This is a genomic window from Streptomyces sp., from assembly GCF_035563135.1.
Lineage (GTDB): Bacteria > Actinomycetota > Actinomycetes > Streptomycetales > Streptomycetaceae > Streptomyces.
Genome location: NZ_DATMVN010000098.1, coordinates 1 through 54,261, shown reverse-complemented (window position 1 = coordinate 54,261; position 54,261 = coordinate 1). Strand labels below are relative to the sequence as shown.

General features: G+C 67.8%; 49 protein-coding genes and 7 pseudogenes. 27 read left to right on the top strand and 29 right to left on the bottom strand.

Annotated elements, in window-relative coordinates:
- Positions 1 to 241, bottom strand: a pseudogene (locus tag VN520_RS04450) (hypothetical protein); the annotation flags it as partial.
- Between VN520_RS04450 and VN520_RS04445 the strand changes: the two are divergent.
- The 4 genes from VN520_RS04445 (at position 233) to VN520_RS04430 (ending at position 3,129) form a co-directional block, all read left to right on the top strand.
- Entirely contained in the window at positions 233 to 958 is a 726-nt protein-coding gene (locus VN520_RS04445) for a hypothetical protein (protein WP_325745513.1), read from the top strand. The pseudogene VN520_RS04450 and the gene VN520_RS04445 sit on opposite strands and share 9 nt — an antisense overlap.
- Positions 955 to 1,665 (top strand): hypothetical protein, encoded by a 711-nt coding sequence (locus VN520_RS04440; protein ID WP_325745512.1) that lies wholly within the window; start codon positions 955 to 957, stop codon positions 1,663 to 1,665. The genes VN520_RS04445 and VN520_RS04440 overlap by 4 nt, the downstream gene beginning before the upstream one ends.
- 166 nt (positions 1,666 to 1,831) lie before the next feature.
- Positions 1,832 to 2,704 carry a hypothetical protein gene (locus tag VN520_RS04435; RefSeq protein ID WP_325745511.1) on the top strand — a complete coding sequence of 291 codons (873 nt, stop codon included), beginning with the start codon at positions 1,832 to 1,834 and terminating at the stop codon, positions 2,702 to 2,704.
- Positions 2,701 to 3,129: a hypothetical protein gene (locus VN520_RS04430; RefSeq protein WP_325745510.1), complete on the top strand. Its 429-nt coding sequence runs from the start codon at positions 2,701 to 2,703 to the stop codon at positions 3,127 to 3,129. Before VN520_RS04435 ends, VN520_RS04430 begins: the two co-directional genes overlap by 4 nt.
- An 87-nt stretch (positions 3,130 to 3,216) precedes the next feature.
- Here the strand turns inward: VN520_RS04430 and VN520_RS04425 are convergent, their stop codons facing one another.
- Positions 3,217 to 3,822, bottom strand: a complete 606-nt coding sequence (locus VN520_RS04425) for an MBL fold metallo-hydrolase (protein ID WP_325745509.1) — start codon at positions 3,820 to 3,822, stop codon at positions 3,217 to 3,219.
- Positions 3,823 to 3,983: 161 nt separating this feature from the next.
- The gene (locus VN520_RS04420; RefSeq protein WP_325745508.1) at positions 3,984 to 4,601 is read right to left on the bottom strand and encodes a CGNR zinc finger domain-containing protein; all 618 of its coding nucleotides are present in this window, start codon (positions 4,599 to 4,601) and stop codon (positions 3,984 to 3,986) included.
- Positions 4,602 to 4,687: 86 nt separating this feature from the next.
- On the opposite strand from VN520_RS04420, the gene VN520_RS04415 reads away from it, so the two are divergent.
- From VN520_RS04415 to VN520_RS04405, 3 genes are all read left to right on the top strand, one after another.
- Positions 4,688 to 5,455 (top strand): MBL fold metallo-hydrolase, encoded by a 768-nt coding sequence (locus VN520_RS04415; RefSeq protein WP_325745507.1) that lies wholly within the window; start codon positions 4,688 to 4,690, stop codon positions 5,453 to 5,455.
- Between the two features lie 105 nt (positions 5,456 to 5,560).
- Complete coding sequence (locus VN520_RS04410; RefSeq protein ID WP_325745506.1) at positions 5,561 to 6,661, top strand: LLM class flavin-dependent oxidoreductase; 1,101 nt, start codon at positions 5,561 to 5,563, stop codon at positions 6,659 to 6,661.
- A 109-nt stretch (positions 6,662 to 6,770) separates the two neighbouring features.
- Positions 6,771 to 8,093, top strand: coding sequence for an MFS transporter (locus tag VN520_RS04405; protein WP_325745505.1), 1,323 nt, complete (start codon positions 6,771 to 6,773; stop codon positions 8,091 to 8,093).
- A gap of 91 nt (positions 8,094 to 8,184) precedes the next feature.
- On the opposite strand, the pseudogene VN520_RS04400 reads toward VN520_RS04405, so the two are convergent.
- A pseudogene (locus VN520_RS04400) lies at positions 8,185 to 8,421 on the bottom strand (DUF302 domain-containing protein); the annotation flags it as partial.
- 159 nt (positions 8,422 to 8,580) lie between these two features.
- On the opposite strand from VN520_RS04400, the gene VN520_RS04395 reads away from it, so the two are divergent.
- From VN520_RS04395 to VN520_RS04385, 3 genes are read left to right on the top strand one after another with little or no spacing between them, the layout of a single operon-like run.
- Positions 8,581 to 9,945, top strand: a complete 1,365-nt coding sequence (locus tag VN520_RS04395; protein WP_325745504.1) for an MBL fold metallo-hydrolase — start codon at positions 8,581 to 8,583, stop codon at positions 9,943 to 9,945.
- Between the two features lie 37 nt (positions 9,946 to 9,982).
- Positions 9,983 to 10,348, top strand: coding sequence for a rhodanese-like domain-containing protein (locus VN520_RS04390; protein ID WP_325745503.1), 366 nt, complete (start codon positions 9,983 to 9,985; stop codon positions 10,346 to 10,348).
- Positions 10,345 to 11,088, top strand: coding sequence for a sulfite exporter TauE/SafE family protein (locus VN520_RS04385; RefSeq protein WP_325745502.1), 744 nt, complete (start codon positions 10,345 to 10,347; stop codon positions 11,086 to 11,088). Before VN520_RS04390 ends, VN520_RS04385 begins: the two co-directional genes overlap by 4 nt.
- A 21-nt stretch (positions 11,089 to 11,109) precedes the next feature.
- On the opposite strand, the gene VN520_RS04380 is transcribed toward VN520_RS04385, so the two are convergent.
- A complete protein-coding gene (locus tag VN520_RS04380; RefSeq protein WP_325745517.1) occupies positions 11,110 to 11,388 on the bottom strand; it encodes a metal-sensitive transcriptional regulator in 279 nt (92 codons plus the stop codon).
- 83 nt (positions 11,389 to 11,471) lie between these two features.
- On the opposite strand from VN520_RS04380, the gene VN520_RS04375 reads away from it, so the two are divergent.
- Positions 11,472 to 12,038, top strand: coding sequence for a rhodanese-like domain-containing protein (locus VN520_RS04375; RefSeq protein ID WP_325745501.1), 567 nt, complete (start codon positions 11,472 to 11,474; stop codon positions 12,036 to 12,038).
- Positions 12,039 to 12,281: 243 nt separating this feature from the next.
- On the opposite strand, the gene VN520_RS04370 is transcribed toward VN520_RS04375, so the two are convergent.
- A complete protein-coding gene (locus VN520_RS04370) occupies positions 12,282 to 12,617 on the bottom strand; it encodes a hypothetical protein (protein ID WP_325745500.1) in 336 nt (111 codons plus the stop codon).
- Positions 12,618 to 13,188: 571 nt separating this feature from the next.
- Here VN520_RS04370 and VN520_RS04365 point away from each other — a divergent pair.
- A complete protein-coding gene (locus tag VN520_RS04365) occupies positions 13,189 to 13,827 on the top strand; it encodes a hypothetical protein (protein WP_325745499.1) in 639 nt (212 codons plus the stop codon).
- 240 nt (positions 13,828 to 14,067) lie between these two features.
- Here the strand turns inward: VN520_RS04365 and VN520_RS04360 are convergent, their stop codons facing one another.
- Positions 14,068 to 16,152, bottom strand: coding sequence for a tyrosine-type recombinase/integrase (locus VN520_RS04360; RefSeq protein ID WP_325745498.1), 2,085 nt, complete (start codon positions 16,150 to 16,152; stop codon positions 14,068 to 14,070).
- A 383-nt stretch (positions 16,153 to 16,535) separates the two neighbouring features.
- Complete coding sequence (locus VN520_RS04355) at positions 16,536 to 16,901, bottom strand: tyrosine-type recombinase/integrase (RefSeq protein WP_325745497.1); 366 nt, start codon at positions 16,899 to 16,901, stop codon at positions 16,536 to 16,538.
- Between the two features lie 13 nt (positions 16,902 to 16,914).
- Here VN520_RS04355 and VN520_RS04350 point away from each other — a divergent pair.
- Positions 16,915 to 17,325: pseudogene (locus tag VN520_RS04350) on the top strand (DUF6000 family protein); the annotation flags it as partial.
- Positions 17,326 to 17,380: 55 nt separating this feature from the next.
- Here the strand turns inward: VN520_RS04350 and VN520_RS04345 are convergent.
- Both VN520_RS04345 and VN520_RS04340 read right to left on the bottom strand, forming a co-directional pair.
- The gene (locus tag VN520_RS04345) at positions 17,381 to 18,127 is read right to left on the bottom strand and encodes a hypothetical protein (protein WP_325745496.1); all 747 of its coding nucleotides are present in this window, start codon (positions 18,125 to 18,127) and stop codon (positions 17,381 to 17,383) included.
- A gap of 90 nt (positions 18,128 to 18,217) precedes the next feature.
- A complete protein-coding gene (locus VN520_RS04340) occupies positions 18,218 to 18,451 on the bottom strand; it encodes a hypothetical protein (RefSeq protein ID WP_325745495.1) in 234 nt (77 codons plus the stop codon).
- A gap of 362 nt (positions 18,452 to 18,813) precedes the next feature.
- Between VN520_RS04340 and VN520_RS04335 the strand changes: the two genes are divergently transcribed.
- The gene (locus VN520_RS04335; RefSeq protein WP_325745494.1) at positions 18,814 to 19,269 is read left to right on the top strand and encodes a hypothetical protein; all 456 of its coding nucleotides are present in this window, start codon (positions 18,814 to 18,816) and stop codon (positions 19,267 to 19,269) included.
- A 57-nt stretch (positions 19,270 to 19,326) separates the two neighbouring features.
- Positions 19,327 to 20,172, top strand: coding sequence for a transposase family protein (locus VN520_RS04330; RefSeq protein WP_325745493.1), 846 nt, complete (start codon positions 19,327 to 19,329; stop codon positions 20,170 to 20,172).
- 48 nt (positions 20,173 to 20,220) lie between these two features.
- On the opposite strand, the gene VN520_RS04325 is transcribed toward VN520_RS04330, so the two are convergent.
- Together VN520_RS04325 and VN520_RS04320 are read right to left on the bottom strand one after the other, a co-directional pair.
- The gene (locus VN520_RS04325) at positions 20,221 to 20,589 is read right to left on the bottom strand and encodes a VOC family protein (protein ID WP_325745492.1); all 369 of its coding nucleotides are present in this window, start codon (positions 20,587 to 20,589) and stop codon (positions 20,221 to 20,223) included.
- A 219-nt stretch (positions 20,590 to 20,808) separates the two neighbouring features.
- Complete coding sequence (locus tag VN520_RS04320; protein ID WP_325745491.1) at positions 20,809 to 21,660, bottom strand: methyltransferase; 852 nt, start codon at positions 21,658 to 21,660, stop codon at positions 20,809 to 20,811.
- 515 nt (positions 21,661 to 22,175) lie between these two features.
- On the opposite strand from VN520_RS04320, the gene VN520_RS04315 reads away from it, so the two are divergent.
- Positions 22,176 to 22,895, top strand: coding sequence for a hypothetical protein (locus VN520_RS04315; protein WP_325745490.1), 720 nt, complete (start codon positions 22,176 to 22,178; stop codon positions 22,893 to 22,895).
- A gap of 395 nt (positions 22,896 to 23,290) precedes the next feature.
- Here the strand turns inward: VN520_RS04315 and VN520_RS04310 are convergent, their stop codons facing one another.
- The 3 genes from VN520_RS04310 to tap all read right to left on the bottom strand — a co-directional run bounded on the left by VN520_RS04310 (position 23,291) and on the right by tap (position 26,597).
- Positions 23,291 to 24,358 carry a hypothetical protein gene (locus VN520_RS04310; protein WP_325745516.1) on the bottom strand — a complete coding sequence of 356 codons (1,068 nt, stop codon included), beginning with the start codon at positions 24,356 to 24,358 and terminating at the stop codon, positions 23,291 to 23,293.
- Between the two features lie 172 nt (positions 24,359 to 24,530).
- Positions 24,531 to 25,088 (bottom strand): telomere-protecting terminal protein Tpg, encoded by a 558-nt coding sequence (gene tpg, locus VN520_RS04305; protein ID WP_325745489.1) that lies wholly within the window; start codon positions 25,086 to 25,088, stop codon positions 24,531 to 24,533.
- Between the two features lie 9 nt (positions 25,089 to 25,097).
- Positions 25,098 to 26,597, bottom strand: coding sequence for a telomere-associated protein Tap (gene tap, locus VN520_RS04300; protein ID WP_414719764.1), 1,500 nt, complete (start codon positions 26,595 to 26,597; stop codon positions 25,098 to 25,100).
- On the opposite strand from tap, the gene VN520_RS04295 reads away from it, so the two are divergent.
- The 9 genes and pseudogenes from VN520_RS04295 (at position 26,521) to VN520_RS04255 (ending at position 37,733) form a co-directional block, all read left to right on the top strand.
- Positions 26,521 to 26,838 (top strand): hypothetical protein, encoded by a 318-nt coding sequence (locus VN520_RS04295; RefSeq protein ID WP_325745487.1) that lies wholly within the window; start codon positions 26,521 to 26,523, stop codon positions 26,836 to 26,838. The two genes, tap and VN520_RS04295, sit on opposite strands and share 77 nt — an antisense overlap.
- Positions 26,839 to 27,644: 806 nt before the next feature.
- Positions 27,645 to 28,181 carry a hypothetical protein gene (locus VN520_RS04290; protein ID WP_325745486.1) on the top strand — a complete coding sequence of 179 codons (537 nt, stop codon included), beginning with the start codon at positions 27,645 to 27,647 and terminating at the stop codon, positions 28,179 to 28,181.
- Positions 28,182 to 28,325: 144 nt separating this feature from the next.
- Positions 28,326 to 31,577, top strand: a complete 3,252-nt coding sequence (locus tag VN520_RS04285) for an RHS repeat-associated core domain-containing protein (RefSeq protein ID WP_325745485.1) — start codon at positions 28,326 to 28,328, stop codon at positions 31,575 to 31,577.
- Between the two features lie 932 nt (positions 31,578 to 32,509).
- Positions 32,510 to 33,037: pseudogene (locus VN520_RS04280) on the top strand (transposase family protein); the annotation flags it as partial.
- 55 nt (positions 33,038 to 33,092) lie between these two features.
- Positions 33,093 to 33,380 carry a contact-dependent growth inhibition system immunity protein gene (locus tag VN520_RS04275; protein ID WP_325745515.1) on the top strand — a complete coding sequence of 96 codons (288 nt, stop codon included), beginning with the start codon at positions 33,093 to 33,095 and terminating at the stop codon, positions 33,378 to 33,380.
- On the top strand, positions 33,289 to 34,008 hold the full coding sequence (locus VN520_RS04270) for an IS6 family transposase (RefSeq protein ID WP_414719763.1): 720 nt from the start codon (positions 33,289 to 33,291) through the stop codon (positions 34,006 to 34,008). The genes VN520_RS04275 and VN520_RS04270 overlap by 92 nt, the downstream gene beginning before the upstream one ends.
- A gap of 292 nt (positions 34,009 to 34,300) precedes the next feature.
- Positions 34,301 to 35,500 (top strand): NAD(P)/FAD-dependent oxidoreductase, encoded by a 1,200-nt coding sequence (locus tag VN520_RS04265; RefSeq protein WP_325745483.1) that lies wholly within the window; start codon positions 34,301 to 34,303, stop codon positions 35,498 to 35,500.
- 216 nt (positions 35,501 to 35,716) lie between these two features.
- A complete protein-coding gene (locus VN520_RS04260) occupies positions 35,717 to 36,769 on the top strand; it encodes a hypothetical protein (RefSeq protein ID WP_325745482.1) in 1,053 nt (350 codons plus the stop codon).
- Positions 36,770 to 36,779: 10 nt separating this feature from the next.
- Positions 36,780 to 37,733, top strand: a complete 954-nt coding sequence (locus VN520_RS04255; protein WP_325745481.1) for a sigma-70 family RNA polymerase sigma factor — start codon at positions 36,780 to 36,782, stop codon at positions 37,731 to 37,733.
- Positions 37,734 to 37,771: 38 nt separating this feature from the next.
- Here the strand turns inward: VN520_RS04255 and VN520_RS04250 are convergent, their stop codons facing one another.
- The 6 genes and pseudogenes from VN520_RS04250 to VN520_RS04230 all read right to left on the bottom strand — a co-directional run bounded on the left by VN520_RS04250 (position 37,772) and on the right by VN520_RS04230 (position 41,568).
- The gene (locus VN520_RS04250; protein WP_325745480.1) at positions 37,772 to 38,134 is read right to left on the bottom strand and encodes a hypothetical protein; all 363 of its coding nucleotides are present in this window, start codon (positions 38,132 to 38,134) and stop codon (positions 37,772 to 37,774) included.
- Between the two features lie 42 nt (positions 38,135 to 38,176).
- Positions 38,177 to 38,335: pseudogene (locus VN520_RS39550) on the bottom strand (hypothetical protein); the annotation flags it as partial.
- Between the two features lie 284 nt (positions 38,336 to 38,619).
- Complete coding sequence (locus VN520_RS04245; RefSeq protein ID WP_325745479.1) at positions 38,620 to 39,192, bottom strand: S1 RNA-binding domain-containing protein; 573 nt, start codon at positions 39,190 to 39,192, stop codon at positions 38,620 to 38,622.
- A 46-nt stretch (positions 39,193 to 39,238) separates the two neighbouring features.
- A pseudogene (locus VN520_RS04240) lies at positions 39,239 to 40,359 on the bottom strand (IS630 family transposase).
- Between the two features lie 85 nt (positions 40,360 to 40,444).
- Positions 40,445 to 40,774 (bottom strand): annotated as a pseudogene (locus VN520_RS04235) (integrase); the annotation flags it as partial.
- Positions 40,775 to 40,911: 137 nt separating this feature from the next.
- Positions 40,912 to 41,568: a class I SAM-dependent methyltransferase gene (locus VN520_RS04230; protein ID WP_325745478.1), complete on the bottom strand. Its 657-nt coding sequence runs from the start codon at positions 41,566 to 41,568 to the stop codon at positions 40,912 to 40,914.
- A gap of 599 nt (positions 41,569 to 42,167) precedes the next feature.
- Here VN520_RS04230 and VN520_RS04225 point away from each other — a divergent pair.
- Positions 42,168 to 42,542: a beta/gamma crystallin domain-containing protein gene (locus VN520_RS04225; protein ID WP_325745514.1), complete on the top strand. Its 375-nt coding sequence runs from the start codon at positions 42,168 to 42,170 to the stop codon at positions 42,540 to 42,542.
- A gap of 400 nt (positions 42,543 to 42,942) precedes the next feature.
- Here the strand turns inward: VN520_RS04225 and VN520_RS04220 are convergent, their stop codons facing one another.
- The 8 genes from VN520_RS04220 to VN520_RS04185 form a co-directional block, all read right to left on the bottom strand.
- Positions 42,943 to 44,235, bottom strand: coding sequence for an IS30 family transposase (locus VN520_RS04220; protein ID WP_414719765.1), 1,293 nt, complete (start codon positions 44,233 to 44,235; stop codon positions 42,943 to 42,945).
- 383 nt (positions 44,236 to 44,618) lie between these two features.
- Entirely contained in the window at positions 44,619 to 45,515 is an 897-nt protein-coding gene (locus tag VN520_RS04215) for a ParA family protein (protein ID WP_325745477.1), read from the bottom strand.
- Positions 45,512 to 46,855, bottom strand: coding sequence for a ParB/RepB/Spo0J family partition protein (locus VN520_RS04210; protein ID WP_325745476.1), 1,344 nt, complete (start codon positions 46,853 to 46,855; stop codon positions 45,512 to 45,514). The genes VN520_RS04215 and VN520_RS04210 overlap by 4 nt, the downstream gene beginning before the upstream one ends.
- A 468-nt stretch (positions 46,856 to 47,323) precedes the next feature.
- Entirely contained in the window at positions 47,324 to 47,452 is a 129-nt protein-coding gene (locus VN520_RS04205) for a hypothetical protein (RefSeq protein WP_325745475.1), read from the bottom strand.
- 84 nt (positions 47,453 to 47,536) lie between these two features.
- The gene (locus VN520_RS04200; RefSeq protein ID WP_325745474.1) at positions 47,537 to 47,956 is read right to left on the bottom strand and encodes a hypothetical protein; all 420 of its coding nucleotides are present in this window, start codon (positions 47,954 to 47,956) and stop codon (positions 47,537 to 47,539) included.
- A complete protein-coding gene (locus tag VN520_RS04195) occupies positions 47,953 to 50,067 on the bottom strand; it encodes a hypothetical protein (RefSeq protein WP_325745473.1) in 2,115 nt (704 codons plus the stop codon). Before VN520_RS04195 ends, VN520_RS04200 begins: the two co-directional genes overlap by 4 nt.
- Positions 50,064 to 51,881, bottom strand: a complete 1,818-nt coding sequence (locus VN520_RS04190) for a hypothetical protein (protein ID WP_325745472.1) — start codon at positions 51,879 to 51,881, stop codon at positions 50,064 to 50,066. The genes VN520_RS04195 and VN520_RS04190 overlap by 4 nt, the downstream gene beginning before the upstream one ends.
- A gap of 44 nt (positions 51,882 to 51,925) precedes the next feature.
- The gene (locus VN520_RS04185; protein WP_325745471.1) at positions 51,926 to 53,410 is read right to left on the bottom strand and encodes a site-specific integrase; all 1,485 of its coding nucleotides are present in this window, start codon (positions 53,408 to 53,410) and stop codon (positions 51,926 to 51,928) included.
- Between the two features lie 413 nt (positions 53,411 to 53,823).
- Between VN520_RS04185 and VN520_RS04180 the strand changes: the two genes are divergently transcribed.
- Entirely contained in the window at positions 53,824 to 54,141 is a 318-nt protein-coding gene (locus VN520_RS04180) for a hypothetical protein (RefSeq protein ID WP_325745470.1), read from the top strand.
- Positions 54,142 to 54,261 lie beyond the last annotated feature (120 nt).

Sequence of the window (54,261 nt, the reverse complement as noted above, 5' to 3'; positions counted from 1 at the left end):
GCAGGTACGTGCAGTGGTCACCAGGCTGGAGCGGCACCGCGTCGCGGAAGCCGATGAGCCGGACCCCGTCGCCCTGGTCCATCGGGACCACGTGGAGGTCGTTGACCTGTCCCGGGGCGGCGGTGAAGGTGATCGACTGCTTCGCCCAGTCGGCGTCGATGCGGGCCTCGGCCCCGGTGGCGGCGGGAGCCGCGACGACGGGGGGAACTTCACCCTGGACTTCCTGGCCTGGATGGACCAACGCGACCTGGCTCTCGCCGACCTCGCCCAGGAGCACATCGACGACTGGATCACCGGAGCCACCAGCCAACGGCGCTACCTGATCCGGTACTTCCTGAAATGGACCACGAGCCGTCGGCTTACCCGCGAACTGACAGTCCCCTCCCTCCCGAGGCAGGAGCCCCAGGACCTGCTCGACGAGGACGATCGATGGCCGCTCCTCCAACGCTGTCTGACCGACGATGCCCTGCCCACGGACGTCCGAGCTGCCGGCGCGATCACACTGCTGTTCGGCCCGTCCACCGAACGTCTCTGCCATCTGACGCCCGAGCACCTCACGTTCGACGACAAGCACGCTCACCTGGTCCTGGGCCGCCACCCCGTCCTGCTGCCGCCACGGCTCGCCGAGCTCCTTCGGCGACTTGCCGAACAGCCCCAGCTGCGGCCGCAGCTCTCGCGAGTCCGCCCAGGGCCTCGGTGGCTCTTCCCGGGCATGGTCCCGGGCAAGCCGATCTCGACGCACGGCATGACCCAGAAGCTGGGCCGCCACGGCATCCCGGTTCGCACCGCCCGCAACGCGGCGCTGGCTGCCCTCGCTGCTGATCTCCCCAGCCCAATCCTCGCCGACGTGACCGGGGTGCACCGCCACACCGCGCTCCGCTGGGTCGCCTACGCCCGACGCGACTGGGCCGACTACCTCGCTGCACGGATCGAAGACCAACAGGAGGACAAACGATGACCGACACAACCGGCGACAATGGTGGGCACACAGTGCAAGAAGTGCGCGATTACCTACTCGCGCAGTTGAACGCTGCGATGCGTCGGCCAGGGATGTATGGCGGCGAGACGGCAATCAGGCTCTACCTCGACGCGGTGGCGTTCGCCCACGCCGCTGAGCAGGTATGGCAGGGGGAACTGGAGGAGCTCCAAAGGAGAATGTTCTTCTCCACTGGAGTGCGCGGAGCCTTCCAAAATCTCTGGGGCGATACACATGAGGGCGCTGTGGCGTCGGTATATGCCGAGAGCGCGCACCGCCTCGGATGGCTGAGACTCGACAGGACTCTTACCTCAAGCGAGTACGACGAGATCCGTCACACGAACAAGACCTGGTGCCGAAAGGACCGGTTCCTTAGCGACGTCACCACGGCGTTTGGCCCGCCTTCGGTGATCTTCGGAGGGAATAACCCCAATTATCCCAAGACGCTCGTCTACGCGACGGGCCGACGAGACGACAGCCTTCTCTGCTTCCACCTCTGGAACAGTTTTGCCGCGGGTGAAGGCCCGTCGTCGGCCGGCGTCCACGCCGAGCCCATCCTCTGGGCGTTCCGCGTCGGCGACCCCATGTTCGAAGATGGCTTCACCTTCACACCTGCGGGAACGGCCCGCCACTCACTGAGCCGCACGGAACCTGGGACCAGTCGAGGGAATAGTGCACGGTCGGAATAACACCCTCCCGCCAGTAGTCCTGGGCCTGACCGCAGGATGCTGCCCCGCCCCGGCTTCCGGGCGCCACCTGATCCATGGGCGTGTCTTCAAGCACGCCAGCGACGAGGACGGCAACCACCAATCCGCCGGACAGACGCGCGACGTGCCCTGGGTGGCCATCCCAACCGTGGTCTCAGCGATCCGCGTCCTGGAGAGGCTCGTCCCCGACCAGGGGCTGCTCTTCGACTCCGCCGCCCACACCTTCCAGCGGACCCGCGCGGCCACGGCCACCTCGCTCGGCTACGAAGGACTGCGTACCCGCATCGAGGACTTCGCCCGCTGGGCCTCCGACCTTGCTATTCGGCTCGGCCGCCCGCACGAGACCGTCCCCGACGATCCGCACGGCGACCTCGGCCTCGCCCGGTTCCGCCGCACTCTGGCCTGGCACATCGCACGGCGCCCCGGAGGGCTGGTCGCCCTCGCGATCCAGTACGGCCACCTGCGCACCGCCGTCAGCGCCGGCTACGCCTCCCGCAGCCGTGACGGCATCCACGACCTCCTGGACATCGAGACCGCCCGAGCCACCGCGGACACCCTCACCGCCCTCCATTCAGACCTCCAAGCAGGCGCGAGCATCTCCGGGCCGGCCGCACGCCGCGCCATCCGGGCAGCCGGCCAGGCCCCGGTCTTCGCCGGGGCCATCCGCACCCGTCGCCAGGCCCGGGACATCCTCGACAACCCCCAGCTGGCTGTCTACGACAACCCGAACGCCTTCGTCATGTGCGTCTACGACCGAGACCGAGCCCTCTGCCACCGACTGGACACCACCGACAGTCCGAGCCTCGACCGGTGCCGCCCGTCGTGCACGAACATCGCCCGCACCGATGCCCACGCCGCCCAACTCACGCGCCGAGCAGCCGCTCTCGAAGACCAAGCCGACACGGAAGCCGCCCCCGGCCCCCTCACCGACCGTCTCCGCCGTCAGGCAGCACGCCTGAAGTCCGCGGCAGCCGAACACGAGGGCACCCACATCACCCTTCGCCAGGAGACCGGCTCGTGACACCCGCCCCTGATGAACGCGATCGCATCCGCGCGGCCAGCCACCGCATCCTCACCGGCTGCCCGGAGCGCTCCAGCGGAGCCCTGACCATCGTCGCCCTCGCTGTCGAGGCCGAAGTCCCCCGAAACGCCCTCACTCAACGCCACACCGACCTCAAGAACCAGTTCTATGAACAGATCCGCGCACGCGGCGATGCCCCCGACAGCGAGAAGCGACTGCGCAAGCAGATCGCGAAACTGAAGGAGCTACGCGCCTCGGACGCCGCCGAAATCCAGCAACTGAAAGCCGACGTCGAAGCCCTCGTCGGGGCCCTGCACCTCGCACAACTGGAGAATCAGCAACTCCGTAAACCGGGCCCACCCGGCACGACGATCCGCATGCTCCCGACACCAGCATCGCAAATGACACAGCCTGGCCTGGAGTGATCGTCCGATGCCGGGGCCAGATACAGCAGGCGTACCGCGAGCGTGCACCGGATGACGACGGCGAAGCCGATCTTCGGGCTCTGTGGTTCAGATGGGGGTGTTCTCGTCGGGGACGAAGGGGTCTCCGTGGCCGGGGACGATCAGGGCGGGCTTGAGGGCGAGGATCTTACGGCGGGAGGCGTGCAGGCCCTCGTGGTCGTCGGAGGTGGGGTCTTCGGCGGGGCCGTGGACGCTCCACCAAGCGTGGGTGAGGACGACGGTGCCTTCGGCGGTTTCCGCGACGGTGGAGATGTCCTGGGGGGTGTGGCCGGGCGTCTCCATCAGGCGGATCGAGGGGGAGAGCTGGTATCCGTCGGCGGGACGGTCGTACCAGAGGTGGTTGTGGTAGGCGGCCCAGACGTCGTGGGCGCGCGCGTTGGGGAAGAGAGCAGCGTTGAGGGTGTGGTCGGGGTGGTGGTGGCTGAAGACCACGTCGGTTACCTGCTCGGGGCTGATTCCGGCGGCGGCGAGCGGGTCGAGGATGAGTTTGCGGTCCTCGACCATGCCGGGGTCGACGACGACGATCGTGTCGCCGTCGCGCAGGAGGCAAACGGTCGAGGCGACGTGCCACGGCTTCTCGCGGCCGTCGCGGTCCGCATTGCGTGCGTCGAGGCTGTCGTAGCCGGTGGTCAGCAGGGTGAATGTGGCCGTCATGAGAGGTGATGGTCCTTCGTTGATCGTGGGGAATGGCCGGCATGGTGGGCGGGGTGCGCTGTCCATGCCGGGGGCTTGAGGGTGTGCGAAGCCGCGCCCTGGCGCGGGTCCGGTAAATCGGACCCGCGCCGGGGCGGGGGTGGGGGTGGGGGTGGCCGGACTCAGTCGGCGGTGGTCTGTGTGCGGCGGGCGTAGGCGCGGGCGGCGCGGGCGCGGTCGCCGCAGCGGACCGAGCACCAGTGGCGGCGTCCCGCGCGCAGCAGGTAGCGGTTGCAGGGGGTGGAGGGGCAGGCCGTCAGCCGTTCGGCGTCGGGCCCGGTGAGCAGGTCGGCGGCGTCGGCGGCGAGGATGCCGAGGGCCTGGTCGACGATCTGGTCGATGGGGTGCGGGGCGGTGCGGTGCATGCCGCGGACCGGGTCCCAGCCAAGGGGGGAGGCGGTGGGGACTCGGGTGAGGGCGTCGTTGACGGCGGTCAATGCGGTGGCGGGAGCCGGGTGGCCGCCGATCTGGGCGGCGAGCAGGGCACGTACCTGTTCGCGCAGGGAGCGCAGGCGTGCCGCGCAGATCTCCTGCATGCCGGCGTCCGCGGGGGCCAGGCTGTGGTCGACCAGCCACTGGTTGGCGCCGGAGGGCGTGCCCAACGCATCGAGGAACTGGCCGCCCGGCAGGGCGATGGCGCTGTTGGCGAGGTCGAGCGCGGAGTAGTGCTCAGCGCCCGGTGCCTGCGGCAGCCCGGGGTCGACAGTTTCGACGGTGGCAGCGGTATCAGTCTCACTCACGCACCTCACGCTACAGCTTGCTTCTATCCGTGACAAACGCTTATGGTCACGGATGTAAGGCAATCTATCCGTGAGGTGATTTCGTCATGACAGCAACCGGCGTGTCCAGCGAGCAGGTCCCTATCCGTGTCTTCGGCGGTCCGACCGCGCTCATCGAGTACGGCGGCCTGCGGTTCCTGACCGACCCGACCTTCGACGCCCCCGGCACCTACCCCTCAGGGCTGGCCAAGACCGCGCCCGCCTCCGCCGCGCCCGCCGATCTGGGCCGTATCGATGTGGTGCTGCTGTCGCACGACGAGCACGACGACAACCTCGACGCCTCGGGCCGGACCCTGCTCGCCGATGTCCCCCTGACCCTGACCACGCCCGGTGGCGCGGGCCGGCTGGGCGGCACCGCGCGCCCCCTGAAGGACTGGGAGCCCATCGAGCTCGACCGCCCCGGTGGCGGCACGGTCACCGTCACCGGCGTCCCGGCCCTGCACGGCCCCGGGGCACGCGCGGACCTCGAACCGGTCGTCGGCGAGGTCGTCGGCTTCGTCCTGAGCGGTGACGGCCTGCCCACCCTCTACGTCAGCGGTGACAACGCCCAGCTCGCCCTGGTGCGTGAGATCGCCGACCGTTTCGGCCCGGTGGACACCGCTGTGCTGTTCGCCGGCGCGGTCCGCACTCCCGTCCTGGACCGCGCGCTACTGACACTCGACAGCGCTCAGGCCGCCGAAGCCACCCGCATCCTGGGCGCCCGCCGGATCGTGCCGGTCCACTTCGACAGCTGGGCCCACTTCACCGAGGGCCGCGAGCAGCTTGTGGCCGCCTTCACCACCGCCGGTCTGATCGACCGCGTGGAACTGGCCTGACCTTGAACGCCCTGGCCGCTGCGGTGCGTCACGAGCACACCACAGCGGCCCCTTCCCCCGGCCCGGCCACTCGCGCCGGGCCGGCGCACCGCAGAAGGAATCCCCGTGAACGACCCGATCAAGGGCACAGCCTGCGGATCCGCTCCCGCGCCGCTGTCCGTCCTCGACACCGCCCTGGCCGGCCGCGGCATCAGCGCCGCCGATGCCCTGTCCGGCAGCATCGCACTGGCTGAACTCGCCGAGAAGCGCGGCTTCACCCGCTACTGGGTGACCGAACACCACTCCATGCCCGGCGTCTCCTCCTCCAGCCCCGCCGTCCTGCTGGCCCGGCTGACCGCCCACACCACGCGGCTGCGGCTCGGGGCGGGCGGAGTGATGCTGCCCAACCACCCCCCACTGATCGTCGCCGAGCAGTACGGCCTGCTCCAGGCCCTCGCCCCGGGCCGGATCGACCTCGGTCTGGGCCGCGCCCCGGGCACCAACCAGGCCACCGCCGCCGCGCTGCGCCGCGGCGGCTCGGACAACGACGACTTCCCTCAGCAGGTCGACGAGCTGCTGCACTTCCTCGACGACGACTTCCCCGAAGAACACCCCTACCGTGAGCGTGTCTACGCCGTGCCCGGACCGGGACAGGACAAGGAGAACGGTCTTTCGCAAACGGCCGGCCGTCCCTCGGTCTGGCTGCTGGGATCCTCCGGATACTCCGCCCAGCTCGCCGCCGGCCTGGGCCTGCCCTTCGCCTTCGCCGCGCACTTCTCTCCCGATCACGTCGCCGCCGCACTCCAGCTCTACCGCGACCGGTTCACCCCCTCAGCCGTCCTCGCCGAACCGTACGCACTGGCCAGCTTCGCCGTCATGGCCGCCGACGACGCGCACGAGGCCCTGCGCCAGACACGCAGCTACGCCCACAGCATGATGCGCATGCTCCACGGCAAGTCCTACCTCGTGCCCACACCCGACGAGGCCGCCTCCTACCTCTACACCGCCTCCGAGCAACACGTTCTCGACCGCTGGACCAACAGCGTCCTACACGGCACACCCGACCAGGTCACCGCGCGCCTCAACCGCCTGCACGAGGCAGCCCGCCCCGACGAGATCATGATCGCCAGCGTGGGCCACACCCCTCAGGCGCTCCTGCACTCGACCGAACTCATCGCCGACGCCTACACCCTGCCGACCACGCCGGTCCCCGCGTCCGCTCGCTGAAACGGCCCCCGGGCAGTTCGCGCATGCCACCTGTCGCGCAGCCGGACGGGCAGCCACGGCAGGCGCGCAACACCACGCCCACAACCATTGGGCTCGTAACGGAGAAACCATGCACCACACCGCGACCACGCCACCCAACGGGTCGACAGACGCCCCAGCGGCCACTCCTGGCCCCTCACTACCTGAGACGCAAAAACGCATCCTGACCATCCTGCTCGCGTCCCAGGTCCTCAGCGGCGTGGGACTTGCGGCCGGTGTGACCGTTGCCGCCCTCCTGGCACAGGACATGCTCCACTCCACCACCCTGGCCGGACTGCCCAGCGCCCTGCTCACCGCAGGCTCCGCCCTCGCCGCCGTCACCATCGGCCGCATCTCACAGACCCGCGGGCGCCGCCCGGGCCTGGCCGCCGGCTACCTCGCAGGCGCAATCGGCGGTGCCGGAGTCGTCGTCGCCGCCGCCCTCGACAACCCCGCCCTGCTGTTCGTCTCCCTCTTCCTCTACGGCGCCGGCACCGCCGCCAACCTCCAGGCCCGCTACGCCGGAGCCGACCTCGCCGCCCCGCGTCACCGCGCCCGCGCTCTGTCCACCGTCCTGGTCGCCACCACCCTGGGCGGCGTCGTCGGCCCCAACCTCACCGCCCCCGCCGGACACCTCGCCGCCGCCCTCGCTCTGCCCCCACTGAGCGGCCTGTTCCTCATCTCCAGCGCCGCGTTCGCCCTGGCCGCCCTGACCCTGCTGATCTGGCTGCGTCCCGACCCCCTCCTGCTCGCCCGCACCCTCCCCTCCGAGCCGCAGGCACCAGAGCAGACCGGCACAGGACCGTCGCCCGAGATCCCGCATCCCGCCACACACCGCCGCCCCAGCCTGCCGCTGGGAGTACTGGTGATGGTCCTCAGCCAGCTCGTCATGGTCGCGATCATGACGATGACCCCCGTGCACATGCACGACCACGGCCACAGCACCGCCGCCTCCGGCCTCGTCATAGCCCTGCACGTCGGCGCGATGTACCTGCCCTCACCCCTGACCGGAGCGCTCACCGACCGCTACGGCCCCAGCGCGACGGCCGCCGCCTCCGGCCTGACCCTCCTGGCTGCCGGCATCCTCGCCGCCGCGCCCGCCGACTCCGTCCTCCTGCTCACCCTCGCCCTCATCCTGCTCGGCATCGGCTGGAACTTCGGCCTCGTCAGCGGCACCACCATCATCACCAACGCCGTCCCCCTGGCCACGCGAGCCAAGACGCAAGGCATGGTCGACGTCGCCATCGCCATCGCCGGAGCCACCGGCGGCATGACCTCCGGGATCGTCGTCGCTGCAGCCAGCTACCCCCTCCTCGCCCTCACCGGCGCCGCCTTCGCCCTTGCTCTCCTCCCCATCGTCATCATCACCGCCCAGAAAGGCTCGCCCCGCACACCTTCCTCGGAACGCCGATAGAGGAGCGCCGAACCGTGAGGCGCCCAGGCATTCCGTAGTAGCTGAACCCCAGGCACAGGAGAGCTCCGTGCCATGGCGGCCGCGCCTACTTGCAGGGCAGCAGCAGGCCGATGGAACGGTCCGCCTCGATCGCCCGGTGGGCCAGGGGTGGGTTGCAGGCGCCGAGGATCAGATAGTCCTCCATCTCGTGGCCCAGCTTCTCCTTCAAGGTGGCCTGCACGTCGATCTAGGTGAGGATCCCGAAGCCCCGTGCGGCCAGTGCCTCGCGCACGGCAGTCACGGTCTGTGCGAGGTCACCGCCCACGTGGACGGCGCGGCTGTAGGGCATGGCCGTTCCCCGTTCTTCTCGTCTGGTGCGCTCGTACGGAGTCCACCGAGTACCCGACCCGGTAGGGGCTCCCCACCCGGAATATACCCCCGGGGGTACTGGTGTTACGGTGGAAACAGATACCCCCCGGGGTAATTTTCAGGCGAAAGGAGTATCCGCGTGTTCTTCGTTGACACCATCGAGCTGGAAAGTCTCGGCAACCGCAGCTACCTGGCCGGCGGTGAGAGCGCCGCAGTGGCGGTGGACCCGCCGCGCGACGTCGACCAGGTCCTGGCCGCGGCCGCCCGGCGAGGTGTGCGGATCTCACATGTGGTGGAGACCCACATCCACAACGACTACGTCACCGGCGGACTCGAACTCGCCCGGATCACCGGCGCCCAGTACCTCGTACCGGTCGGCGCGAACGTCACCTTCACCCGAGTTCCCGTGGCAGACGGCGACAGCGTGGAGATCGACCCCGGCAGCGGGATAACGCTGACGGCGATCGCGACGCCGGGCCACACCCCGCACCACACCTCCTACGCCCTGCACGAGGCGGGGCGGCCGGTGGTCGTCTTCACCGGGGGCTCGCTGCTGATCGGCACGGTGGGTCGGCCGGACCTGGTTGAGCCGCGGCTGACCGAGCAGCTGGCCCGTGCCCAACATGCCTCCGCCCGCCGCCTGGCCTCTGATCTTCCCGACGAGACGGCGGTGCTGCCCACCCACGGCTTCGGGAGCTTCTGCTCCTCGGCCCAGTCCGAGGGGGAGGAGAGCACCATCGGCAAGGAGAAGAGCGCGAACACCGCGCTGACCGTCGACGTGGACAGCTTCGTCGCGGACCTGCTGGCCGGTCTGGAGGACGTGCCCGCCTATTACACGCACATGGGCCCGGCCAACGCCGGCGGCCCCGAACCGCTCGACCTGACCCCGCCCGCCCTCGCGGACGCCCACGAGATCGCCGCCCGCCTCGCGGCCGGCGAGTGGGTCGTCGACCTGCGCAACCGCGTTGCGTTCGCCGAAGGACACGTGGCCGGGTCGTTCAACTTCGAGGCCGACGGCAAGCTCGGCACCTACCTCGCCTGGATGATCCCGTGGGGCAAGCCGGTCACCCTGCTCGCCGAGTCCGCCGAGCAACTCGCCGAAGCCCAGCGCGAACTGGTGCGGGTGGGCATTGATCGCCCGGCCGCCGCCGCCACCGGCACCCCCGCCGCCTGGCTGCCCGCCGGACAGGCCCCGGCCTCCTTCCCCCGCTCCACCTTCGCCGGACTCACCGCACACGGCAGCGCTGATGTGGTGATCCTGGACGTGCGCCGCGACTCCGAGCGCGAGGCCGGCTGGATCGAGGGTTCGGTGCACATCCCCATCCACGAGCTCCACGGCCGCCTCGATGAGGTACCGCCCGGGACGGTGTGGGTGCACTGCGCCGGCGGCATGCGCGCCGCGATCGCCGCGTCCCTGCTGGACGCCACCGGCCGCGACGTCGTCGCCGTCGACGACGGCTTTGACGCCGCCACCGACGCCTGCCTGCCCCTGACTACCGGCTGATCCAGCCCACCGCACGAGAAGGAAAGGGGAGAACACGATGTTCCTCTTCCGCCGCAGCCAGCCCCGCGTCAGCGTGGACCAGGCCCGCGACCGCACCAGCGGCGACACCCCGGACGCGATCCTCCTCGATGTCCGCGAGAAGCCCGAATGGAACGCGGGCCACGCCCCCGGCGCCGTCCACGCACCCCTGTCGAAACTCGTGGCCGGAGCCGACCTGCCGCCCGAAGCCTCCGGCCGGTCGCTGGTGGTGATCTGCCGCAGCGGACACCGCTCCCAGCAGGCCGCGAAACTCCTCACCGAGCGCGGAGTGCAGGCGGTCGACGTCAAGGGCGGCATGAACGCGTGGGCCGCCGCCGGACACCCGGTCCTCGACGAACGCGGGAACAACGGCCAGATAGCGTGACCGCACTCGTTCTCGCCCTCATCGCCGGGGCCGTCGTCGGCCTCGCCCTCGGAGCCCTGGGCGGCGGCGGCAGCGTCCTGGCCGTACCCGCGCTGATCTACCTGCTCGGCTTCAGCCCGTCCGCGGCCACCACCGCCAGCCTGATCATCGTGGCCGCCACCTCCGCCACCGCCCTGTACGCCCACGCACGCGACGGCTACGTCGCCTGGAAGACCGGATCACTGTTCGCCGCCGCCGGCATCATCCCCGCCTACCTCGCGGGGGCAGCCGCCGGCAGCGCGCCCGAAGCGGTACTGACCATCGCGTTCTCGATGATCGCGGCACTGGCGGCCGTACGGATGTTCCGCCCCTCCTCCTCCAAGCCGCCGGAGCGGATCCGGCACAGTAAGGCGACCGGGGTAGGCGCCGGGCTCGGCGCGGTAACCGGCTTCCTCGGCGTCGGCGGCGGCTTCCTCGCCGTCCCGGCCCTGGTGAGCGTGCTCGGCCTGACCATTCGACGCGCGGTAGGCACCAGCCTGCTCGTCATCACCGTCAACTCGCTCGCCGCCCTGACCGCCCGCACCGGGACCGGCGGCGGCCTCGACTGGGCGCTGATCGGGCCGTTCACCGGAGCGGCGATCCTCGGCGCCTGGGACGGCAAACGCCTCAGCACCAAGGTCTCCGGCAACAGCCTGCAAAAGGTCTTCGCCGGGGTGCTCCTGGCGGTGGCCGTGTTCATGCTGATCGACGTGATCGTATGAACACCACAGCCACCGCGACCGTCAGGCCAAGGACAGGAACAGCTTCTCCAGTCGGGCCCGCATCTCATCGCGGTCACCGGCCGACTGGCCGCCCTCGGCCATGCAGTGCTGCAGCCCGGTCGCAATGATCGCGAATCCAGCCCGGTCCAGCGCACGGGAGACCGCCGCGAGCTGCGTAATCACATCCTCGCAGTCCCGGCCCTCCTCGATCATCTTGATGATCCCCGCGATCTGGCCCTGAGCCCGCCGCAGCCGGTTCAGCACCGACTTCAGCTCGTCGGCCGCCATCTGAAGCTCCACCATCCACCTCCATAAATACCCCTAGGGGTATCATACGGGATGCGGTCAACCGCTCCCCGAACCACGGAAGGACCACCCCGCACATGACCACCCCCACCCCCCTCATCCCCGCCCAGGCCGCCGCACGCCTCGACGACTACACCGTCATCGACGTACGCACCCCCGGCGAATACGCCTCCGGCCACCTCCCCGGGGCCCACAACATCCCCCTCGACCACCTCCATACCGCCCTGCCCGCCCTCAAGGCCGCAGCCGCCCGTGGCACCCTCCTCATGGTCTGCGCCTCCGGCAACCGCTCCACCACCGCCTGCACCGAACTTGCTGCGGCCGACATCCCCGCCACCACCCTCACCGGCGGCACCACCGCCTGGGCCAGCGAAGGCCGCACCCTCCACCGCCCCGACAACGCCCGATCCGTCTGGCCCATGGAACGCCAGGTCCGCCTCGCCGCCGGATCCCTCGTCATCCTCGGCCTCGCCGCGGGCACCCGCTGGCGCCCCGCCCGCTGGCTCTCCGCAACCATCGGCACCGGCCTGATCTTCTCCGCCGCCACCAACACCTGCGGCATGGCCGCCGCCCTCGCTAAACTTCCCCACAACCAGCCCCGCACCACCGACCTCCACGCCACCCTGCAAGCCCTGCAGGACTGATACGGCCGCCGCGGGCGAAGGCCGCTGTACCCGTCGGGTGTTCTCCGTACTTCAACACGCTCAACTTGACAGAGAAGTCATCGCTGACCAGGGCCCTGAACCTGTCGAGCTCCAGGACCTGCGTGTGGGGCTAGGTGGCGGCCCACGTCGACTTGCCCGAACCGGCCGCGCCGATCAGGATCACCAGCGGGGGCTCCGGGATCGTCGTGTCGACGGGCAGTGTGTTGTCCAGGCGGAAGGTCTTCATGCGGATTCTCCCTGCGGGTCAAGGGCACGGGTGGCGTAGTAGGTCTGGAGGCCGGCGTTCTCGGTGATGAGGGCGGCGGCCTCGTGCAGCGGGCACGACATCTCGCCGTCGCGGTCCGGCTCGATCCGTGCGGCGACGGTGAGCAGCTGCGCGAGGGAGCCGAAGACGCCGTCCTGGCGGTGGTCCTCGTGGTGGAGCTCGCGCAGGATCTGCGCGAGCTCCTGGGCGCTGATCTCGCCGGTGAGTTCGTCCTGGATCTGCTGGAGGGCGAGCTGGGCGATGCCGACGCTGGCGCGTACCCGGTCCAGGCGGGTGCGGGGGCGGCCGGTCACCGGGTGGTGGACTTGGTGGTGGCGACCAGGGCGGCGAGGGTCTCCCAGCCGTGGTGCCAGGCGGAGTCGAGCTGGAACGCCCCTTCTCTGAACTACGCGGTGACTGCCCTGGCCCGTCCTGGTCACGTCTGTAAAGTTTCGTCAACTAGCGTTCACGAGTGTCTGCCGGGTGCCATGGTGATCTCAGGATTGGTTCATGAGCGCTTTTCAGAAGAAGCCCCCGGAGGATCCCAACCCCAAGCAAGAGTCGGGGCCTGGGAATGCACAAACCGAAGCAGTGGAGCGAACAAGTCTCCGAGTCGGTCTGGCGTTAGCATCGGCTGCGGTTGGAGGCGCAGTCAGGGCATTCGTCGAGCACTTCCTTAAGGACGATCAGTGATCGTCATCGAGTGGGGGAAAAATGGCAGGAGCGAGGCAGGGCCTGATTGCACTGCCGTCAGAGTTGGAGATCCCGCCCGGACCTCACCGCAACCTATTGGCAGCCCTGCACGATCTCTATCGGCTAGCCGGATTTCCGAGCACCCGAAAGATAAGCGAGGCGATAGCACGGTCAGAATTCGCCAGGGATTCCATGTCTCATCAGACCGTTGCCAATATTCTGACGGGTCGCCGTGTTCCGCGCTGGCTCAAAGTGGAAGCCCTGATAGACGCATTGTTCACGCTCGCAAGACGCGAGACAATTTTGCACGAGGTTGATCGCTTCCGATCTCTATGGTTGTCGATGCACCATCCTGAGGCAGAGCACCCTGACCCTAAGCTCACACTTACGGCTGCTTCTTCACCACACGCGACCGAATCGACCAAGGCCAGTGAGCTGGTAGAGCCTGGGCCTACACAGGCCAGCTCTCCGACCCTCGAAGGAAAGCCGGAACTTTGGCAAGTGTTGCTGGAGTCATCAGCCCCCGGAGAGAGCTCCCTTCCCACAAGACTTGTTGCGGCGGGCTGGAATGGACCCGAGATGTTTGACGTCTCATTTCTTCCCGGAATGTGTCGGGTCGAGTTGAATCTTCGACACCCCATGGGGAAAGAAATGTGGGAGGTCATGGATGGGAAAGATGAGAAGGCGGCGACAATACTTGCCCTTCTTCTCATCTCCTGGGCCCGCATGGAAGACGAGATGCCTTCGGGGCGAGCTATGGAACGGGTCAAGAATGCTCGAATTGATTGGGGGCGATATGCGCGCCTATACGTCGAGCAACTCCGCACGTAGAGCTTGCTTCTTGTCAGAGCTAACGGTGTGGCAGCCGAGGTCGGCCGCCGCACCGGCCGACAGGTCAGCTCCAGGCGGGTACGGGAGCGGGCGGGTCACCGGCTGGTCGCCTTGGTGGTGGCGAGGAGAGCGGCGAGGGTCTCCCAGCCCTCGCGCCACGCCTGATCCAGCGCGTACACGCCTTCTCTGAACTACTGCTGGGGGTCGGCAACCGGAGCGCGGACGGCGGCCCCGCTGTGATCAGAGGTCCTTCACGTCGCTCCCGCGAGCCACGAGTTGGTCGAATGTGGGGATGCCCATGAAGACGGGGGAATCTCTGTGTTCTTGTCTTGCGTCGAGCTGAGCGAGCTTTTCCTCGGCCGCTGCAAGGCTGGTGGAGAGCCCTTCGACTTCCCCGAGCCACCCTTCGCGTTCAGCCTCTGCGATTCGTTCGGTCAAGTTGTCGCGGATCTCGATGAGCCGGGGCTTCTCGGCCGGGGAGACGATGAGGACGGGGCATCGGACGCATGCGTGCTCGTGAATGCAATCGGTTCCGTATGCGCGTCCGCAGTCTCCGAGTGCGAGCTTGCGTCGCTCGAAGTGGCCGAGGAACTCGCTCCATTCGTCGGGTGTGACCGCGCGGTATTCCTCAGTTGGCCGGACAGCGCGCCGGCGGGCGATGAATGCCTGGTGCGCCTCGATGGCATCCTTCGGGTAGATCGCGGCATAGCCCATAGTGGTGCTGATGTTGCCGTGACCTGCGATGATTTGGGCGATATGCGGGGGCAGGCCGTTGAGGATGGCGTCTGTGATGGAGATTCGTCGAAAGTCGTGAGGCTCGAACCGGAGTGGGCGTCCGGCAGCGTCGGTGAGTCCTGACGCGGCGAGTGTGTCGTTGAGCGCCTCGCGGAGCGTGTGCTCGGAGACCCGACGGTTCTCGCCGCTGATGTTCCACTGGTAGAGAAGCGGCATGGGCGGATTCCAGGACCTCTCGTGTGCGTCGTAGCTGTAGATCAGCGGGACCGTTCCGTCCCTGGAGCGAACACGCGAGATCACAGTGCTGAGGACGTCTGCAAGTTCCGGAGTCACCAGCAAGAGCCGTTCCTGATCGTTCTTCGACGGGGCGATCTGCAGGAGCGGGATGACGTGATCGGTGTCGGGAACTCGGTAGCTGATGATGCTGTGATGACCGATCTCCCGGAGTTCCTCGATCCGGATTCCGGTGTGCCGAAGAATCTCGATCGTCGCCCAGGTCCAGAAGGCCCGCTTCTCTTCGGTTCCGAGCTCGCGCCGCTTGCCTTGAGCGTCGAGGGCGGTGACCGGGCGGCCGTCGAGCCGCGCGGTCTTCTTCGGGACGGTGAAGGTCTCGCCCAACACCGTGAAGGTGGAGCCGAGCGAGGTGGCGTTCAGGGCGTCGAGGCGGGTCTTGGCCTCCTGAAGCCTGCGCTCCGCGACGCGGACCAGCGTGGGCAGCACCGGCAGGCGCTCACGGGTGCGCTGATCTGAACGAGATTTCTGCTGTTGTTCGAGCTTCTTGACTGAGCACTCTTCCTCGGTGATCGGGACTGGTGCCACCCAGGGTCCCCACCGTTCGGGCTCTTCGAGTGCCCAGTGCGCGATGTCCAGGTAGAAGGCTCTGACGAGCTGCTTGATCGCCGGGGCGGTCGCCCGCGGTGCGGTGACCCAGGCTGTGGTGCCGTCCGGCTGCATGCGCCGGACGGTCTTCGTGGCGAGTCGGGCCTTCCAGGCCGTGCTGACTTCGGCGCTCAGGCGCAACGAATCGGCGTCCGGGTGGTGCTTTTCGATGTCGGCCCAGAACAGGCCGGCAAGAGCAGACGACAGGTGTCGGATCGAGCTGTAGTCGAGGCTGGGGCGGCGCTCGGTGAGATAGCCGACGATCACGTCGCGGACCGGCTTGCATTTCAGCTGGTATCGGTCGACGAGCCGTTCAGGGCTGACCTGGCCGGATCGGTGGGCGAGGCTGAGGAGGGTGACCGGAGCGTCGGGAGGGAACTGGCCCATCTCCCGGAGCCAGGCGTAGGCGAGGCGAGCGCTGCGGGTGTCGGCGCTGCTCCGTCCGACGGTGGCCTGAAGCAGGGCCAGGCAGTCGCCGACGGTGATGTCCTGGATGGTGCCGCCGTGGGCCACCATGATCTGTGCAATCGCCCGCAAGGCTTCGGATGCCGTTCGGGCGCTGCTTCCAGCCGGGCAGCCGACCGCCTCCAGACGTGCGAAGCCCTCGGCATCCCGGACGTGCTGGATGGCCGGTCTGAGGAACCGCGAGCAGTTGGCGACGAGCCACTCCAGATCAGGACGGATCGCGTCGGCGCAGATGAGCACGTGCATCCCGGCCTGGATCGTGGCTGCTGTGGGGTTCCTACCGAGTGTCCGGGCGTACTCCTGGACGTGCGCGTACCACTGACGCAGTTCAGTGGCGGCGGGCGAGGCGAGCCATCGCTGCTGCCAGGTGTCGCCCGGCAGGGTCGCCAGCCAGCGCAGCAGCAGGCGGGCTCCCACCAACCGCGTGGCCTGGGTGGAGTCGGTGCCGGGCAGGATCGGCGCTGGCTGCTGCAGCCGGTCGAGAAGTGCCTCCCGGCTCACGGCCGTCTCCGGCCAGGTCGTCGGGCGCGGGCGGGCAGGGAAGCGCCGGAACAGCTTCTCTGCCTCGGCGCCCGCCAGGGGCCGGAATGGTGCGGCATCGGGGCGTGAGTCCGTCAGGACCATGGTCGTCATGTGCGCGGTCCTCCGAAGAGCACGTTGAGGGATTCCGGGTTGTAGGAGGGTGCGGGCGTCGGCGGCGGGTTCTTGCGCTTGAGCTCGAGGCGGGCGAAGTGCGCGAGACCTGCGGTGATGACCTCGTCTTTGCTGGGGTTGAGGTACTTCTGCAAGGTCGTCTGGTACTTGTGGGCGAGGAGGTGCTGGACGTAGACCAGCGACATCTCCGGGTCCTCCGTCATCCGGAACGTCGCGGTGTGCCGCAGGTCGTGCAGAGTCCAGTTCGAGCCCAGAATCTCGTTGACGCGGACGAACATGGCGCGGGCCGCGTGGTAGTTCAGCGGCCGCCAGGGGCGCCGCAGCGTCCACCACAGTGGCACGCCGCGGCCGCGGCGGAGAACTGCTGCTTGGCTGGTAGCTGTCTCCCGCCGGACCGAGTTCCGTGAGCGTCTCGGGGAACTCCTGCTGGCCAGCGAGGTCTGCTGCGTTGGACTGGCCTACAGCGTGGCCCTGGCGAGTTTCGGAACAGCACGGGACGCTGACCTGCTCGCCGCCTACCTTGATCGCTATCTCCGCCGCCCTGACCTCGGATACGACCAGGCCGTCGTCATGGGTGCTCTCCAGTTCATCGACCTGCACCTTGGAGGTGGCCAGGTCGACCGCTTCCGGAAACCGGGCGGTTTGTGGCAAGAGTGGCTCCGGGAAGCGCCTCACCAGCAGGCCGACACGGACCCCACCCCCCACTTTCTGAGCCTCATTCGTAGGCTTTGCGCGTTCGTCGACGAATGCGCCGAGGCGCTATGACCACCACCATCTCGTGGTGGTCTCTCTGGGCCGTGGCCGCCGCCCGGGGGAGTAGTCAGATCCGCCTGCGGGACGCGATGTAGTCGAGCCAGTCGCGCCTGGCGTATCCGGTCCAGCGGGTGGCGCTGCTGATGCTCGTGTCGGTGAAGTCGGCGAGGACGGACGCCGGCAGGTCTGTGGCCAGTGCGAGACGGGCATTGTTACGGTCGGCGCGCGGCGCGATGCCGTGTCGGCGAAGCTTCAAGTTGAGGTAGGTGGCTCCCAGAGGGCGGGCGGGCTCCTGGCCGGGGAAAAGCCAGGGTGTTGTGCAGGCTGTGTGATCGAGCTGCCAGCGTGCCTGGCACTTGTCGCGTTGGGCACGGACAAGCCGGGCGACTTCGGGCGGCAGCGGAAGATGATGGCCTGCGAGGTTGAGCGCCCCCGTCGCGTGGTCGTCTATGACGTCATGCACGGTGAGTCCGAGCAGTTTGGTGTGCTGCAGCCCGAAGAGGAGTGTTAGGGCGCCAGCCGTACGAACATCGAGAGGCAGAGAATCGTCGCGGAGACACCGGTGTAGCTGCTCGGCCTGCTCCTCGTCCGTCATAAAGACGCTGGGGGCAGGGACGCGTGCCCGGGGAACTACGAGCTCGCCGACAAGTCCCCGGCCTCGCGCCCAGGTGACGAAGGCACGCACCTCACGACGCTCTCCAGTCCCTCCCTCCAGCCACATCTCAAGTTCTGGCTGGGTGAGGTCTCCGAGGGCGGTTCCGTGCTCGTCGAGCCATTCGAGTAGTTCCAGGGCCCGGCGCAGCTGCGATCGCATGTGGTGTTGTGTGCTGGCGCGTAGCGGGCGGCGCCGATGGGCCCGGCGGATGCGGTGGAGCAGGTACCAATGGGTGAAGGGTGTGAGGAGCTACCGCTGAGGGAGCGGGGCCTGGGCCAAGAGGGCGTCCGCCCAGCGGGGCAGGGCCTCCAATAGTTCGTCGCGCGGCGGCAGCACCGCGGCGGCGACGAGGACGTCGCGGATGTAGCGAGTCGTCGGCGTGTTGGGGAGAGCGTCGAGCTGTTGGTGGGTGATTTCCTCATCGGAACTGGCTAGCTGGGACAGGAGGGCGGGTACTCCGGCGCGGATCAACCAATGCGCCACTCTGCGAGGGCGTCCTGCCGCGGCGAGAGCCGAGGGGACGTTCTGCCGCTGCGCGGGGATCGCTTGGCCTTGTCCACCGAGAGCTTCGGCCAGTTGTTGCGTGACGAAGCAACGGGCGCACAGCCGCTCGCGGAAGATCCTTTCGCTCGTGCCGCAGCGCTGGCACGCGTAGGTTAGATCGACTCCGGCGCACGGTCCACAGAAGCTCCGCCATCTTGATCCTGGCTGGTCAGGGCCTCTGGTGTGATGGCGGGTGAGGCTGCTCGGGCTGGTGGTAGGGCAGTGTCTAGCTGTAGATCGTTGGGCAGGGCGGTTCGCCTGTTCCGGTCCGCCGCCTCGTTCTCCTCCCTACGATCCGGCGCATGGTGGATCCCCAGGTGCAGGAGCGGATCGCGGTACGCCGCGCGGAGTTGGACGATCTGGAAGGACAGCTGGTCAAGCAGTTGGCCGAGGTACGGGCCGAACGCGAGGACCTGGCGGCGGCGGAGCGGGTCCTGGCCCGGATGGGCGAGCAGGTCGCTGCCGAACGGGCCGCGACGGTGCCGGCTGTCGCGCAGGTGGGCGGGAAGGGGGTGCTGCTGATCCCGCACCGCGTCCCGGAGATGGCCGAGACCGCGCTCCCGCCGGAGTACCAGCGCATTCTTGCTTCCGTCCGCGCTGCCGGCGGGCCGGTCATGGTCCGGCAGGTGGGCGAGGCGCTCGGGCTGGACACCGGGGTGCGAGGCAAGCTGGAGCCGCTGCGCGGGAAGCTGACGAAACTGGCCGATCGCAGCTGGCTGCACAAGCGTCCCGACGGGCGGTTCACCGTCTGCCCGTGACCCGCAGTTCCCTGGGGCGGACATAACTGCGGTGCCCCCGGGGCTCGTTGGGAATGTGTGAGCAAAACCGAAGAGCACGCCGGGGACACCGTGTCCCTTGTCTACCAGTGCCGTCTGCCGCTGTCCACGAGCACCGTCAACCACCTCGCCGGCCTGCTGCGGCGCCACCTGAAATCGATAGGTTCGCGCTGGCGGTCGCTGCCGCCGGGGAAGATCGCGGTGATCGTGCTGGCCGTGCTCCGCCACGATCAGCGCCTGGCCGACATGGCCGGCGGCAACAACATCGCCGAGTCCACCGTCCGCCGCTGGCGCGACGAGATGATCCACCTGCTCGCCGCCCGCGCTCCGCGCCTGGACCAGGCCCTGAAGAAGATCGCGAAGCGGGGCGGGGAAGTCGTCCTGGTCGACGGCACCCTCATCGCCACCCAGCGCCGCACCGGCCGCGACAACCGAAAACACTTTTCCGGCAAGCACCACCGCCACGGCCTGCACTTCCTCGCCCTGACCGACGAGAGGGGCCGCCTGATCTGGATCTCCGCCGCGCGGCCCGGCCGCACCCACGACGCCACCGCCGCCCGCCATGACCATCTCGTCGAACATCTCAAGGCGGCCGGCCTCGGCGCGCTCGCCGACCTGGGCTTCCTCGGCGTGGACAAGCCCGACGACCCCGATGACCTGGTCATCGTGACCGGCTTCAAGGCCACCCGCTACCGCAAGCTCACCCCTGGACAGAAGACGGCGAACCGGGTTCTGGCCGCCGGACGCGCGCCCGTCGAGCGCGGGTTCGCCCACCTGAAGAACTGGCGGATCCTCACCAAGCTCCGCACTGACCCTGCCCGCACCACCCACCTGCTTCGCGCGCTGCTCGTACTGACGAACATCGAGGCCACTACAGAAAATTGATCTCTACCGCAGGCGGCCCGCGATCAGCATAAGCACCCCGGAACAGCGTCAATGAGCTTGGATCGGCTGGGTGAGGTTCAACGGGTTGCCGTCGGGGTCCTGGATGTGGGCGACGCGCTGTCCCCACGGCATGTCGTTGGGGCCGCTGCTGACCGAGCCGCCCAGCGCCGTCACCCGGCCGAGCGTCTCGTCGACGTCGTCGACACCGATGCTGAGCAGGATCCGCGGCGCCGCCCCGGTTCCCGGGTTCGTCTTGGCCACCAGCCCGAGGTCGGTGTCGCCGATGCGCAAGCCGAGGTAGAAGGCCGGGCCTTCCGCCGGCACCCGGAAAGTCGCCTCGGCGCCGAACAACTTCGTATAGAAGCTGACCAAGACGTCCTGGTCGGCAGTGATGATCACTGGCTGGATGGTGGACATGGCACTCCTGTCGAGAACGGTCGTGTCGCTGGGTAGACCGTTCGAGGACGGTGAACTCATCGACAAAACCACCCCGCCGGACGATCTACACCCCAGACTGCCGCCCACGACCAGCACAAACACCACGAAACGGGGTCACGCTACCCTTGCTGACCAGCCACTTCAAGATGGCGCAGCCACATTGCTCGTCGGTCAGCAAGCGCACGCGCCCGCTCGTGGTCACCGGAGCCGGTAGGCGGTGGCCAGCACGGAGACAGTGACCTGATCGGGCAGGACGCCGCCGTCGTTGAGGTCTGCGCGGCTCACATGGCGTGCACTCGGCGTCATCCCCACCAGATCCAGGGCATCCAACTTGGTCAAGGGAACGGAGTACTCCACCTGCTCGGTGACGACGGCCTCGAAGAAGGGGTTGAGCGCTCGGTGGAGGCGCTGCTCCTTGGTCGGGTCGATCGTGATCATTGCAGGCATCTGGCCACGCAGCTCGGCCAAGTGCCGACCGGTGGGTCGGAGCACGATCAGCCGACCGGTCAGACGCAGCACGCGGTGGAACTCGGCCGGGTTGCGTGGGGCGAACACGTCCAGCACGACATCGGCCGCCCCGTCGGCCAGTGGGAAGGGACGGAACACGTCCCAGGCCACCGCGGCGGCTCGGTCGTGGGCACGGGCCGCCAAGCGCAGTGCGTGCACCGATGTGTCCAGCCCCAGACCGCGGGCGCCAGGCAGCTGGTCGAGTACGCCGGCCAAGTAGTAACCCGTGCCGCACCCCACATCCAGCACCGCGCCCTGCTCAGACACGGCGTCAGCCGCCAGGCGGGCCCCGACTTCGCGAATGGGCGCGTAGGCGCCGGTGGACAGAAAGCGGTCCCGGGCCTGGACCATGGCCGCGTCGTCGCAGCTGGTGGCGCGGGTGCCCGTCAGCAGGCTGGCATAGCCGTGACGGGCGATGTCGAAGGTATGGCCCACCGGGCAACGCAGCGCACCGTGGCCGGGGTGCAGGCGGCGCGTACGGCACGTCGGGCAACGCAGCAGGTCGAGAGACAGATCGAGGGCAGGGGGAAGCGACACGGGCACGAGGCACTCCGCCGACCAGCTGTTCACCGCGCGGGAGCAAGGCGCCACCGAACAGCAGCTCCAGCAGATCACAGCCGACGGCCTCGCCCGGATGTACTTCCGTACCAACAACAGCCGGGCTCACGGGCTGGGCGTGGAGTTCACCGACGTGGAGCGGCTCGACATCGAACTGTAGACCGGCCCGCACAAAGCGCCTGGTCCCCGGCATTTGTGACTGAGTGGTTCAGATGGCGGGTGAGTGCGCTACTTGGCGGAGCTGTGCGACGTAGTTGGCGGGTTGGCTGGCAGGACGCTGATGGTGGCCTGCCAACTACCTGCCCCGCGGTTGTTGCCGGGAGTCGGCAACGTGGGGTGCGGGGGCTCTGCCCACTGTCCGCGTTACTTGCCTGCTTCTGCTGGTGGATGCTGTGACCCGTCGGGATCGAGGGTGAAACGCGCACGTCGCGGGTGCTGTGCGATGGGCGTTGGTACCTATGTGCCCAAATGGTGCCCGAGTGCGAGGTGGGGGAGGAAAAATGGCTGAGGCGGCGTGGAAGCCGGGGCTGCGGGCGGTGGTCTGGATGTTGGTCGCCCTGCTGGTGGCCAGTCTCGGGGTGGCGATGGCCAGCGAGGTTTCCGGGGCGCTGGAGCGGGAGCGGGAGTTCCGGGCCGCGCCGGACTGCGCTTCCGTGCCGGTGAAGGTCTCGGCCTGCCTCTGGGAACAGGACTTCACCGTCCGCAAGGCCGCACTGCACCGCGGGAAGAGAGGCAAGTCGCCGGAGGCGGAGCTGGTGCTGCCCAGCGGCAAGCCATGGCAGGTGACGTTCCGCAACACCGATCCGGTGGTGTCGGAGATGGAGCCGGATGACAAGGTCGCCGGCCTGATCTGGTACGGGGATGTCGTCGAGGTCCGGGACGCCGACGGGCGGCGGCAGCAGACGTCCGACGGGCCCGTGAACTGGCCGGAGGACCGGCTCGGTGGGGCGATCGGCTGCATATCGTTCGGTGCGGTGGCCTTCATCGGCAGCCTGTGGGGGCTGCTCGGCCGCCGTAGCCGTCGGCAGGTGGTGGCCGCGGCCACCGTGCGGTGGCACGGCCTCGGAATAGGCGTCGCCGCCATCGTGACCCTGTGGGTGCAGGCGGCCGCCGGCTGGCCGCTGTGGTCGATTCCCGTGGGCTGGGGCGTGCTGACGCTGCTCTTGCTGGGCTCCGCGGTTGGCTTTGTCGTCGCCGCACTCCGCGGCGCCATCAAATGACCGGGGGGTAAGCGCCCGGCGTTCCGGCCGCCGAGTGCTCACCTGGCCCGCCTGTCCGCGACGCCGAGCGGGTGCGGTGGACGATGCCCCGCGTCAGATGTCCGTTGCGGCCACCGCCGACCCGGTGGCCGAGGCCCTTCTCCAGCTGGGTCAGGTACGCGGGGCTGACCTTGCGTCGAGCCCTTCCACCCGCCAACCCAAGCGCTCATCCGCCAACTCAAGGACTCCGTCTCAACACTGTGCCGAAGCACCATAGCTGTCACCAGCCGGGTCGGTTGAGGTGCGAGAACGGGTCGCACGAAGCAGTCTGGCTGGCACCAGTGAGGCAAGTGGTTTGTCACGCACCCGCACTCGGCAGCATTTCTGTCACCCGTTGCGCGATGGTCAGTGACGGCTCATTGGATCAGGTCGGTGTGCGGATGCCCGGGGGAGGCCGGACAGACGTAGAGCTGCATGTTGTCGGTGCTGCCGACTTCCACCTTGGTCGGCTGCGCAGGGTTCTGACCGACACGATGGCCGGCGGTATAGGCGGCAGCTTCGTCCTCGTGTGGCGCCCAGCCGCGCTTGCCGTAGTCCCATTCGAAGGAGGCAATGGTCAGCAGCGGGACCATCTGTACCTCGCAGACACTGCAGTACCGAGGATACGGGTCGGTGCGGCCCCACGGGGGCCAGCCGCCGACCTTCCAGCCGGGAGCGACTGCCAGATTGCCGTCGTAGAACTGCGCCGGATAGTCCGCGTAGGAGCTGTCCACGGCAACACCGGCTGCCTGCCACCTGCTCCAGTCCCCCACCGCCAGCCGCATCTCCGGGCTCAGATCGAGGCTGTGGGGATACTCGGTGATCGCTTCCGGTGCCAGCAGACATGGCTCCGGCACATAGCCGTCCCAGTCCGCCTCGTACGGGTCCGGTGGCACAGCCATGACATCGCCAACCTCTGCGGCGGACCGCCAGAACAGCGCAGTCGCAGGCTTGGCATACGGTTCGTGGTCGTATGGACACCACAGCACTTGGAGCACGTCGGCTTTCCCGGGCGGCCGCAGGAGAGGGACATCGCGCACGTACAGCTGGGCGACGGGCAGCATAGGGACCGGACTTTCCGCGGGCCAGGGAGGGCCGGCATCAAGGCGCTCCATGAACGTCGCGGCGTTGCGGGCCTGGATCGCCGTCTCCTCCGGCGTGTAGTGAGGCCCTTGGGGATCACGGTGGAGTCGGGCTTGTCGGCACCTCTCGAGTCGTATGTCTGCCGGCGACTTGCACCGTCCGGTGCCCGAGTGCATGGCTTCGCAGTGCGGCCACGGCTCTTCGACGGGCCACAGCAATGGGCCACCGACAGAGCTGTCCCGTACCAAGGGCGACCCGGCCCGTGGATGCAGCCGAATCGCCGCACGCGCCAACGGAGCCAGCTCGGGGAAGACCGCGGTGACGTCGACAAGCCGCGGCGGAGTAGTACGTACGAAAACCATGCCGGCGATCTTGCCACCGGCCACTGACAGGCCGCTGCCGCCTTGTCCGGCGTCGGTGCTCAACTGGTTGTAACGCCTACCAACCCGGACACGGTGACAACAAGCCTGCCTGTGTGGCAACTACCGCGCTTCGGCTCAAACACTCACGCATGCCCGCCCCAGGCGGGGAGTGTTAGAAGTCGAGCTCGATGTAGTCGATGTCGGTGAGTTCCACCTGGAGGCCGGGGGCGCGGCGGCCGCGGTCCTTGAAGTAGATCTCCTGGAGTCCTGCGGCGGCGATGTCCTGGAGCTGCTGCTCGGTGGCTCCCTGTTCCTGGGCGGTGAAGAGGCGGGCGGCGTAGGTCGGGGGGAGGTGCTGGGTGATGAGGCGGATTCGTCCGTCGTCGGTGGTGCCCGGCGCGGCGGTGAACCCGAACCGGGCCCGGGTCTCGATCCTGATGCCGTCCGTGCTGGCTGCCCGCTTCTTCGCCCTGGCCACCACGCGGGGCTGCCACTTCTTGCGGACCTCTCCCGTCAGGCGTGTGGCGAGGTCCTTGCGGGGCCGCTTGAGTGTTCCCTTGAGGTATCGCTCCACGGTGCGCTGGGAGATGCCCAGGAGCTGCGCTACGGCCTTGGTGGAGCCGGAGTGCTGCTTGACCAGGTAGCGCATCTGCGCGCCGGCGCTTTTGGGGATCGGCCGGGTCGCGGTGCCCGCGGTGGCCTTGTCGAGGCTGTCGCCCAGGATGCCCATCTCGGTGTCCTACTCTCCGTCGTCGATCGAGTCGGTGCCTTTGATGTGGTTGGCCGGGTTGTGGCCTTCGTCGAGCATCGTGATGGCCCACATCAGCGGCTCGGTGCCCTGGTGCTTGACCATGCCGGGGCTCACTCCGAGGCGGAATCCGCCGGCAACGGGCTTGCCGTCGGCGGTGCGCGGGAGCACGTCCAGCGGCGAGGGCCCGTCCGAGAGGTAGACGGCGCAGTCGGACAGGATCGCGATGGGCAGCAGCGCGTCCTCGCCGAGCGTCAGGTGACCGACCGGGGCGGGGTTGGACTGGGTGGCCAGGGCCGTCTTGAGGATCTTGCGGTGCATGCCGGTGCGGGCCTTGGCGATGACTTCGGCCCGGATGTGCGGGCTCCACGCCACGCGCTTGAGGGTCGGCCACGGCTCACCGGCCGGGATCTGCGAGTTCTTGTTGCGCTCCCTCAGCTTGCCGATGCCGCCCTTGACCGTCGACTTGATCGCGTCCAGCACGGCGACCGTCGCGGGGTCGTCGTCCTGGTGCACGGCCATCGCGTCCAGGAACTCCTGCTCGCCCATCCCCGACACCACCCCGAGGTCGGCCATCGTCGCCTTGTACGCCTCGGACAGGTGCTTGTACCAGGGATCCAGGTAAGGGCCGGACTCGCGGCGCAGGTAGGCCTCGGTGGGGTTGAGGGTGACGGGCAGCTGGTAGGTGTCGATGAGCTCCGCCGCGTAGGCGACGGTGGAGGTGGAGTACCAGCCCGGCCCGGTCGGCCGCTCGCCGCGGAAGGTGAACGGGTTCGGCAGGCGCGGGTCCATCTCGATGGCCGACAGGTCGATGCGCCAGGTGCCCGGCACGTTCTTGTCGAACACCGGGTTCTCCACGTGGACCGGCTCGGACAGCCCGACCACGAGGCGGTTGGCGGCGGCGAGGAACGCGGTGTTCACGTCGATGCCGACCGCCCACTTCCGGGTGGCCTCCAGGTCGGTGATCAGCTCCACGTCGCGCGCCCACTCGTACGCCTCTTCGTGGAAGACGTCGTCCTCGCCCTGCTCGCGGCCCTTGAGCGCGGCCATGGCCACCGGGTGCTCGGGCGGCGCTTCCGGCGGGGCCGGCGGAAGCGCGCGAGGCAGGGAACCGGGCATCGCCCCGGGCACCCAGGCGCCGGTCTCCTCGTCCTTGACCGCGCGGGTCGGCGGGCGCAGCGACGTCATCAGCTCGAGGCTGGAGACGGCCGTCGACCCGCGCGGGGTCAGCACCCGGGTCGCGTACGTCCCCAGGACCCGGGCGACTTCCGGGGCCGGCATCTGACCGGTGTCACCCCACGAACGAGTGTCGAGCGCGTCCCACGGCAGGATCGCGAACTGCACGCACTGGCGTTCCGTGCCGCGCCGGAACGCCCAGGCCCACGGCCCGAAACCGCGCTTGGTGAGCTCCCGCTTGGCTATACCGATAATCAACAGCAGCGGCCGGGGCGAGGGCGGGGCTCGCGCCCGAGACTGCGAACGGTTCGCCACCGTGATCCTCGCGCGGGTCAGCGCGGGCACCTGGCAGCAGCTCGCCCCGATAGCCGGCCCCACCCCCAAGAGCAGCGCACACCCGGGCCACGTCCACGTCGTTCAGAACGACACCGCACGCCCGGGCCACGCTCAGGTCGTCCAGAACGACACCGCACACCCGACGCAGCTCCTGCTGATGACCGGCGCCGAAGCTGCCGACTGGCTCACCACCACGGCGGCCGGGAAGAGCTGGTCCTGAGCCGCACACACCACGGGCCCCGGGGGTGACGCACCCCGGGGCCCGGCTTCATGCAGTCGCGCCATGCGGGGAGGCCGGTCAGGGCAGGAAGTTCTTTTGCCGCTGGAGGGAGTCCGTGCTCAGCGCGGCATCGGCCAGGGCCTTCGCGTTTGGGGTTTTGAGGCTGGTGTCGGTCCGGTTCTGGGTGAGGCTGGATCCCTGCTCCCGGGTGCTCGACCGCCTTCAGGGTTTCGCCGGCTTCGTATTCGTGGACCGCGCTGTACGCCAGTGTGTACGGCCTGGTGGGCGTTGGAGACCTGGCCGGCAGCCACCTCGCCGTTCGCGGCTCCTGGATCTCTCCGGAAGCGTTCGTCCGTGAGGTTGCGGGCCTTGCCCCGGGCCCGGCCGGGTCGGAGGTGTGACCTGTCGGCCTGGCGGGGCGGGGCGTGCTGTCGGTGGGACGGGTGTGCTGAGGACAGGTCAAACGGGCTCGTCTGCCCTGTTGTCCAGGTGTCATGCGTGTTGTTCAACTCACACCTGACGCCCTGTCTTGTGTATTGAACATCTATGCACGGCACCGGCCTGAGGAATCGCCGGCGGCGTGAATGGTTTGCCTTGGGTATGCAGGAAAACGCTTTCTGAATCCATGACGTCACGGAGCGTCAAGGTGTTGGCTTACCGTAGCGACGATCACGGAATACGCCGTTCCGGTGGGGGTTATGGCGATGATGCGAAGGCGCATCGGTTGGTGCGCCTTCATTCGCGTGAGTTGCCTGGTGCTCGTGCCGGGCGCTGGGGACACGCTTTCGCACAGGGGGGGTTTGCACGTGAGACGTGTGCGTATGACCGTGGCGGCGACGGTCGCGGGGGCAACGTTGTCGCTGCTGGGCACAGGGGTGGCATCGGCGGCGACCGGTCCGGGGGCGACGCCTCAGCAGCAGGCGGCGAACGCCGCGGCGGGGGCGGCGGGTACGGAGGCCGGCAACCCGCTCAGCGCGGTGGCAACCGCGGCGGGGGTGTGTTCGGACGCCGCGCAGATCGGCACGACGGAGTACATCTACCGGGGCACGGAGACGATCGCCTCGGTCAAGCAGTTCTACTCGCCCAGCTGTGACAAGAACTACGGCTACGTGTGGGCGTGGAAGTCCTTTCTGGACCAGAACATCAACTTCAACCTGACCGTCGGCGTGTGGGCCTACGAGCGCAACTCCCTGGTCGGCCAGCGAACGGTCTTCAACACTCACTCGCAGGAGTTCTGGGGCAACGCGGCCGACACGGCCGACGAGTGCACCTCGGCCGACGGAACGATCAACATCCCAGCCGATCCCGATCCGCTCAACGCCCGTACTTCCAAGCGCTGCTGACGGCCCTCACCGGGCTGTTCACACACCATTTCCCGTCAGGAACAGGGCGGGGCGGCATCCGTGCAGGGATGCCGCCCCGGCAGGTCCTGCTCCTTTGACATCTCACGCATCGGAGAGACCTTCGTGAATCCTCGCATGCCCGCAATGCGGCGCCGCAGATACTGGCTGCCGCTGTCCGTCCTGGCCGTGGCCACCGCGACGGCCACCATGACCGCCGCCCTCCCCGCGAGCGCCCAGCCCCTTACGGCTCCGCGTCCTGCTGCGGCGCCGGCCACCGCGGCGAAGCCGAAGCCCTTCCCGCTGGGGGTGACGAAGGCACCGGCCAGCACCCCGCTGAAGACGGCGCAGACCACCGGGCAGCCGCTGGCGAAGTCCGCAGCGGCCGACCCAGGTTTTTACGCTCTTGGTGTCGGCCAGGTCCCCTGGTCGGAGTTCTTCTCCGCCCAACTCTCCGACGGTGTCAGCGCCCAGGTCAACTACGGCAACGGCAACCTGCTCCTGACCGTCGAGGGTTTCGACATCGCCGACGCCGGCCCCGGCCTGTCCTACGGCAACACCTTCAACAGCCTCAACAGCATCGGCTGGAACGCCACCACCGGCGCGGACTACCACGTCACGGAACCGACTTCCAGGGGCGTCTCCGTCCACGGCCCGTCGGGCACCGCCGCCGTCTTCGCCCGCGACGGCTCGGGCTTCACCTCGGCCAAGGGCTACAAGCAGGATCTGACCGAAGCCTCGGACAAGAAGTCTTTCACCCTCACCAGCCGCCGTACCGGGGAGAAGACCACCTTCACCCGCCCGGGCACCACCGGGATCGCGCGGGTGTCCAAGGTGGAGGACAAGAACGGCAACGCCACCACGATCAGCTATTCGGGGAACTTCACCTCGAAAATCACCTCGACGTCGAAGCGGACGCTGACGTTCACCAACGACGGCAAGCACATCACTGAGGTCTCCGACAACACCGGCCGCTCGATCAGCTACACCTACACCGGTGACCTGATCAAAACGTTCACCGACACCGACAGCAAGAAGACCACCTTCGACTACGACTCCTCCAACCGCCTGATCAAAGTGACGACCGCGGAGGGGCGGCAGACCAGGTTCACCTGGAGCAGCGACAAGGTCGCCTCCCTGAACCGCGTGGTGAACAACGCCACCGGAGCAGGCAACACCACCGTGTTCAACTGGGCGCTGGGCCCGGACAACACCAGCAGCGAGGGCTTCGTCCAGATCACCGATCCGCGAGGGAACAACACTCTCAAAACGGTCGACGGTTACTGGCGTACCAAGAAGACCGAGGACCCCCTCGGGCACACGCGCTCCAAGTCCTGGGGCCCGGACAACGACATCGCCACCGCCACCGATGCGATGGGCCTCTCCCCCGAGGACGGCAACGTCACCAGCTACACCTACGACGAGGCCTTCAACCCGGAATCCGTCGCCATCCCGACGGGGGCATCGGCGACGGCGACATGGGTGAAGAAGGGCAGCGGCTACTTCCCCGAGACGGCCACCTCCGCCAGCGCGGAGGAGACCACCAACGCCTACGACACCTCGGGCAACCTGCTCACCTCGACCGACTCCACCTCCGGCGGCACCGCCGTGGAATGGGAGTACACCTACAACCCCAAGAGCGGTGAGATGGACTGCGGCGGTCTGCCCGGCCAGCGCTGCACCGCCACCGACCCGCGGGAGAAGAAGACCAGCTACACCTACGACACCTCGGGCAACCTGACCAAGGTCACCCCGCCCAGCCCGCTCAAGCCCATCAGCTACACCTACGACGACCTCGGCCGCCAGGAAAGCATGACCGACGGCCGCGGCATCACCACCACCTACACCTACGACGACCGCGACCGCATCAAGACCCAGAAGGCAGGCTCGGAGACCGCCGCCTTCACCTATGACGCCGACGGCAACCTCAGAATTCGTACCACTCCCGCCGGGACATCGACGTTCACCTACGACGAGCAGAACCGCGAGCGCAGCCGCGCCCTGCCCGGCACCCCGGCCACGTCAATCACCTACGACGCCACCGGGAACCTGGAAACCGCGACCGACTCCGCCGGCACGGTGACCTACGGCTACGACGAGGCCAACCAGCTGATCTCGGTCACCGAACCCGGGAACGCGAAGACCACTTACAGCTACAACAACAACGGCGAGCGCACCAAGATCACCTTCCCCGGCGGCACCACCCAGAATGTCACCCCCGACGACTCCGGCCGCCCCACGAAGATCGAGGTCAAGGCAGGCACGACGACCCTGTCGACGATCTCCTACGACTACGCCAACGCGGGCAAGGACACCGACAAGATCCGCAAGCGCACCGCTGACGGTGCCGCCACTGCCTATACCTACGACACCGCGGGCCGCCTGACCAAGGCGGTGGAGACCAAGAGCGGTGCCACCACCGCCGGCTGGTCCTACTGCTACGACGAGGCAGGCAACCGCCTCGGCCGCTCCTTCGGCACCACCCTGCCCGCCACCTGTGACGCCGCCGCCCAGAAGGCCACCTACAACGACGCCGGCCAGCTGACCGCCTTCAACGGCAAGACCGCCTTCACCTACGACGGCGCCGGCAACGAAACCAGCGCCGCCAGCCCCACCGGCACCCGCACCAACGAAACCTGGAGCCCCTTCACCCAGCTCGACGCCTACACCCAGTCCGGCACCACGACGAACCAGACCTACGCCGGCACCGACAACACCCAGCGCCTGACCCGCGACACCACCACCTTCACCAACTCCGCCGTCGGCCTGAGCAACCAGAGCGCCTCCGGCACCGCAACCGGTTTCGTCCGCGAGCCCTCGGGCACGCTGGTGGCCATGAGGAGCGGGGGAAACAGCCAGTACTACCTCACCGACGCCCAGGGCTCGGTCATCGGCCTGGTCGACTCCGCCGGCAAGCGCACCGCTACGTACTCCTACGGTCCCTACGGCGAGCCGCGCACCAACACCGGAACCAACCAGCCCTACCGCTACACCAGCACCTACCTCGACCCCACCGGCCTGTACAAGATGGGCCACCGCTACTACGACCCCAACCTCGGCCGCTTCACCCAACCCGACCCCAGCGGCAAGGAAACCAACGCCTACCTCTACGGTGCGGGCGACCCCATCAACCACATCGATCCGAGTGGGCTAGCGCTGGTGGATGCACTGGGCCCGGTCGGCGATGTGATTCAAGCAGGAGCCCATCTGGCAGAAGGTGACACCAAGGCCTTGTGGGGTGACGTAGCAGGAGCCGTAGCAGGTGGCGGTATAGGAATGGCGTGCGGAAGTATGGCGTTGGCCGCGCCCCTAACGCTCGGCGCCTCGGCGGGATTCGCCCTCGGCTGCTACGCGGCAAGCTGGGCGGGTAGTCAGATTGCCCAAATGCCCTTCAGTTGATCAGACACCGGGCCGCCTTGAAGAACCCGGCACTCGGAAAGGAAAACGCAAAGTGCGCCAAGTGGGAGTATCCATGCAACGACAAGCTCTGTCCAAGCGGCTGCTGACCGCGACCTACGTCTTTGGCGTACTCGGTATTGCGCTGTCGATCACCCTACTAGTCCTAGGGATGATCGCTGGAGGCCTGACACTCCTCGCCTTGACCCTTCTCTTCCTCGGTTGGGGAGCGGTGGCTGCGCGAATGAACAAACGGAACCAGATGTAGGGCCTCGCCGCGAGGGCGACCGGTGGGGACGAGCTAGTGCTCGTCCCCACCGGTAGGTGGGGTGTAGGCGCCGACCGTGGGCGGGTGAGGCAGAAAGATTGCTCCCACCCGCCTCCTAAAAAGGCCTCTGGAGAGAGTTTGGAAACGTGTCATGATCTATACACCTGAAGGGCAGGGAAAAGGATCTTGAATTCCGCAGGGGTGGGAGCTTCCTATCTTATTCGGGGCAATGCTGGCCGTTGTGTGCATCGTCGCTTTCATTAGATGGCGCGGCAAATAATTACTCACCCACCGGATCACCCGGAAGCGTGGAGGAGGATTAGTGGGTCACGTCACTGCACAAGTGGTCAAAGCGCTGGGGATAGGGGTTATATTTTTCACTCTGGTTATGATCGTATCCATTGGGGTGATGCTTGCGAACGGGGCAAATTTCGTTCCGATAATGATCGCCCCGGCGGTGTCGCTATTTCTAGGCGTGGTCATATACAGAATCGGAAATAATAGGTCTCGGTCCTGACTGCAGAAGGTTGTTGCAGCCGAGAGGATCCCCCGGGAGCCGTCTCCAACCTGACGGGTGGTTGGACGGGCGACCCCGGCGGTGGGCATGGAGAAAGCTCCTGGTAGACGGATTCACGACCAAGATCGCCAGTCCGCCAGGAGCTTTCGCATGCTTGTCCATCCGTCCGGTATCGATCTGTCCAGCCGCACTCTGCAGCACCTCTCCGGTCTCCTTGCGGGTCACCGTCGTCGGATCGGCTCCCGGTGGCGACGCCTGACGTGTGGCCGGCAGGCCCTGCTTGTCCTGGCCCACCTGCGCTGCGGCGACACCTGAACCCGCCTCGCAGCAGGTTTCCGCGTCGGGATCACGACGGTCCACCGGTACATACGCGAGGCCGTCGACCTGCTGGCCGCGCTCGCGCCCACTCTGGAACAGGCCATGACGACCGTGCGGAAGAAGGCGTACGTGATCCTCGACGGCACCGTGCTGCCGATCGACCGCGTCGCTGCCGACCAGCTGTATTACTCGGGGGAGAAGAAGCATTACGGGATGAATGTGCAGGTCCTCGCGGATCCAGCCGGCCGTCTGATCTGGGCCTCGGACGCCCTACCCGGAGCTGTTCATGATCTGACCGCGGCCCGGACCCACGGCATTCCCGCCGCCCTGACCGCCGACGACGTCAAGTGCTGGGCGGACAGTGATGATGGGTGATGGCGTCACCGACAGATCTTTCCCTTGGGCCGCCTGACCCCTGGAGGTACTTCGGGAGAACCCGATGACAGAGGGGCACATGTACGAAGGCGATCTGTTGTCCGCGCCCCTCGCCAGGAACCCATCGGTCTGGGACGAGTTTCCCGACCTCGGCAGAGAGCTTCGCGTGAGGCACTGTCACGTTGGCTGTCCGGATGGGATGATTTTCGGGTTGATCATGCTGGGAGGGATTGTCCGTGGGCAGTGCGTCGCCGTCGTACAAGGGACACCGGTACCCGGTCGAGGTGATCTCCCACTGTGTGTGGCTGTACTTCCGTTTCCCGCTTAGCTTCCGCGAGGTGGAGGAGCTGTTGCTCGAGCGCGGTGTGATCGTGTCCTACGAGACGGTCCGGCGCTGGTGCGCGAAGTTCGGGCGGTCCTACGCCAACGGCCTGCGCCGGGGGCGGCCCCAGCCCGGGGACAAGTGGCACCTGGAAGAGGTCTTCATCAAGATCAACAGTGAGCGGAAGTACCTGTGGCGGGCCGTGGACCAGGATGGCACCGTGCTCGATATCCTGGTCCAGAACCGGCGAGACACCGCTGCGGCCAGGCGGTTCTTCCGCAAACTGCTGAAGAAGACGTGTGCGGTGGCGCGGGTGGTCGTCACCGACAAGCTCCACTCCTACGGCGCGGCCCACCGGGAGGTGATGCCGTCGCTCGAGCACCGCTCGCACAAGGGCCTGAACAACCGGGCCGAGAACAGTCATCAGCCCACCCGGCAGCGCGAACGCGCGATGAAGGGCTTCCGCAGCGTGGGCGGAACCCAGCGGTTCCTGGCCGCGTTCAGTGGCATCTCACCCCACTTCCGGCCTCGCCGCCACTTGATGACAGCCTCCGACTACCGAGCCGAGATGACCGTCCGCTTCGCCATCTGGGAGCAGATCACCGGCGCCGCCGGCCAACCCGCCAAAGCCTGAGCACCAGCCCGAAACCCCGGCCCCCACGCCCCGACACACTGCCAGAGACCCACAGCCAACAACGTGACAGCGCCCGTCGTCCAGGCCGTGGCGTTGAGTGAGTGACACGCCTTGCGTTGAGCGGCATCACGCGCCCACGGAGTCCCATGCGCGCCGCCTCGACGTTGCGAGCATCGGTTGGCGGCACTCCTGCCCCTCTGTGATCCATGTCACATGTTGTTCCTGTCAGGAATCGGGGCGCTGTCCCGCTCAAGTCACCGACAGAGAGCTAGCGAACCGACAGGAGCAGCAAATGAAGCACCGCATCGTCGTTCTCGGCGCCGGCTATGCCGGGGCCTACGTGGCCGGGACCCTGGCCCGTCGGCTGTCCCCGGCAGGCACCGAGATCACCGTGGTCAACGCCGAGCCGGACTTCGTCCAGCGGCTGCGGCTACACCAGCTCGCGGCCGGCCAGGAGATCGAGGCTCCACAGCTCGCCGACGTCTTCGCGGGCACGGGGATACGGCTGCGCCTGGCCCGTGTCACCGCCGTCGCCCCCGAGCGGCAGGTCGTCGCCGTGGCTGACGCCGACGGCGGCGGCGAGCTCGCCTACGACACCCTCCTCTACGCGCTCGGCAGCCGCGTCGCCGACCAAGGCGTCCCCGGCGTGGCCGAACACGCCTTCCACGTCACCAGTCGTCCGGCGGCACTGCGCCTGCGCGAGCGCCTGGACAACCTGGCCAAGCGGGGCGAAGGCGGGAGTGTGCTGGTCGTCGGCGACGGGCTGACCGGCATCGAGACCGCCACCGAGATCGCCGAATCCCGGCCAGGCCTGTCAGTGACACTCATCGCCCGCGGCGAGCTGGGCGCGTCACTCTCCGCCGGAGCCCGCAGCCATCTGCGCCAGGCCTGTGACCGGCTGGGCATCACCGTCCTGGAGCACACCGAGGCCGAAGCCGTCGAAGCGGCGCGGGTGCTGTGCGCCGACGGCACCGCCCTGGCGTCCGACGCGACCGTGTGGACGGCCGGGTTCGCGGTCACCCCCATCGCTGCCGCCAGCGGGCTGAAGGTCACCGAGAACGGTCGGATCGTCGTCGATCGCACTATGCAGTCGGTCTCGCACCCGAACGTCTACGCCGTGGGCGACAGCGCCTACGCCATCGGCGACAATGGCCGACCTCTGCCGATGTCCTGTGCTTCGGCCGGCTACACCGGCATGCAGGCCACGGCCGCGATCGTGGGACGCCTGACCGGCCGCAAGATCCCTAACGCCAAGCTGGAGTACCACGGCAACCACATCAGCCTCGGGCGGCGGGACGGGATCCTGCAGATGGTCGACGGCGAAGCACAGGCGAAGCCCAAGTACGTGGGCGGCAGGAAGGCCGCGCGGATCAAGGCGGGCATCCTCAAGATGTCGCTGTGGACCACCTCGCACCCGACCTTCGGCCTGCCCAAGCGCAAGCGCCATCTGGCCGCCGTACCGGATGCGTCAGACGAGAAGGCGGCCGCGTAGCCGCCGTGGGCAGCACTGCCACTGCGCTTCGAGGCCAGGGGCGGATCACCGCCGCCCCATCCTGTGCGCGCCTGAGCACCCCGGCACTGGGCCAGATACCGCCCGCCCACCTGCGAGGCCGGACCAGCAACCGGCCGGAGCCGCTGCTGACCCGGGGTGTGCAACCAGCCCGTCCCCGTCACCAGGCAAAGAGATCTCTCTGTCCGAGGAGGACGCATGGATACTCCGGCCCCACGCGTGGCCGACACACTGCCGTCGTCCTGGCCGACGGTGGCCAGGACAGTCGTCCTGCTCACGGCACTCATCAGTGTGCTGCTCACCGCCTTCGCCTGGCCGTCGGTGCGGTCGCATGTGCACGACGTGCCGATCGCCGTCGCCGGGCCGCCCGCCGCAGTCAAGCAGGTCAGCGCCGCGCTCGACCAACGCCTGCCGGGCGGCTTCGCGATCACCGAGGTCGCCGACACCTCATCCGCCGAACGGTTGATCCGCGACCGGGAGGTGTACGGGGCGATAGACGTCAGCTCCGGCGCTCCGCAGGTCATCACAGCCTCGGCCGCCGGCACAGCGGTCGCCCAGACCCTTCAGGGCGTCGCGGTGGGGCTCGGTCAGGCGCAGGGCCCCAGCAAGACGTCCCCTGTCCGCGACATCGTCGCCCTGCCGGCCGACGACCCCCGCGGCGCCGGCCTGGCCGCCGGAGCCCTGCCCCTGGTCATGGGCGGCCTGCTCGCCGCGCTGCTACTGACCAGGCTGGTCCGCGGCATCGTCCGCCAAGTCGCCGGGGCACTCACCTTCGCGATCACCGGAGGCCTGGCGGTGGCAGCGATCCTGCAGTTCTGGCTCGGCTCACTGGACGATTCCTACCTGGTCAGCACCGGCGCGATCGCCCTGGCCATCGCCGCCACATCCCTGACCATCATCGGGCTGGAGTCACAGTTCGGGTACGCCGGCTTCGGCCTCGGCGCCGTCACCATGATGCTCATCGGCAACCCCCTGTCAGGCGCCTCGACCGCACCCGAGATGCTGCCGGGCTGGTCCGGCACGCTCGGCCAGCTGCTGCCGCCCGGAGCGGGCGGCCAGTTGCTGCGCTCCACAGCCTTCTTCGACGGCCACGGCTCCACCCACTCCGTCCTCGTGCTCATGACCTGGCTCGGATTCGGTGTCGCGCTTTGCCTGGCCAGCGGTCTGCCCAGGCGCGAACGCCGCCTGGGCGCCGGGCCCACCGAGTCCGCCGAGTCCGCCGAGAACGTGGTAGCGCAGCCGTCTAGTTAGGGTGTTCCGCGTGAACAGCACCGCCAGTGATCGCTTCGACACCAGCCGGTTCGAGGCCAACCGGAACCGGCTGGCCTCGCTGGCGTACCGGCTGCTTGGCTCCGCCGCCGACGCGGAAGACGCCGTGCAGGATGCGTTCTTGCACTGGCAGGCTGCCGACCGGCAGCGGATCAAGGTGCCGGAAGCATGGCTGACCAAGGTCGTCACCAACCTGTGCCTAGACCAGCTCCGCTCAGCGCAGGCCCGCCGCGAACGCACCGTCGGTGCCTGGCTGCCTGAACCGCTCCTCGACGGCGACCCGATGCTCGGCCCGGCCGACACATTCGAGCAGCGTGAATCGGTCTCCCTGGCCGTACTGACTCTCATGGAGCGTCTGTCACCGCTGGAGCGGGCCGTCTACGTCCTGCGCGAAGCGTTCTCCCACAACCACGCCGAAATCGCCGAGATCCTCGACATCACCGATTCCGCAAGCCAGCAGCACCTCCACCGAGCCCGGCACCGCATCACCGCCACACGCCGCGGCAGTGGCGAAGTCGACCCGGCATCCGCCCGCAGGATCGTCGAGGAATTCCTCGCCGCAGCCACCTCGGGCCGCACCGAACGCCTAGTGGCGCTGCTCACCGACGACGCGACCGCGATCTCCGACGGTGCCGGCCTGACCGAGAAGCTGCTTCGGTACGACACTCCACAGCGCATCGCCGCCATCGCACGGGCCGGCTTCAAATCCACGCCCGCAAAACAGCGGCTTGCCGGCGGAATCTCTGCTGTCCACTACGCGCTCGTGAACGGCGCCCCCGCCATCCTTTTCGTGCCCGACGGCAAGGTCGTGGGCGCCGTGACGTTCGACATCACAAGCGGCAAGATCGCAACCGTGCGCGGCATCGCCGCCCCCGCCCGCCTCGTCCGCCTCACCGAGGCCTGGCGCCAGCACGGACCGGACACACCGCTCATCACCCAGTGGTGAGCTGACGCCGACCGCGGCCAGGCGCAGCGCCCCGCGCTTCATAGGTGGCTGGTGGGGAGGCTCCGGACGGGGCTCCGCTGGGTGCTGTTGTTGGTGCGCCGGTCCAGCTCGGTGCGGAGTTCGTGGATGACCTGGGCATAGACGGCGACGTGCTCGCGAAGCCGACCGTTGTCCTCCCGCAGTGCGTGGACGACGGCTTCGGCATCTACTGCGCGGGCGTACAGATGCTGGAACGCGAGCGGGATGCCGTTCGCCTCGGACTTCCGTCGGGTGAATTCTTCTTTCAGGTCAACGTGCTTGTCCGTGAGGACCCAGCGTTTGACGCCTGCCTCGGCGGCGAGGGCAACGATGGTGAGGCTGTCGTTGGAGGCGGTGGCCTGTCTGCTCAGGAGCCGGGCCATGGCTTTGCGGATACGGGGTGCGCTCGTCTTGGTGCTGTTGGTTCATGGGAGGGCCTCTGCGGGCTGTGCAGTGGTGTCGTGGGTGTCGGCCGTCTCGCGGAGGCGGTTGGCGTTGGCGCGCAGGCGTTTGCTGACCGGGCCGGGGGAGTGAGCGGCGAGCTGGTCGAGCTCGTCGGTGCGTTCGCGGAGTTGTCGGGCGTGAGCGTCAGTGCGGACGGCGTTGCCGCAGTCGGGTCAGCAGTCATACTGCCGTGGGGCGGTAGCGCCGGGCTCGGGTTCGCAGAGCGCGTTGTCCTGCTTGAAGGCGCAGAGCAGGAACGCGTCGGGGTTGTCATAGAGCACGATGCCGTCGCGGGCGAGAAAGGTTCTGGCTTTCCTAGTAGTGCTGCGACCGGAAAGGTTCACCGGCCTGGGGCGTGTGTCTTCCTTTGGCTGAGCAGACGTTCAGGAGCGCTCGGGCAAGGGAACCGTCGCAACGCAGCGCGTCACATGCCGGCGGATGAGCTTTGTCGTCGGGAGAGGGATAGCCTGCGTCGCTCTCGGTCGATCTCGGTGACGACCACCGTGATCTCGTCGCCGACCTGGACGACATCTGCTGGAGCCTCCACCGGTGTCCAGGCGAGCTCGCGCAGGTGAACCAGTCCCTCGATCCCGTCGGCGACCTGGACGAAGACGCCGAACGGGATCAGCTTGGTGACCTGGCCAGGCAGTTTCTGCCCCAACGCGATGGTGTCGGCGAATACCTGAAAGGGGTCCGGCTGTGTGGCCTTCAAGGACAGTCTCGCCTCCAGGTTCCATGTGTCGAACTGGAGGAACTCGCATGAGACGCGCTGCCCGACCTGCACGACGTCGGTGGCTGCCTCGAAGCGTCGCCAGGACAGTTCAGCGAAGGAGATGAATCCGACGCCGGGGAAGACCGGATGGTCGGGTCCGTCGTCCAGCGCCACGAACACACCGAACCGTTCGATCGCTGTGACGGTGCCGGAAAGGAACTTGCCGCGGTGCAATGACTCCAGGAATGCCCAGAGTTCTGGGTTCTCAAACGGTCCACCCATCATGCCCCCAGCCTTTCACGAGGAGCTGCGCACTGGGTAGAAAGTGCGTTCATGCTGCGGTCTTGAGGGGACGTCCGCCCCAGCGGATGCCTTTCACGCTGCGGATTCGGGCGCGTTCCTTGCGTTCGGCGGCCAGGACGTCACGGTGGCGGACGTTGGCATTGCGCCACCGCAGGTAGGCGTGCAGGGCACGTGTCTGGACGGTGTGGTTGGGGTGGTGGGAGTTGGCGATGGTGAACTGCCGCAGCGGTCCGAAGCGGGCTTCGATCGGATTCGCCTAGGATGCATAGGTCGGGGTGAAGCACAGCTCGACCTTGTTCTTCCCCGCCCAGCGACGGATGTCGGCGCCTTTATGGGCGGACAAGTTGTCCAGGATCACGTAGATCGGGGCGCCGTCGGGCCTGGCGGCACGGATCGACTTCAGCGCGGCCAGCGTGTTGGTGGCACCCTTTCTGCGGCGGTTGACGCCCCACAGGGTGTCGTCGCCGACCGAATAGCAGCCGTGGAAGTACCGCACGCCGTGAGTGCGGTGGTAGGTGGCGGGCAGCCGGTCGGGACGATTCTGCCCGGCCCAGCCCGAGCCTGCGGTGGGACGGATCCCGAGCGGGCCGAACTCGTCGAAGGCGAAGACCCGGTCGGGGAATTGGTCCAGGACCTCCTCGATCCGGTCCAGCTTCGCCTCGCGGTCGGGGTCCGGGGATTCCTTCCACGTCTTGGTGCGCTGGAAGGTCACGCCGCGGCGGGCGAGCAGGCAGCGTAACGCCTCGCGGCCGATCCGGATCACGTGGCCGTGGACTTTGCGCAGGTAGGCGACGAGCTTGCGCAGGGACCAACGGGTGAAGGGCTGACCGAGTTTGGTCGGGCGGGTGGTGGCCGTCTGGATGACGAAGTCCTCGTCCCAGGGCTGAGCTGGCAGGGACGGCCTCCCGCCCACTGAGGGTCCAGGCAGGCCAGGCCGATCTCGTTGAAGCGGTGGATCTCGTCCCGGACGTTGGCCTCGTCGGCCTGCACCAGCTGGGCGATCACAGGCACCCGGTTCCCGCCAGCCGAAGCCAGCAGCATCATCGCCCGCCGATAGCACACCGAGTTGGTGCTGCCCCGACGCACGATCTGCTGCAGATGCTGCCCCTCCTGGTCTGCCAGTCTGCGCACACGGACAGGCTCGGCCACCGCGCCTCCAGCGGTCGGATCGGACGTCACCACACATCCAACCGCCACGACCACCAACCCGGCGAACCTATGCGGTCAGAGCACTAGCGAACGTGCGGGGGACGCTGCGGCCCTCGAAGCGGGGGGTGTGGGCGGCGGCGGTCAGGGCCCGGCGGGCAGCGGGTCCTGAGACGTTCTCTCCGGCGACGACTCGGTTGCGCAGCCGGGCTGCGGTGTCGGCGGCGGCGAGGGCCGTATCGACGTCGAGGATGGCGTGGATGCCTTGGCGGCCGCAGGCGCCTTAGCCGCTGGAGGTGCGGGCGTCGAGGACGGTGCGCATGTGGCCGTACTGGATGGCAAGCACAATCAGTCCTCCGGGGCGCCGGGCGATATGCCAGACCAGAGATCTTCTGAACCGGCTTAGTGCGGAACACCCCCGCGTCGGCGGGGAAGACGCGTCTGATCCGAGCGCCGCGATGGTTCCGCTCGGAACACCCCCGCGTCGGCGGGGAAGACGCGTCTCACCCGCAAGAGCCCCCGCAACGACACTTGGTCGAGGAAGCCGCGGGCCGCTCAGGGCTGATTCCATACAAGCGTATAGCGCCAGAACAACCGTCGTCGCATTCGTGCGCCAGGGAGGACGTCTCTGGCTTCGCGGACGATGTCGTCAAAGGTCATGTCCGCTGGACGAGTAGGGGCCGTCATGGAGACGGGCCGCTGCGAGGGGCGGCCCTTGTTCTTCAGCCAGCCCATGGCAGCGTTGGCCGGAATGGCGACAGCACCGAGCAGGTGGTCCACGGAGGTCTGGGCGCGAGACAGGCCGACGATCACCAGTGTCCCTCCCGGAGCCAGATGACTGCGGAAGCGGGTGAGTGCCTGGGTGAACGACAGGTGGTGGATCGTGGCGACGCACGTGATGACGTCATAAGGACCGGCAGGCAGCTCGGTTATTGCATCCGCGACGGTGAAGGTGACGGAGAGCCCGGAAGGAGTCAGTTTCTGGGCCTGGGCTGTGATCACCGGATCGGAATCGACGGCCTGCACAGCATCGGCTCGTCCGGCCAAGAGCCTTGCAAGATCACCGCTGCCGGAACCGACATCCAGGACGCGGTCGAAGCGCCTCGGCAACTGCCGCAGGATCCAGCGGTGGTAGTGGGCGTTGTGATCCCAGGGATAAGCGGCGTTGAACCGTTCAAGAAGCCGCAGGACAAGAGGCGACAAGATCTTCATCGTCCCAGTCCATCAAGTCCCTGCGGCATGCACATCCTGTTCCGGGACAAGGGGCACTCGCTCTTGGGCTGCCGGACGCAGTCCGAGGAAGCGAGTAAAAAACACCTACTGAGGCATGCTCGACGGGCTCGCACGGGACGTCGAGCATGGATAGATACGGAATCAACAGGAGCACTTGGTTGCCGGTGTGATGGGTGAGATCACCAGGCCACCGCCAAGGCCTTGCCTCGTTGCCATCGTTGACCAGGCCATTTCACCCTCTCGGCACAGGATGAGAAAGGCTCACTGATGAAGCAGTACCAGCAGACCGCCGAGGAGTTCCGCCGGCTCAGCCTGCTCGACGAGAACTACGAACACGTCCGCCGCCGCGATGTCGACGTACAACGCGGCCCATGCGGAGGTAGTACTGGGTCACGGGGCTTGTCCCCCGTGCGAGCTACGCAGAGGTGTCCACCACAGGGTGACGACTCCGAGCCGCCGCATCCGTAGCTTCATGACCGGAAGGAACTAATAGGCAGCAAGATGCAAACGACGACCACACCAAAACCGGCACTCGTTGCACTTCTGCGGTTTCGTAAAGGAGAACTTGCGTGAGACAAATGAATCGACGGGCAGCCAAGGCCATACTGGCATCTTCCGTCGCGGTGGCCTCGCTCATCCTGGCCCCGCAGTCCGCATCTGCGATCGACATGGTCGAGTGCAACGGCATCAGCGAGTATGTCCATATGGACATGCACTACAACTACAACTTCGGCTGGAGTGTCACGCGCCCATGTTTTGCCAACAGTGGAGAACACTCCTTCGAAGTGTCGGGGCGGACCTACTGGGTTGACGAGATCTGGACCGGAAACAACCGGGTCCAATGGTACGGGGACGGAAAGTGGCAGCCCGAAACTCCGATCGGCAAGTGGACCACGTTCAACTGGCCCAACTATCCTGGCGGAGTCAGGATAGACAAGATCAGGATCCTCTGATTCGCTCGCCTCGCGGACGAGGCGGGCGTGGGGCAGCCAGTCCACGGCGAGCTGGGCGTCGTCGTTGAGGTAGGAGGACAGAGCCCCTGCTGCCTGACCGCCAGGAGAAGACTGGTCTTGTCCATCGGCAGCGGCGCTTTCCTGCGGCGGCTGTTCTGCCAGTACTCGGCCAGAGCAGGGTCGTCCGGGGACGCCCCGCCCTTGACGAGCTGGTGGCGGACGTTGCCGGTCCAGGCGAACTTGATGAGGAAGGCGCCGCTGTCGCGGTCGCCGAACACCCACCGGTCACGCCGGGACGGGTGGAACCTGCCGAAGTACCGGTCCACGACCCAGTAACTCGGCTTGTTGCGGTGACGCCGTCTGGCCCATTTGAAGCTCAGCCGTCACATGTAGGGCCAGTTCAACCGGTCGATGCAACACCGAGTTGTTGTAGCGAGCGTAGTTGCTCTTCGAAGACTTCGGCGGGCGTCTTCCAACCGAGGATCTTGCGGGGCCGATTGTTGAGCGCGTATGCGACGGCTTCGAGGTCTTCGGCGGACCATCGGGACAGGTCTGTGCCTTTCGGGAAGTACTGCCGCAGCAGCCCGTTGGTGTTCTCGTTCGTCGGTCGCTGCCAGGGCGAGTGAGGATCGGCGAAGAACACCCGTGTCCCGCTCTCCATGGCGAACTGGGCGTGGCCGGAGAGCTCCTTCCCGCGGTCCCAGGCGAGGGTCTTGCGTAGTTGCTCGGGCAACTTGGTCATCGCTTCCGTCAGGGCCGCGTTCATCGCGACGGCCCCATATCCGCCGAGCGACGGCCCGTTCTTGACGTACGGCTTCTCGCCCCAACCGTCCAGCCGTGGCAGATGCACCAGGAGCGTGGACCGGCTGCTGCGCTCGACGAGCGTGCCAATCGCGGACCTGCCCGTCCCAATGATCAGGTCGCCCTCCCAATGGCCCGGGACAGCACGGTCGTCGGCCTCGGCCGGGCGCTCGCTGAGAACGACGTCAGCGGTGACGTGGCCCTGCGGCTTGTTCCTGGACCGCGCCCTGGGCTCCCGCAACGCACGGCCGGTGCGCAAGCACGTGACCAGCTCGCGCTTGAGTGTGCCTCGGCCCTCGATGAACAGCGACTGGTAAATCGCCTCATGGCTGATGCGCATGGACCCATCATCAGGGAAGTCGACCCGCAGTCGGCAGGCGATCTGCTCCGGGCTCCATGCCCTTGACCAGCGCCGGTCCTGGCGATGGGGCTTGTTCAGACCCTTCCACGGCGGCGTCGCGGAACCTGGAACGATCGTGCCGTCGGGTCGGCGCACCTCACCGGCGAGCCGGTCCTGCACGTACTCACGCAAACGGTCGTTGTCCACGAGCTTGGCCGTCTTCGGGCGTTTCGCGGCCTGCTGTGCTTTCCACTGGGCCACCACGGCGCGATAGACCGGCTTACCGTTCCTGGTCGCGGCGTTGCGACGCAGCTCGCGAGAGATCGTTCCCGGGTCGCGCCCGAGCGTGCGGGCGATCTCACGCACGCCCTTCTCCTGGGCCTTGAGCAGGGCGATCTCCTCGCGTTCCGCGAACGACAGGTAGCGGCCCGAGGGCTCGTCCAGACTCAGCGGCGCCATCCCGCCAGCGTGTCGGAACCACCGAATCCCGACCGGCGCCGACACGCCGACCCCCTCGGCGGCCTGGACAGAAGTGACCCCCGATGCGATCAGACGCCAGAACTCGCGCTAAACAGCACGCGATGGCTCAGGCCGGCCAGGCGAGCGCATCGGCGGCCGCATCGCCCTGTCTGCGGCCCACTGCCGCCGCGCACCGGACGGCGCCTGAGGCATCTGCTTCCTCGGTCGTCCCACTGCACACCTCCGCGTTCAGAAGGTGTTGCGACGATCAGTTGAATCCGCCCACACCGCACGTGATCTGGCGTCGCATCGGCACCCACGACATCCTCACCGGCCCCTGATTCGACTGGTGCCGCGTGCGAATTCGCACGGGAGCGAGGGAATCGACGCCCGGCTCTGACCCGGCGGAACGCGGAAGGGCCCGACCGCTCAAAGGGGTGGTCGGGCCCGCGCACCGTTTCCATTGGAAACGGCGGTCAGCTGCGGTCGGGGAATCCGATGCTGGTCATCAGCTTTCGGTAGTCGACGGCCGGCACCGAGTTGGGCAGGAGGATGGGCAGGGGGCAGCAGTCGTCGTACAGCTTCTTGGCGTCGGCGGAGTAGCGGATGTAGGGCGTGAGGATGTCGCCGTACCGGGATTCGGCGAGCGCCGTTGCCTTCCGGGCCGCCGCTTCGGTGTAGCTGGCGGTCGGGGTGCCGGTGAGGATCAGGTGGTTGACCGTTGGGCGTCCGGGCACCGAGCGCCGGAGGCGGTTCTTCTCCCGGACGCGGTCCAGTTCCTCGAACAGCGGGACCAGCAGCTTGACGTCCTTCGGATCGGCGCGGACCGACGGGATGACGGAGTCGTCCTCGTCGAGCATGCGGATCACGGAGTAGACCATCTTTCCGTAGCTGGCGGGGAAGTCGAGCCAGAAGACGTCGTCCTCGTCGCCGTCGTAGCTGAGCAGGATCTCTGCGAACCAGTCCTGCCGGTCCGCGTCCTCGGCGATGGCCGTGTCCGCGGTGGACATCTCCTTGCAGCTGGGCACGACCCGTAGGCCGGGGATGTAGGCGAAGGCGTCATCGTCGTAGCCGTCGCCGATGCGGTATCGGGCAGGCAGCGCGACTTCGTCCAGGGTCGCGGTTCCGTGGATGAGGTCGAGAACGGTCTTCCGTCCCTTCATCGCCTCTTCGCTGTAGCCGAGGATCGTGGTCGTGGACCGGTTGGCGTCGAAGTCGAAGATGGTGCCCGGGTACCCGCGCAGGGCCGCTTCGGTCGCCATGGACGTGGCGCTGGTGGTCTTGGTGGATCCGCCGCACTCGAGGATGAAGGCATAGATCTTGGGGTGGCGCCGCCCTCTGGGGCGGAAGCGGGGGTCGACGGTGCGCGTCACGCGTTCTCTCCTGTGGTGTCCAAGCCCAGTTCCTTCTGCTCCCACGCGGTCTCCGGTGCGTACTGCGCGTGGTCCTGAAGGATGCGGAGGTAGCTGGTCTCTCGGCTGCCCCACGAATGCCGGCGGGCGGCGGTGCGGAGTTCGGCGGCTGCGAGGGCGCTCGCGAAAGCGGCGAGCCGCTGGAGTTCTCCGTCACCGGAATCCTGGACGGCGTTGAAGTACGAGCTGGCGTTCTGGTCGTCGACGCTGTGGCGTTCGGCCCGGCGGAGCCAGACCAGGGCGCGCTGCTGGGCTGCGGACTGCTGCTGCGGGGCGAGCAGGGCGCCGGTCATGGCCTTGAGGAGGAGATCGCTGTCGCCGGTGTCGCTGACGTCGACGGTCTCCACGAGGAGCTGACAGGCGGCGTCTCGGGCTGCGGCTGCGGTGCTGCGGTCGCGTTCGTACTGGTCGGCCGACGGTTTGGGCTGCTCCTTCTTCGGCGTGGCCCGGGGCTTGGGGGCAGCGTTTCCAGTGGAAACGGGCGTCGGCTTCGAGGTCGTGACGTTTCCAGTGGAAACAGTGGCCTCGCCTACGGTCGTCTCGGAGTCGGGCTCGTCTTGGGCCTGCCTCTGTCGTGCGAGGATCTGCGTTTGTGCCTCCAGCGGGCGCATGCCTCCCTGGACCAGAGTCACCGCCTCCCGCTGGTCCTCGGCGCTCATCTTCTGGAGCTTCTCCGCCGTGCTGACCGCCAGGGTGCCGGCCCTGAGCGCCCCTTGGACTTCCGGTTCCAGCGCGAGCAGTTGCACGCGCTTCCATACGGTGCCCTTAGAAATGGCTCCTTTGGCGGTCTCTCCGACCTTCTGCGCGATCTGCTCGTACGACAGACCGCTGCTCCGGAGGGCCTCGTAGTGCTCGGCTTCCTCCAGCGGGCTGAGCTGCGCGCGGCGAAGGTTCTCGATGAGGGTGATGAGCCGGGCGTCCGCGACCTTGTCGTCCATGAGGACGCTGGGGATTGTCTGCCAGCCCAGTGACTGGACTGCGCGCCAGCGGTGCTCTCCGAAGAGGATGACGTTCGCGGCGGTGATCTTCTCCGCTGTCTCCGGGTAATGCGTGAGCCAGATGTCCGCAGGGATGTGAGCGATGTTCTGGAGGAGGCCGACTTCCTCGATCGTGGCGGCGAGTTCCGCGACGCCCGACATGGCCCGCTGGTTGAACGGGTTGGGGCAGAGGCCCTTGGGGTGGAGTTCAACGGTGTCGCCGCTGCGGTCCTTGCCTCCCCGGTAGAACGTCTCTTCCTTGGATGGGGCCGTGGGGGCCGGCTTGGTGCTCGTGCGCTTGGGCCTTGGAAGGTTGGCAGCCATAGATTCTCCAGGACGACAGAAAGTACGGGCCGAGACTAGCCGTTTTCAACGGAAACGCTGACTTCCTCGCGCTGCCTGAGCCGGGAGCAACGAGGGTGTTACCCCGGGCCGGGCCGCCGTTTCCATTGGAAACGACTGACCACATCGAGGGTCTGACGGAGAGCCATGTCAGCAACTGTGCGGCCGGGAGGTTGCCGTTTCCAATGGAAACGGCAGAGAACGAACCGTGTAACGCGTCTTGCCCGTTCCGAGTCGTGTTGAGAACAAGGCTTCGGGGCCTCTCGCCCGACCCTCCGCTCGTTCGCTTCGGTAGGCCATGGGTGCTTGAGTCGCTGCGCCCAGAATCAAATGATTTGAAAACTAATATTCCTAATAGACTATTTGCCGCTTCTGACCTGAAACGAGAGAAGGCCCGTACTTCCTGCGTCATCGCAGGGAGTACGGGCCTTCTCTGTGCCGGCCGCTCGGTCAGACCGCCCAGGTCGCGGGCTCACCTTCGTCGGGGTTAGGGATGCCGGCAGCGATCACCAGGGCAGCGGGGTGGCGCAGGGCGGTGATCGGGACGGCGCCGGGCTCGGTGGCGGGCGCCCAGACCATGCGCCAGGTGTCGTCGCACTCGCAGGCGCAACCGTAATCCGGGTGCTTGTGGCCAGGGTTTGCAGTTGACCGTTGACCACTTCCTCAGCTGGTTGCCGGCCGCTTGGAGGGGATGGGGGTCAGGCGAGCGACGCCCGTGGCGGCTTCAAGTTCTTCTCTCAGCTTCTGGTTCTCCAGGGTGATGCGCTGGATGTGGCAGGCGGCGAGTGTGAGGGTCTCGGTGAGTTCGCGGTTGTGACGCTTGAGCTTGGCGTTTCGGGCGACGAGCCTGTCGTAGCGGGTCGGTTCGCTTGGGGCTCCTGGCGTCGGCGGTGCTGACCGGAGGGCGGCGATCTCCTGTGCGATGTCGGGGAAGTGGCGGCGGAAGGTCGTGTTGCTCATGCCGAACTTGCTGGCCAGAGCCAGAACGCTCGGCTGGGTGCCGTTGTCGCCCGCTCGCTGGCGGAGTTCTTCCAATACCGCCCGGACTCGGGATTCGGAGGGGGAATCGACGCGGCGGGTCATGCGGTCTCCGGGGTGCTGGTGTTGCGGCTGAGGAACGTCGTGATCTCGGCCCGTCGTGACTCGAGGCGGTGCTGCATGAGGGGCGGCAGCGGTGGCCGTGCCGCCAGGCGCTGGTCGATGCGGTCGAGTTCTGACCGCCAGGCCTGGGTGTTGCTGCTGGTCAGAGCGACGTTCCGGCAGGCGAGGGGCCGGCATTCGCCGTGATCGGGCAGCCCTTCGGAGCGGCCTCTGCGGGCTCGTTCGCAGAGGGCCTTGCTGGGGTCGTGAACGCAGGTGATGTAGGTGCCGGGATAGACGGCAGGGTCTTCCCGTCCCATGATCCGTTTCAGGCGCCGTTCGTCAGTGACGACGATTCCCTGGAAGCGGGCCCGGTGGCCGAAGCCTTCGAGGCGGCGGGCCGCTTCGGCGGCGGCCGGGCCGGTCAGCTCGGTGTGTTCGTGGGCGTCGACCATGGCGAGGTAGTGCTCACCGCGGGCAAGAGCTTGTTCGCTCTCGACTTCCGCGCGGAATCCGGAGTCGCTGGTGCCGGCATAGCCCTCGAAGATTTGGATGCCGTGGTGGCGGTATTGCAGGGCTCCGGCGATCGAGCCGCCCGGCCGACGAGCGATGAACCAGGCCAGGGTCCGGCGGAAGTGCGAGGTCATCAGCCGGAACGTCCTGCCATTGACGGCCGGGATGGCGTCGCTGCGTCCGTGCTGGTCGCAGTAGGCGTTCACCCAGGCGACGAAGTGGTTGAGATTTTCGTTGGTGGTGCTGTTGAGCATGGCGGTTGTGTCGCGGACACGGTGGCGGGTTCCGTAGCCGTGGGGGAGCCGGGTGAACAGGATGTCAGTGTCGGGTGGCTGGAGCGTTTCCATGACCGCGATGGCTCGTGCGACGGGTTCGCCGACAATCCAGGTCGCTGGCACTCCTCTCGGGTCGTCCTCGCCTTTGAAGGCGATTCCGTCGACTTTCCAGCGGTAGGGGCGTCCCTCGGGGTCCCGCTCGGTCCGCAGGCAGCCGCGTCGGAGCTCTTTGACTTCTGAGTCGCGCATCCCACTCAAGTATGCGATCACGGCATAGGCGGCAGCCTGGAGGTGCCGGGCCAGAACTGCGAGGCTGTTGGGATGCTCGGGGTGCGTGACGATGTCGCCGGTCCAGGGCCGGTCGTCGAGCGAGCCGCGGATCGGAATGTCGAAGGCGGCGCTCTCGCTGACCCCGACCTTGGCCTCGACCTGGTCGATAAGCACCTGGTAGGCGGGTTCGTCCAGGGACCTTCGGCTGCATCCGATCTGCTGGGCGAGAACTTTGCGGTTAGGGACTCCCCGCCAGCCCGGCAGCGGCCGGCCGCTGGTGACGTACGTTTCCAGATGATCGGAAATCGCCTGGTGCAGGGTGCCGGTGGAGCTGTGGAACTTCCGGACCGGAAGCCGCTGGTAGACCCCGATGAACCGGGTCTTCCTCCACTGCTGGTCGGCGGCGATGATGTCGGGGCCGAAGACGTCGATGAATCGTAGTGCCCAGACGAACAGCGGGCCGAGGACCTCTTCGGGAATCCGGCTGGTGCGGTTCTCGCCTCGCCTTTGTCCGCGGGCATCGGGTTCGCCCCACCCGTCGATGTGAACGGGGTCGAAGGGCAGCCAGTCGCTGAGGCTGTGCCGCCAGCGCCAGAACAACCGGACTTTCGCCCGGCAGGTTCCCCGCTGTGTCGCCGCATTGGGGAACAGCCCGACAAGGTGCCGCTGGTAGGCGAGAAGGTCGGCCCCGGTCAGAGTGGCCAGCCTCTGGCATCGGGGCTCGGCCTGGCTGTCCAGCCAGGTCAGGAAGCGGAAGAGTTCGGTGGACGCGCACCGTACTCCTTCGACCTTGCAGCGCTTTTCTCCTTGCGGGAGGGGCCCGGAGAGCATGGCGTAAGCCAGCTGCTTGGCGACCGGTCGGAACCGGGCAGGGAAGCGGTTGAAGTTCAGGATCAGGTTGCGGCCGCTGCTCTTGTGGATCGCGGGCTGCAGGCGCCAGACGTCGTCGCCGAACTGTGAGGTTTCCTCCAGGGCGACGCCGTCCCGCAGTGGCCGGTCATGGAGGACGAAGACGTCGTCGCCGGGGATCGCGACGCTGCGGGCGAGGGCGGTCACATCTGCTCCCAGGGTTCCTCAACCAGATCCAGCAGGATGTCGGTGGGCTTGGCCCGCTCTGCGTGCTCGCGTTCCGCGGGGCTGAACTTCGCGAGGATGTCGTGGCGGACCGCAGCCCAGGCCGGCCCGTAGCGGCGCCACCACGCGGTTTCGCTCATCGTCAGGCGACGCTCGGCCAGGGCATCCATGAGACCCAGCAGCCGGGGCAGGTGATCGCGGGTGACCAGGCAGTTCCCGCAGTGGAAACAGGCCAGGAAGGATGCCTCGCAGCTCTTCCCGGTCGCTGGGTGGACGTGGTCGCCGCAGGCGGTCCAGGCGGTGTCGAGTTCGCCGTCGGCCGCCCGCCGGGCCGACTCGGCATCCAGGCCCGCTTCGCGTTGCATCGCTTCGGCGTCGGCCGGGCCGGTCACCACCCGCAAGGAGCCGCCCGCGGTGTTCAGCACCTGCTCGTGCGCGCGAAGTGCGGCCTGCTCGGCGTCGGCGAGCGCCTCGCCGAGTACCTGGTGGGCCCACTCGACGATGACGGGGTCACCACCCAGGTAGTTGCGGAAGAGGACCTGCATGGTGTTCGACTTCGCGGCCGACGGCAGATGTCCGCCCAGCCGGCGTGTGCGGCGGACCTCGGTGCTGGTCTTGATCCGGTTGAAGGTCACCTGGAGCGGCTTCGCCTCACGGCCCTCGGCGGCATCGGCCAGCAGCGGGCGCCGGCGGTCCCCGGCCCATTTCGAGAGCTTCACCTCGCCCCAGAGCTTGTCCGCGAACGGCGGGTAGTGCTCGGCAACGTCGTCGCCCCCGAGCTCGAGGATGTTGCGCCAGGCGCAAAAGAGCCGGTCCGAGCCGCAGAACGCCCGGCTGCGGGCTGTCAGCTTGTGGATCAGCAGGTAGAGACCGCCGGGGGTGTGCAGGGCCCGGTGCGGAGGGCCGATCTCCCAGGTGACCGTCTCGAACCATCGCCGCGGGCCGCGGCGCCGTTTGATGAGGGTGAGCTCGACAGCCCGGCCGTCCAGGATCTTGTGCTGTGCGGGCAGTTCCTTGATCGTCTCGCCGTTGCGTTCAGTCAGAGCACACAGCAAGACCATCAGCGGCGCCAGGTCCCGCAGGTGCAGAAACAAGTGCTGGGCCAGCGTGATCCGTCGCGTCAGATGGTCGTGACGACCGTCATCGCTCAGCCGCGGAACCCTTCCGCTGGCCGCCATGTCGACCAGCAGGGCCGCCTTCCCGTCGCCGGCGCCGTTGCCGTGGCGGCGTACGAGTTCTTCCCCGGCCCCGATCCGGTCGCGGATCTGGGTAACATCGGCCCGTGCCGCGGCCAGCAGCCGCTCGAACTCGCCATCGGAGTATCCAGCCTGGCCGAAGCCGCGGGATCTTGGCTGCCGCCGGATCAAGGAGTCCCGGGCTTCGGGTGCCAGGAGCGAGACGATCGCGTCCATGTCGAGCAGGAGCTTGATGTCCTGCACGTCCTTGAAGGCCGTTTCCTCGCCTGCCTGGGCCGTGCGGAACCGTACGAACCCTTCGACGTTAGCGGCGGTGAGGCGGCCGGGATCGGCGGGCGGGGTGGGAAGTCGGGCCAAGTACCGCATCCAGCGGCCCAGGCACCACCAGGCTCCCGATGCTGAGGTTCGAGTGCGCAGTGCGCCGCCGGGGCCCGTCCGCTGGGCGAAGGCCTCGGCCAGCGGGATCCACCAGCCCGGCAGCGGCAGCCGGGCCATGTCGAAGACGTCGTGACGACCGTCGTCGCCTTGGAAGAAGACCACCGTCGCGCCCGCGGGACCTGCCCTCACCGGGCCGGGCGGGTCGTACTTGCCTGGCGGCAAGGCCGACGGTCGGCCCGGCCCCGTGCTGCCGCGGCCCCGGCGGGTCACCGGGCCGCTTCCTGTTCCGCGTCGGCCGGGACGGCATCGTCGCCGATCTGGGTCAGCGGGGTGTCTCTCGGGTCGTCCCAGGTGTCCGGGACCAAGGCCATGCGGGTTTCCATCTCCAGCTCCTGGAGGGCGTGCAGATAGATCAAGGTCGTCAGGATCGACCGGTGTCCGAGCCTGCGGCGGACCCAGTCCAGCGGGTCGCCGAAGATCCGGGTGTAGTGCCCGCGCTGCTCGGGGTTGAGTTCGGCGAGCTGAGCGATGTGGGCCCGCTGGAGTTGTTCGAGGGTGACCACCGCGAACGTGTGACGCAGGAGGTGGGCGTGTGCCTCGACCAGCACGTCGGCCTTGTGACAGCGGTCGTTGGCCGTGGAGAACACCGCCTGCCAGCCAGAGACCGACATCGGCAGCCCGTTCTCATTCAGCCAGAGCATCGCGGGTTCCAGACCGTGGTCGGTTTCCCGCAGAAGCCGCCGTCGCTCGATCGGCGAAAGATCTTGCAGCCGCATCCGGTGGACACCGCCCGCGCTGAGCCGGTGCACCACATCCGGGCGGGACGGGTCGGCGATAACCAGGGGCCGGCGGATGCGCTGATAGCGGCCCGCTGCCCTGGCCTGTTCGACCACCTCGGCCCGGTCCCACTCCATGTAGGCGATCACCTCCTGCACCGTGCTGTGCGGGACGTAGACCCACCGGGCGGAAAAGTTCTTCGCGATCACGCCGGGCAGCCAGAACCTCTGATATCCGCCCAGGGCGATGCTGGTGGGGGCCTCGAAGACGGTGACGCTGGCCTGCTCGGTCAGCCGCAGCCCCGTGCGGACCATGAGATCGCTGAACGTCGCGTTGCGGGCCGCCCACCGGCCGCGGAACCGGCCCGAGGGCAGCCCGTCCGGTCCGTAACCACGAAGCCCCACGTCCCGCCAGAGCCGGTAGGTCGCCGGCGGCATCCACTCAATGCGCTCCCCGTTCTCGTCATGCGCATAGGTCGCCGGGACCGTCGGTGAGTCGAAGGCCCGGACAACCGAACCCATGGGCGCGGGCCGGCGGCTGCGGCGCGGGATAGGGACAGCCGCGACGTAACGCTGCCGGACAGCCCAGTCATAGAACTGATTGACCAGCGACACCTCCTGGTTCCAGGTGCTCCCCTCGACATGCGGCCCGGCCTCATCCCGGCGGCGCCATTGGTGGAACGCCAGATGGTCCGCCTCTGTGGCAGCCCGCCACGACTTCCCACCGCGCGCGGTATGCAGGAACGTGAAGAACCGGGCCAGAGCTCTGGCCCGGTTGGCATTGCTGTTCCACGGCGCCGTGAGATTCGCCTGAAGGAAGTACGAGTTGAGGGCGACGTCGTACTCGAACTGCGGCGAAAGCAGGAACGGCAGGCCGTCCGGCAGACCTGCCTCATCCAGCCACGACACCAGGTCGTCGGGCTGTACGTCGAGGAAAGAACGCGTGGTCGTGGGGGCGGATAGGTCACGGCTCACGAAGTGCACCGTCCACCCTGGCCTGCTCAACACCTGCGGACACTAGCCGGTCGATAGACGATTGCAAGGACGGCGTGAAAGGGCCCCACAATCACCACAACGGATCGTCGGTGCCGTCGGCCTTGTCCACCGCGCCCTGGCTGAAGGGCAGAGCGGCCGAGCTGGCGATCATCAGGGGCGGGGCGGGGCGATCGTGTAGACCTCGGCGTAGGAGTCGGGTGGGTAGGGTGATCGTACGAAGACAGTGTCTTGCTCTTGCGGCCGGGCACCGGGCGGGGGATGGGGGTGGGGGCGAGTTGCCAGTCTCTGCAGGGCAGGCAATGAAGCGCGCCGAATCGGTCGGCGGTCGCCTCATTGATCTGACGCGACGTGAGCCGCGCGGCCGTGATCAGGTGTGCCCATGGGACCTAGTGATGACCATCAGCCAGGATCCTATGGACCGAGCAGCGGCGGCGTGGGTTATCGCGGATGAGATCATGGTCGCCCGGGCCGATCTGGACACTCTCGCCTTTGAGCTGTGGCGTGAGGCCGTCATAACAGGCGTAAAGCTTGTCGATAAGGACCGAGAGCACGTCCTGAACGTCGCGGCTCCGGTATTCGAAGCCAATGACACCACTGGCGTCACTGGTTACATAGGTGAGTGGCTCTGGTACCTCCTGACACGGGACCTCACCCTGGACCCCGGGCGAAGCGTGGAGATCCTTGATCCGCCGGGACTGCTGCACGGATAGGTGACAGTGGGGTTATGCAGCCAGGGCTGCGGGTGGGGTCATGATGGTCTCGTACTCGACGGGGGTCAACCGGGCCAGGCGTTTCTGGCGTCGGCGTCGGTGGTAGGTGCGCTCGATCCA

Excerpts from the sequence above, each read along its gene's own strand:
- VN520_RS04445 (WP_325745513.1), top strand. The coding sequence starts at position 233 with ATGGACCAACGCGACCTGGCTCTCGCCGACCTCGCCCAGGAGCACATC.
- VN520_RS04285 (WP_325745485.1), top strand. The coding sequence starts at position 28,326 with ATGCGGCGCCGCAGATACTGGCTGCCGCTGTCCGTCCTGGCCGTGGCC.
- VN520_RS04325 (WP_325745492.1), bottom strand. The coding sequence starts at position 20,589 with ATGTCCACCATCCAGCCAGTGATCATCACTGCCGACCAGGACGTCTTG.
- VN520_RS04360 (WP_325745498.1), bottom strand. The coding sequence starts at position 16,152 with ATGCACGTGCTCATCTGCGCCGACGCGATCCGTCCTGATCTGGAGTGG.
- VN520_RS04205 (WP_325745475.1), bottom strand. The coding sequence starts at position 47,452 with ATGGTCTGGGCGCCCGCCACCGAGCCCGGCGCCGTCCCGATCACCGCC.
- VN520_RS04230 (WP_325745478.1), bottom strand. The coding sequence starts at position 41,568 with ATGAAGATCTTGTCGCCTCTTGTCCTGCGGCTTCTTGAACGGTTCAAC.
- VN520_RS04310 (WP_325745516.1), bottom strand. The coding sequence starts at position 24,358 with ATGGTTTTCGTACGTACTACTCCGCCGCGGCTTGTCGACGTCACCGCG.
- VN520_RS04180 (WP_325745470.1), top strand. The coding sequence starts at position 53,824 with ATGACCATCAGCCAGGATCCTATGGACCGAGCAGCGGCGGCGTGGGTT.
- VN520_RS04425 (WP_325745509.1), bottom strand. The coding sequence starts at position 3,822 with ATGACGGCCACATTCACCCTGCTGACCACCGGCTACGACAGCCTCGAC.
- VN520_RS04440 (WP_325745512.1), top strand. The coding sequence starts at position 955 with ATGACCGACACAACCGGCGACAATGGTGGGCACACAGTGCAAGAAGTG.
- VN520_RS04345 (WP_325745496.1), bottom strand. The coding sequence starts at position 18,127 with ATGCGATCGCAGCTGCGCCGGGCCCTGGAACTACTCGAATGGCTCGAC.
- VN520_RS04210 (WP_325745476.1), bottom strand. The coding sequence starts at position 46,855 with ATGGCTGCCAACCTTCCAAGGCCCAAGCGCACGAGCACCAAGCCGGCC.
- VN520_RS04250 (WP_325745480.1), bottom strand. The coding sequence starts at position 38,134 with ATGGCCCGGCTCCTGAGCAGACAGGCCACCGCCTCCAACGACAGCCTC.
- VN520_RS04365 (WP_325745499.1), top strand. The coding sequence starts at position 13,189 with ATGTCTCATCAGACCGTTGCCAATATTCTGACGGGTCGCCGTGTTCCG.
- VN520_RS04335 (WP_325745494.1), top strand. The coding sequence starts at position 18,814 with ATGGTGGATCCCCAGGTGCAGGAGCGGATCGCGGTACGCCGCGCGGAG.
- VN520_RS04245 (WP_325745479.1), bottom strand. The coding sequence starts at position 39,192 with ATGATGGGTGGACCGTTTGAGAACCCAGAACTCTGGGCATTCCTGGAG.
- VN520_RS04415 (WP_325745507.1), top strand. The coding sequence starts at position 4,688 with ATGACAGCAACCGGCGTGTCCAGCGAGCAGGTCCCTATCCGTGTCTTC.
- VN520_RS04265 (WP_325745483.1), top strand. The coding sequence starts at position 34,301 with ATGAAGCACCGCATCGTCGTTCTCGGCGCCGGCTATGCCGGGGCCTAC.
- VN520_RS04390 (WP_325745503.1), top strand. The coding sequence starts at position 9,983 with ATGTTCCTCTTCCGCCGCAGCCAGCCCCGCGTCAGCGTGGACCAGGCC.
- VN520_RS04200 (WP_325745474.1), bottom strand. The coding sequence starts at position 47,956 with ATGACCCGCCGCGTCGATTCCCCCTCCGAATCCCGAGTCCGGGCGGTA.
- VN520_RS04225 (WP_325745514.1), top strand. The coding sequence starts at position 42,168 with ATGAATCGACGGGCAGCCAAGGCCATACTGGCATCTTCCGTCGCGGTG.
- VN520_RS04315 (WP_325745490.1), top strand. The coding sequence starts at position 22,176 with ATGGCTGAGGCGGCGTGGAAGCCGGGGCTGCGGGCGGTGGTCTGGATG.
- VN520_RS04375 (WP_325745501.1), top strand. The coding sequence starts at position 11,472 with ATGACCACCCCCACCCCCCTCATCCCCGCCCAGGCCGCCGCACGCCTC.
- VN520_RS04260 (WP_325745482.1), top strand. The coding sequence starts at position 35,717 with ATGGATACTCCGGCCCCACGCGTGGCCGACACACTGCCGTCGTCCTGG.
- tpg (WP_325745489.1), bottom strand. The coding sequence starts at position 25,088 with ATGGGCATCCTGGGCGACAGCCTCGACAAGGCCACCGCGGGCACCGCG.
- VN520_RS04405 (WP_325745505.1), top strand. The coding sequence starts at position 6,771 with ATGCACCACACCGCGACCACGCCACCCAACGGGTCGACAGACGCCCCA.